The 57,671-nt window shown below is 38.5% G+C and carries 54 protein-coding genes, 1 tRNA gene, 1 other RNA gene, 3 pseudogenes and 1 riboswitch (1 of these 60 only partly in view); of the genes and pseudogenes, 50 read left to right on the top strand and 9 right to left on the bottom strand.

The window, feature by feature from the left end; all coding sequences use genetic code 11:
* Window positions 1–61 carry the 3' portion of an acetyl-CoA carboxylase biotin carboxylase subunit gene (locus LACDD01_RS04835; RefSeq protein ID WP_019293790.1) on the top strand. The gene continues 1,304 nt to the left of window position 1, outside the view, so only the last 61 of its 1,365 coding nucleotides appear in the window; the start codon falls outside the window, past its left edge; the stop codon is at window positions 59–61.
* Window positions 62–639: 578 nt separating this feature from the next.
* Here the strand turns inward: LACDD01_RS04835 and LACDD01_RS04830 are convergent.
* Window positions 640–1,575, bottom strand: coding sequence for a glycosyltransferase family 2 protein (locus tag LACDD01_RS04830; RefSeq protein ID WP_061413473.1), 936 nt, complete (start codon window positions 1,573–1,575; stop codon window positions 640–642).
* Window positions 1,576–1,888: 313 nt separating this feature from the next.
* Here LACDD01_RS04830 and accD point away from each other — a divergent pair, with 313 nt between their 5' ends.
* Together accD and accA are read left to right on the top strand one after the other, a co-directional pair.
* Window positions 1,889–2,755 carry an acetyl-CoA carboxylase, carboxyltransferase subunit beta gene (accD, locus tag LACDD01_RS04825; protein ID WP_061413471.1) on the top strand — a complete coding sequence of 289 codons (867 nt, stop codon included), beginning with the start codon at window positions 1,889–1,891 and terminating at the stop codon, window positions 2,753–2,755.
* Window positions 2,748–3,503 (top strand): acetyl-CoA carboxylase carboxyl transferase subunit alpha, encoded by a 756-nt coding sequence (accA, locus tag LACDD01_RS04820; protein WP_061413469.1) that lies wholly within the window; start codon window positions 2,748–2,750, stop codon window positions 3,501–3,503. The genes accD and accA overlap by 8 nt, the downstream gene beginning before the upstream one ends.
* A gap of 61 nt (window positions 3,504–3,564) precedes the next feature.
* On the opposite strand, the gene LACDD01_RS04815 is transcribed toward accA, so the two are convergent.
* Window positions 3,565–3,807: a GlsB/YeaQ/YmgE family stress response membrane protein gene (locus LACDD01_RS04815; RefSeq protein ID WP_017368954.1), complete on the bottom strand. Its 243-nt coding sequence runs from the start codon at window positions 3,805–3,807 to the stop codon at window positions 3,565–3,567.
* Window positions 3,808–3,950: 143 nt separating this feature from the next.
* Here LACDD01_RS04815 and LACDD01_RS04810 point away from each other — a divergent pair, with 143 nt between their 5' ends.
* A complete protein-coding gene (locus LACDD01_RS04810; RefSeq protein ID WP_019335674.1) occupies window positions 3,951–4,301 on the top strand; it encodes an arsenate reductase family protein in 351 nt (116 codons plus the stop codon).
* A gap of 30 nt (window positions 4,302–4,331) precedes the next feature.
* Here LACDD01_RS04810 and LACDD01_RS04805 read toward each other — a convergent pair whose 3' ends face one another.
* Window positions 4,332–5,192 (bottom strand): exodeoxyribonuclease III, encoded by an 861-nt coding sequence (locus LACDD01_RS04805; protein ID WP_061413467.1) that lies wholly within the window; start codon window positions 5,190–5,192, stop codon window positions 4,332–4,334.
* Window positions 5,193–5,421: 229 nt separating this feature from the next.
* Between LACDD01_RS04805 and metG the strand changes: the two genes are divergently transcribed.
* Window positions 5,422–7,410 (top strand): methionine--tRNA ligase, encoded by a 1,989-nt coding sequence (gene metG / locus LACDD01_RS04800; protein WP_061413465.1) that lies wholly within the window; start codon window positions 5,422–5,424, stop codon window positions 7,408–7,410.
* Between the two features lie 32 nt (window positions 7,411–7,442).
* Here the strand turns inward: metG and LACDD01_RS04795 are convergent, their stop codons facing one another.
* Window positions 7,443–8,288, bottom strand: coding sequence for an SDR family NAD(P)-dependent oxidoreductase (locus LACDD01_RS04795; RefSeq protein ID WP_061413463.1), 846 nt, complete (start codon window positions 8,286–8,288; stop codon window positions 7,443–7,445).
* A gap of 129 nt (window positions 8,289–8,417) precedes the next feature.
* Between LACDD01_RS04795 and LACDD01_RS04790 the strand changes: the two genes are divergently transcribed.
* The 3 genes from LACDD01_RS04790 to LACDD01_RS04780 all read left to right on the top strand — a co-directional run bounded on the left by LACDD01_RS04790 (window position 8,418) and on the right by LACDD01_RS04780 (window position 10,044).
* A complete protein-coding gene (locus tag LACDD01_RS04790; RefSeq protein WP_004258747.1) occupies window positions 8,418–8,657 on the top strand; it encodes a DUF2829 domain-containing protein in 240 nt (79 codons plus the stop codon).
* Window positions 8,650–9,369: a 3-oxoacyl-ACP reductase gene (locus LACDD01_RS04785; RefSeq protein ID WP_061413461.1), complete on the top strand. Its 720-nt coding sequence runs from the start codon at window positions 8,650–8,652 to the stop codon at window positions 9,367–9,369. Before LACDD01_RS04790 ends, LACDD01_RS04785 begins: the two co-directional genes overlap by 8 nt.
* 63 nt (window positions 9,370–9,432) lie before the next feature.
* A riboswitch (PreQ1 riboswitch) is annotated at window positions 9,433–9,536 on the top strand.
* On the top strand, window positions 9,535–10,044 hold the full coding sequence (locus LACDD01_RS04780) for a QueT transporter family protein (RefSeq protein WP_019293781.1): 510 nt from the start codon (window positions 9,535–9,537) through the stop codon (window positions 10,042–10,044). Its footprint overlaps the riboswitch before it by 2 nt.
* A 54-nt stretch (window positions 10,045–10,098) precedes the next feature.
* Here LACDD01_RS04780 and LACDD01_RS04775 read toward each other — a convergent pair whose 3' ends face one another.
* Entirely contained in the window at window positions 10,099–10,884 is a 786-nt protein-coding gene (locus tag LACDD01_RS04775) for a Cof-type HAD-IIB family hydrolase (RefSeq protein WP_019293780.1), read from the bottom strand.
* Between the two features lie 151 nt (window positions 10,885–11,035).
* Between LACDD01_RS04775 and LACDD01_RS04770 the strand changes: the two genes are divergently transcribed.
* From LACDD01_RS04770 to LACDD01_RS04735, 8 genes and pseudogenes are all read left to right on the top strand, one after another.
* Complete coding sequence (locus LACDD01_RS04770; RefSeq protein WP_061413459.1) at window positions 11,036–11,818, top strand: ankyrin repeat domain-containing protein; 783 nt, start codon at window positions 11,036–11,038, stop codon at window positions 11,816–11,818.
* A gap of 117 nt (window positions 11,819–11,935) precedes the next feature.
* The gene (locus tag LACDD01_RS04765) at window positions 11,936–12,361 is read left to right on the top strand and encodes a universal stress protein (protein WP_019293778.1); all 426 of its coding nucleotides are present in this window, start codon (window positions 11,936–11,938) and stop codon (window positions 12,359–12,361) included.
* 122 nt (window positions 12,362–12,483) lie between these two features.
* Window positions 12,484–14,853, top strand: a complete 2,370-nt coding sequence (locus LACDD01_RS04760; protein ID WP_061413457.1) for a DNA translocase FtsK — start codon at window positions 12,484–12,486, stop codon at window positions 14,851–14,853.
* Window positions 14,850–15,851: a DNA polymerase III subunit delta gene (holA, locus tag LACDD01_RS04755; RefSeq protein ID WP_061413455.1), complete on the top strand. Its 1,002-nt coding sequence runs from the start codon at window positions 14,850–14,852 to the stop codon at window positions 15,849–15,851. The genes LACDD01_RS04760 and holA overlap by 4 nt, the downstream gene beginning before the upstream one ends.
* 112 nt (window positions 15,852–15,963) lie before the next feature.
* Complete coding sequence (locus LACDD01_RS04750) at window positions 15,964–16,353, top strand: cell division regulator GpsB (RefSeq protein WP_061413453.1); 390 nt, start codon at window positions 15,964–15,966, stop codon at window positions 16,351–16,353.
* Between the two features lie 36 nt (window positions 16,354–16,389).
* Window positions 16,390–16,753: RNase P RNA component class B (gene rnpB, locus LACDD01_RS04745), an RNA gene on the top strand.
* 57 nt (window positions 16,754–16,810) lie between these two features.
* Window positions 16,811–17,968: a THUMP domain-containing class I SAM-dependent RNA methyltransferase gene (locus tag LACDD01_RS04740; protein ID WP_061413451.1), complete on the top strand. Its 1,158-nt coding sequence runs from the start codon at window positions 16,811–16,813 to the stop codon at window positions 17,966–17,968.
* Between the two features lie 21 nt (window positions 17,969–17,989).
* Window positions 17,990–19,833 (top strand): annotated as a pseudogene (locus tag LACDD01_RS04735) (cell division site-positioning protein MapZ family protein).
* A gap of 54 nt (window positions 19,834–19,887) precedes the next feature.
* Here the strand turns inward: LACDD01_RS04735 and LACDD01_RS04730 are convergent.
* The gene (locus tag LACDD01_RS04730) at window positions 19,888–20,631 is read right to left on the bottom strand and encodes a MurR/RpiR family transcriptional regulator (protein WP_061413449.1); all 744 of its coding nucleotides are present in this window, start codon (window positions 20,629–20,631) and stop codon (window positions 19,888–19,890) included.
* Window positions 20,632–20,770: 139 nt separating this feature from the next.
* Between LACDD01_RS04730 and gnd the strand changes: the two are divergent.
* The 6 genes and pseudogenes from gnd (at window position 20,771) to LACDD01_RS04705 (ending at window position 27,031) form a co-directional block, all read left to right on the top strand.
* A pseudogene (gene gnd, locus LACDD01_RS04725) lies at window positions 20,771–21,686 on the top strand (phosphogluconate dehydrogenase (NAD(+)-dependent, decarboxylating)).
* A 6-nt stretch (window positions 21,687–21,692) separates the two neighbouring features.
* Complete coding sequence (locus LACDD01_RS12310; protein WP_231863383.1) at window positions 21,693–22,004, top strand: PTS transporter subunit EIIB; 312 nt, start codon at window positions 21,693–21,695, stop codon at window positions 22,002–22,004.
* Window positions 22,005–22,036: 32 nt separating this feature from the next.
* On the top strand, window positions 22,037–23,578 hold the full coding sequence (locus LACDD01_RS04720) for a PTS beta-glucoside transporter subunit IIBCA (protein WP_231863382.1): 1,542 nt from the start codon (window positions 22,037–22,039) through the stop codon (window positions 23,576–23,578).
* Window positions 23,568–25,004 carry a 6-phospho-beta-glucosidase gene (gene ascB / locus LACDD01_RS04715; protein ID WP_061413447.1) on the top strand — a complete coding sequence of 479 codons (1,437 nt, stop codon included), beginning with the start codon at window positions 23,568–23,570 and terminating at the stop codon, window positions 25,002–25,004. The genes LACDD01_RS04720 and ascB overlap by 11 nt, the downstream gene beginning before the upstream one ends.
* 44 nt (window positions 25,005–25,048) lie before the next feature.
* Complete coding sequence (locus LACDD01_RS04710) at window positions 25,049–26,566, top strand: FGGY family carbohydrate kinase (protein ID WP_061413445.1); 1,518 nt, start codon at window positions 25,049–25,051, stop codon at window positions 26,564–26,566.
* Between the two features lie 72 nt (window positions 26,567–26,638).
* A complete protein-coding gene (locus LACDD01_RS04705; RefSeq protein ID WP_061413443.1) occupies window positions 26,639–27,031 on the top strand; it encodes an arsenate reductase ArsC in 393 nt (130 codons plus the stop codon).
* Window positions 27,032–27,073: 42 nt separating this feature from the next.
* On the opposite strand, the gene LACDD01_RS04700 is transcribed toward LACDD01_RS04705, so the two are convergent.
* On the bottom strand, window positions 27,074–28,159 hold the full coding sequence (locus LACDD01_RS04700) for a M24 family metallopeptidase (protein ID WP_061413441.1): 1,086 nt from the start codon (window positions 28,157–28,159) through the stop codon (window positions 27,074–27,076).
* A gap of 202 nt (window positions 28,160–28,361) precedes the next feature.
* On the opposite strand from LACDD01_RS04700, the gene ccpA reads away from it, so the two are divergent.
* From ccpA to LACDD01_RS04615, 17 genes and pseudogenes are all read left to right on the top strand, one after another.
* Window positions 28,362–29,357: a catabolite control protein A gene (gene ccpA / locus LACDD01_RS04695; RefSeq protein WP_019293765.1), complete on the top strand. Its 996-nt coding sequence runs from the start codon at window positions 28,362–28,364 to the stop codon at window positions 29,355–29,357.
* A gap of 206 nt (window positions 29,358–29,563) precedes the next feature.
* On the top strand, window positions 29,564–29,764 hold the full coding sequence (locus LACDD01_RS04690) for a cold-shock protein (protein WP_003135419.1): 201 nt from the start codon (window positions 29,564–29,566) through the stop codon (window positions 29,762–29,764).
* Between the two features lie 171 nt (window positions 29,765–29,935).
* Window positions 29,936–30,009: transfer RNA gene (locus LACDD01_RS04685), tRNA-Met, on the top strand.
* A 117-nt stretch (window positions 30,010–30,126) separates the two neighbouring features.
* Window positions 30,127–30,816 carry a type I 3-dehydroquinate dehydratase gene (gene aroD / locus LACDD01_RS04680; RefSeq protein WP_019293764.1) on the top strand — a complete coding sequence of 230 codons (690 nt, stop codon included), beginning with the start codon at window positions 30,127–30,129 and terminating at the stop codon, window positions 30,814–30,816.
* A 111-nt stretch (window positions 30,817–30,927) separates the two neighbouring features.
* Complete coding sequence (purB, locus tag LACDD01_RS04675) at window positions 30,928–32,223, top strand: adenylosuccinate lyase (RefSeq protein ID WP_061413439.1); 1,296 nt, start codon at window positions 30,928–30,930, stop codon at window positions 32,221–32,223.
* 141 nt (window positions 32,224–32,364) lie between these two features.
* Window positions 32,365–32,688, top strand: a complete 324-nt coding sequence (locus LACDD01_RS04670) for an ArsR/SmtB family transcription factor (RefSeq protein WP_019291983.1) — start codon at window positions 32,365–32,367, stop codon at window positions 32,686–32,688.
* Window positions 32,689–32,700: 12 nt separating this feature from the next.
* Entirely contained in the window at window positions 32,701–34,734 is a 2,034-nt protein-coding gene (locus LACDD01_RS04665) for a heavy metal translocating P-type ATPase (protein ID WP_061413437.1), read from the top strand.
* Between the two features lie 70 nt (window positions 34,735–34,804).
* Complete coding sequence (locus tag LACDD01_RS04660; RefSeq protein ID WP_061413435.1) at window positions 34,805–35,593, top strand: DUF817 domain-containing protein; 789 nt, start codon at window positions 34,805–34,807, stop codon at window positions 35,591–35,593.
* Window positions 35,594–35,753: 160 nt separating this feature from the next.
* The gene (locus LACDD01_RS04655) at window positions 35,754–37,571 is read left to right on the top strand and encodes a BglG family transcription antiterminator (RefSeq protein ID WP_197458032.1); all 1,818 of its coding nucleotides are present in this window, start codon (window positions 35,754–35,756) and stop codon (window positions 37,569–37,571) included.
* Window positions 37,568–37,906: a PRD domain-containing protein gene (locus LACDD01_RS04650; protein WP_061413431.1), complete on the top strand. Its 339-nt coding sequence runs from the start codon at window positions 37,568–37,570 to the stop codon at window positions 37,904–37,906. The genes LACDD01_RS04655 and LACDD01_RS04650 overlap by 4 nt, the downstream gene beginning before the upstream one ends.
* 22 nt (window positions 37,907–37,928) lie before the next feature.
* Window positions 37,929–38,285 (top strand): SFCGS family glycine-rich protein, encoded by a 357-nt coding sequence (locus tag LACDD01_RS04645; protein ID WP_061413428.1) that lies wholly within the window; start codon window positions 37,929–37,931, stop codon window positions 38,283–38,285.
* Window positions 38,286–38,287: 2 nt separating this feature from the next.
* Entirely contained in the window at window positions 38,288–38,629 is a 342-nt protein-coding gene (locus tag LACDD01_RS04640) for a DUF4312 family protein (protein ID WP_061413426.1), read from the top strand.
* Between the two features lie 18 nt (window positions 38,630–38,647).
* Window positions 38,648–39,424, top strand: coding sequence for a DUF4311 domain-containing protein (locus LACDD01_RS04635; protein WP_061413424.1), 777 nt, complete (start codon window positions 38,648–38,650; stop codon window positions 39,422–39,424).
* Window positions 39,425–39,439: 15 nt separating this feature from the next.
* A pseudogene (locus LACDD01_RS04630) lies at window positions 39,440–40,103 on the top strand (DUF4310 family protein).
* 11 nt (window positions 40,104–40,114) lie between these two features.
* A complete protein-coding gene (locus LACDD01_RS04625; RefSeq protein ID WP_061413422.1) occupies window positions 40,115–41,224 on the top strand; it encodes an amidohydrolase/deacetylase family metallohydrolase in 1,110 nt (369 codons plus the stop codon).
* 1 nt (window position 41,225) lies between these two features.
* Window positions 41,226–42,323 carry a DgaE family pyridoxal phosphate-dependent ammonia lyase gene (locus LACDD01_RS04620; protein WP_082779265.1) on the top strand — a complete coding sequence of 366 codons (1,098 nt, stop codon included), beginning with the start codon at window positions 41,226–41,228 and terminating at the stop codon, window positions 42,321–42,323.
* A gap of 11 nt (window positions 42,324–42,334) precedes the next feature.
* Window positions 42,335–43,075 (top strand): 2-dehydro-3-deoxy-phosphogluconate aldolase, encoded by a 741-nt coding sequence (locus tag LACDD01_RS04615; RefSeq protein WP_061413420.1) that lies wholly within the window; start codon window positions 42,335–42,337, stop codon window positions 43,073–43,075.
* A 109-nt stretch (window positions 43,076–43,184) separates the two neighbouring features.
* Here LACDD01_RS04615 and LACDD01_RS04610 read toward each other — a convergent pair whose 3' ends face one another.
* Window positions 43,185–44,174, bottom strand: coding sequence for an NAD(P)-dependent oxidoreductase (locus tag LACDD01_RS04610; protein ID WP_061413418.1), 990 nt, complete (start codon window positions 44,172–44,174; stop codon window positions 43,185–43,187).
* A 37-nt stretch (window positions 44,175–44,211) separates the two neighbouring features.
* Window positions 44,212–45,264, bottom strand: a complete 1,053-nt coding sequence (locus tag LACDD01_RS04605; protein ID WP_061413415.1) for an AEC family transporter — start codon at window positions 45,262–45,264, stop codon at window positions 44,212–44,214.
* 326 nt (window positions 45,265–45,590) lie between these two features.
* Between LACDD01_RS04605 and uvrC the strand changes: the two genes are divergently transcribed.
* The 11 genes from uvrC (at window position 45,591) to pnuC (ending at window position 57,661) form a co-directional block, all read left to right on the top strand.
* The gene (uvrC, locus tag LACDD01_RS04600; RefSeq protein ID WP_061413413.1) at window positions 45,591–47,369 is read left to right on the top strand and encodes an excinuclease ABC subunit UvrC; all 1,779 of its coding nucleotides are present in this window, start codon (window positions 45,591–45,593) and stop codon (window positions 47,367–47,369) included.
* Between the two features lie 112 nt (window positions 47,370–47,481).
* Window positions 47,482–47,829, top strand: coding sequence for a YxeA family protein (locus LACDD01_RS04595; RefSeq protein WP_019291987.1), 348 nt, complete (start codon window positions 47,482–47,484; stop codon window positions 47,827–47,829).
* A gap of 102 nt (window positions 47,830–47,931) precedes the next feature.
* Window positions 47,932–49,005, top strand: coding sequence for an A/G-specific adenine glycosylase (mutY, locus tag LACDD01_RS04590; RefSeq protein ID WP_019293760.1), 1,074 nt, complete (start codon window positions 47,932–47,934; stop codon window positions 49,003–49,005).
* 110 nt (window positions 49,006–49,115) lie between these two features.
* Window positions 49,116–50,522: a dipeptidase PepV gene (gene pepV, locus LACDD01_RS04585; protein ID WP_017368994.1), complete on the top strand. Its 1,407-nt coding sequence runs from the start codon at window positions 49,116–49,118 to the stop codon at window positions 50,520–50,522.
* Between the two features lie 243 nt (window positions 50,523–50,765).
* Window positions 50,766–51,827, top strand: a complete 1,062-nt coding sequence (locus LACDD01_RS04580) for a MupG family TIM beta-alpha barrel fold protein (RefSeq protein WP_061413411.1) — start codon at window positions 50,766–50,768, stop codon at window positions 51,825–51,827.
* Entirely contained in the window at window positions 51,824–52,714 is an 891-nt protein-coding gene (gene murQ, locus LACDD01_RS04575; RefSeq protein ID WP_019291990.1) for an N-acetylmuramic acid 6-phosphate etherase, read from the top strand. The genes LACDD01_RS04580 and murQ overlap by 4 nt, the downstream gene beginning before the upstream one ends.
* Window positions 52,715–52,737: 23 nt before the next feature.
* Window positions 52,738–54,663 carry a glucose PTS transporter subunit IIA gene (locus LACDD01_RS04570; protein WP_061413409.1) on the top strand — a complete coding sequence of 642 codons (1,926 nt, stop codon included), beginning with the start codon at window positions 52,738–52,740 and terminating at the stop codon, window positions 54,661–54,663.
* Between the two features lie 103 nt (window positions 54,664–54,766).
* Window positions 54,767–55,129 carry a holo-ACP synthase gene (acpS, locus tag LACDD01_RS04565; protein ID WP_061413407.1) on the top strand — a complete coding sequence of 121 codons (363 nt, stop codon included), beginning with the start codon at window positions 54,767–54,769 and terminating at the stop codon, window positions 55,127–55,129.
* 22 nt (window positions 55,130–55,151) lie between these two features.
* Entirely contained in the window at window positions 55,152–56,264 is a 1,113-nt protein-coding gene (gene alr / locus LACDD01_RS04560) for an alanine racemase (protein ID WP_019293757.1), read from the top strand.
* A gap of 143 nt (window positions 56,265–56,407) precedes the next feature.
* Window positions 56,408–56,839, top strand: a complete 432-nt coding sequence (locus LACDD01_RS04555; protein WP_019293756.1) for a Spx/MgsR family RNA polymerase-binding regulatory protein — start codon at window positions 56,408–56,410, stop codon at window positions 56,837–56,839.
* 114 nt (window positions 56,840–56,953) lie between these two features.
* Window positions 56,954–57,661, top strand: coding sequence for a nicotinamide riboside transporter PnuC (gene pnuC / locus LACDD01_RS04550; protein ID WP_017369001.1), 708 nt, complete (start codon window positions 56,954–56,956; stop codon window positions 57,659–57,661).
* Window positions 57,662–57,671 lie beyond the last annotated feature (10 nt).

Here is a 57,671-nt window from a genome sequence, read left to right as displayed (position 1 = left end):
CGGGGATTATGATACTAGCTTTTTAGCCAATACATTTTTGCCGGAGTATTTGGAAAAATAAAAGCATGAAGTAACTTGATGAGTAAATCATCAAGTTTTTTTATCCTTGTAAGGTTATGTTGACTGCTAGGGAATACATGTCTCGCAGTTTTAAGGCTCTTGCTATTACCTTGGTGCGATGTTATAATAAGAGTAAATAAAAAGGACTTGCGCTAACAAGTCCCAAGTAGCCGTATTAAGAACGGTAGCCGATTTTTTGTTATAAATAACGTCAACGGGCTAAAGTTGGACGTTATTTTTTATTGTCTTTATCATAAACTTTGAGCACTAATAATGCAAATGCAATCATGAGTGTCAAGGTTTCATAAGTTGACAAGAAAAATTGTCGCCTTTCTGCATTGTGAGGTTATCGCCTACAATTTTTCATAAGCATCACCTCCCAGTTGGGCTACCGTCCATAAACTTCTACTTTCATTATTATATCACACGAAAACCAACTAAAATAGGCCATAAATGGCTTACAATACTCACAAAGACTTAGTAAAATTTGAGAGCAAACTCCTATCCTTCATCAGCAACTCTAATTCCATTTTTCATCGTGAAAATACAAAAAACAGAAAGTTCCCACTTTCTGTTTTTTTATTTATCAATATTATCCTCTTTCACAAAGTAATTTGGACGTTGTTTGGTTTCGAGAAAGACCTTAGAAAGGTATTTTCCAATGATACCGAGAGATAAAAGTTGTAATCCACCAAGCATAAGAATAAGAATAATCAGAGTAGGAAAACCTTGTACAATTTCGCCCCAGATGATGGTTTTCAAAGCATAAAAAAGGCTCATACAAAGCGAGATAAGGAAGCTAATAAAACCGATAAAGGTAGCTAGGCTAAGTGGGGCATCTGAAAAGTTAATGATACCGTCAATTGAGTAGTGCAACAAGCCCCAAAAGCTCCAAGAGGTTTTGCCAGCTACCCGCTCGACATTATTGTATTCCAAATAGAAAACATCGTAACCCACCCAAGAAAAGAGACCTTTAGAAAAACGATTGTGTTCAGGTAGCTCGAGGATGCTATCAACGACTTGCCGTGTCATCAAGCGATAGTCTCGCGCTCCATCCACCATTTGAGTGCTTGAGATTGTGTTCATAATCTTATAAAAAGCTCGAGCAAAAATTGAACGAATAAAGGGCTCATCTTTCCGTGAAATTCTTCGTGTTCCCACAATATCGTAACCTTCTTTAAGCTTATCATACATCTCGTTGAGCATACTTGGGGGATCTTGAAGGTCAGCGTCCATCACAGTTACAAAATCACCTGAAGCAGCACGAAGACCTGCCAAAAGCGCTGCCTCTTTACCGAAATTTCTCGAAAAGCTAATATATTTAACATTGGGATGCTTTTGACTCAGCGTTTTTATCACATCAAGTGTACGATCAGAAGAACCATCATTTATAAAATAAAAGGTTTTATCAAGTGGTAAGTCTAAAGTTTGGGCATTAACTTCATCAAAAAAGAGTTCAATCGTTTCTTCCTCGTTATAAGCAGGAACGATAATCGATAAAGTTTTATTTTTCATGAAAAACTCCCTTCTTCTTGATGAGAAATACGTACATAGACCTTGTATTTTAATAGAATTAAACTCTTCATATTATAACATAGTTTGAAAGAGGTAAAGGAAGTTATGACGAAGTTTTGGCGAAATGAATACGTGTGTGTTCTTATATAATTCCGCCATTTTTGGACACTTATCTAGTTCTTGACGAATTTAATTTTTGCGTGTATAATTATATAATTAGACAATTAAAATAAAAAGAACGTAAGCAGATAGAAATCTGCTTAAAGACGTTCGTTATCAAGATGTAAAAATTTTTGATACAAAGGAGAAATAATTGGCTCTCTTTCAAAAGAAAAAATATATTAAAATTAACCCTAATCGTTCAACAGTTCAGGGAGAAATGACAAAGCCTGAAGTGCCTGACGAGCTTTTTGCTAAATGCCCGGCCTGCAAACACAGTATTTACAGCCAAGACCTTGGTGCAAGTAAAATCTGTCCGCACTGTAGCTACAACTTCCGTATTACTGCGCCAGAACGTTTGAAGCTTTTAGTTGATTCAGACTCATTTACAGAAATGTTCACTGGAATTGAAAGTGAAAATCCGCTAGATTTCCCCAACTATAGGGAAAAACTTGCAGCGATTAAGGAGAAGACCGGGCTGGATGAAGCTGTAATGACTGGCACAGCGATGATTAAAGGCCAAAAAGTGGCTTTAGCAATCATGGATTCAACTTTTATTATGGCTTCTATGGGGACTGTTGTCGGTGAAAAAATCACACGACTTTTTGAAATGGCAACTGCTGAAAAACTTCCAGTGGTTATTTTTACGGCTTCTGGTGGTGCACGGATGCAAGAAGGAATTATGTCTTTGATGCAGATGGCGAAAATCTCAGCAGCTGTCAAGAAACATTCTAATGCGGGTTTGCTCTACATTACAGTGTTAACGGATCCGACAACAGGCGGGGTAACAGCTTCTTTTGCCATGCTTGGCGATATTATCTTGGCTGAGCCACAATCTTTGGTTGGTTTTGCGGGACGTCGTGTGATTGAACAGACAGTGCGTCAAACGCTACCTGATGACTTCCAAAAAGCAGAATTTCTGTTGAAACATGGCTTTGTCGATGCGATTGTTAAACGTCAAGAAATGCGTGAGAAATTAGCCTTACTCTTGAAATTTCACGGAGGTGTAAAAAATGTCTGATATAGCAGAAATTATTAACAAAGCACGTGCTAACGATCGCGTTTCAGTACGGGAAATTATTTCAGAAATTTTTACGGACTTTTTTGAACTTCATGGCGATCGTCAGTTTACAGATGACGAAGCCATTGTTGGAGGGATTGCAACTTTTCAAGACAGAGCTGTCACCGTCATTGGTATTCAAAAAGGAAAAAATCTTGAAGAAAATTTAGCAACAAACTTTGGTCAACCTAGTCCTAATGGTTACCGAAAAGCCTTGCGATTAATGAAGCAAGCAGAGAAGTTTAAGCGTCCAATCATTACTTTTGTCAACACTGCCGGGGCTTATCCAGGGATTGAAGCAGAAGAACGTGGGCAGGGTGAAGCGATTGCGCGCAACCTTTATGAGATGTCCGATTTGAAAGTTCCTGTTTTAACTTTTATCACTGGTGAGGGTGGTTCTGGTGGAGCCTTAGCTTTAGCAGTCGCAAACAAGGTTTATATGTTGGAAAATGCCATGTATTCGGTTCTTTCTCCAGAAGGTTTTGCAACAATCTTGTGGAAAGATGGCTCACGTCGTGATGAAGCAGCCGATTTGATGAAAATAAAAGCTGAAGATCAGCTTGAAATGGGTATCGTTGAGGGTATTGTTCAAGAAGAAAACCTTATGGAAAACTTGAAAACGATTATTGAAAAAGATCTCAACAGCTTGGTACAACTTTCAGAAGAAGAACTTCAAGAAAGCCGCTACCAACGTTTTAGAAAATATTAATTTTATACAAGCAAGAGATAATTGCTTGTTTTTTTTGTAAAAAAAACGCTCTATGAACGTTTTAATTATCCTTTTTTCCGAATAAAGCGGAAGCTACAAGTACGACAATAATTGCACCAACGATTGAAGGGATGAGTGACATTCCAGCCAATTGTGGTCCCCAGTTTCCTAAAAGCTTTTGTCCAACAAATGAGCCTAAAAGACCCGCCACAATATTTGCAATACAGCCCATACTTGAGCCTTTTGATGTGATTGCTCCAGCGGCCATACCAATGAGAGCACCAACTATAAGTGACCAAATCATAAAATAATCTCCTTAATTTATATTCTTATCTTATTTTAACATAATCTTTATTTTCTTTAAAATTGCATCCCCCTGTAAAAGTAATAAAAACGAGCAGCTTTGCCCTAGTTTTTGTTAAAATAGAGAACAAGGGAGGATGGCAAATGTACGACTTTTATGAATATCCTAAATGTTCAACTTGCCGTAAGGCAAAGGCGACTTTGGATAATCTAGATATTGATTATAATGCTATCGATATTAAGCTAACCCCACCAACAGCTGAGCAATTTGAAAAATGGTTTGCAGAGGTTCCTGTTAAAAAGTTTTTCAACACCAGTGGCTTGGTTTATCGTGAGATGGGCTTAAAAGACAAGTTAGCAGACTTGAGCGAGCACGAAGCAGCGGAACTCTTAGCTTCCAATGGGATGTTGGTTAAGCGCCCACTGATTGTTAAAGATGATAAAATTATTTTGATAGGTTTTAAAGAAGAAGCGTATCAAGAGCTTGCACATTAAGAAAGAAAAGCACGACAAAAGTCGTGCTTTTTAGATATTGATTTCTAAAACGATGGGAACATGATCTTGACGAGCACCTGAATCTAAAGGTTCTGCGCGTGTAATCTGCTCGGCAATGCGGTCAGAAACCAGCCAATAATCGATTCTCCAGCCAGAATTATTGATTTTAGCTGTACGAGAGCGTTGAGCAAACCATGTGTAGATACTACGTTCTGGCGCATAGTAACTTTCGACATTGCCATGAATTTTACGGAAGCTGTCTGTAAATCCAGCAGCTAATAAAAGTCCAAACTTTTCACGTTCTTGATCAGTAAATCCGGCAGAATTACGGTTTCCTTTAGGATTGGCAAGGTCGATTTCTGTGTAAGCAGCATTAAAATCACCACATGCTAAGACAGGTTTTTGGAGGTCAAGCATTTGTAAGTAGGCGCGATATTGATCATCCCATTGTCCACGTAAGTCCAAACGGTTAAGACCATCACCCGCATTTGGTGTGTAAACTGTTGTGATGAAAAACTCGGGGAATTCTAAGGTGATGATACGACCTTCGCTATCCATGGGCTCTGGCGCTCCAATCTCAGGCATGGTGATGATTGGTTCAGGCAAACTTTTCTTATAAAGAAACATCGTTCCCGAGTAACCTTTACGTGCAGGTGGTGTACTGATACGGTGAACAATTTCATATTCTGGGAAATGGCTGGTTAAAACATCAAATACTTTGTTTGTTTTTTTGAGGTCACCATTGAGCTTTGTTTCTTGAATAGCGATAACATCGGCTTCAGATGTGGCAAGTTGGTCAACCACAGCCATTGATAGAGCTGCACGATCACTCGTACCGGTCAATGCTGCGTTCAACGAATCAATATTCCATGAGATAAATTTGTAAGTCATAATAAAATCCTTTTGTCTTTATTAGGTTAATTATAACATACCTTATCGGTTGGCAAATAACACGGGAAACTGAGAGTAAATTTATTTTAGCGAAAAATCAGTAAAACTTATTTAGAATAAGATTTACTTGAAAAGGATATGCTATAATAGAAACAAGGCTTTTTTCAATCTACAATTGGAAAAATACTAATCAAGTGGCTTTCATTAGGGCACGAATTAGGAGAAAAAAATGACTGAAAACAAAAACTTTTATATCACAACGCCGATTTATTATCCCTCAGGGAAATTACATCTCGGTTCAAGCTACACAACGATTGCTTGTGATGTTCTCGCACGTTACAAACGTTTGATGGGCTTTGATACGTTTTATTTAACAGGCCTTGATGAACACGGCATGAAAATTCAACGTAAGGCTGAAGAGTTGGGAATGACACCTAAAGAATATTTGGACCCAATGGCGGAAGATGTTAAAGAACTGTGGAAAATGCTGGATATTTCTTATGACAAATTTATCCGTACTACAGATAAATATCATGAAGAAGCCGTTCAAAAGGCATTTGAACAACTTCTAGCACAAGACGATATCTACTTGGATAAATATGCGGGTTGGTATTCTGTTTCTGATGAAGAGTTCTTTACGGAGACACAGTTGGAAGAAGTTTACCATGATGCAGACGGTAAAGTCATTGGTGGTAAAGCACCATCAGGGCACGAAGTAGAATGGGTCGAAGAAGAGTCATATTTCTTCCGTATGAGCAAGTATGCGGATTGGCTCTTAAGTTATTACGAATCACATCCAGATTTTATCCAACCTGAGATTCGCAAAAATGAGATGATCAACAATTTCATCAAACCGGGCTTGGAAGACTTGGCTGTGAGTCGTACGACCTTCACTTGGGGGATTCCTGTAAAGTCTAATCCGAAACACGTGGTTTATGTTTGGCTTGATGCTTTGCTTAACTATGTAACTGCTTTAGGTTATGGTTCAGATGATACCAGCAAACTAGATAAATTCTGGCCCGGTGTGAATATGGTCGGAAAAGAAATCGTACGTTTCCACACTATTTACTGGCCAATCATGCTTCATGCTTTAGGTATGCAACCACCTAAACAAGTCTTTGGTCATGGATGGTTGGTGATGAAGGACGGTAAAATGTCAAAATCTAAAGGAAATGTCGTTTATCCTGATATGTTGGTGAATCGCTATGGTTTAGATCCCGTGCGTTATTATCTCATGCGCGCATTACCTTTTGGTTCTGATGGTGTCTTCTCACCAGAAGACTTTATTGACCGTATCAACTATGATTTGGCAAATGATCTTGGAAACTTACTCAATCGTACAGTTGCTATGGTCAACAAATATAATGGTGGTGTTTTGGTTAAGAATGACGCAACAACAGAATTTGATGCTGCCTTGGAAACAGTTCTTGCTGAAACTTTGGAAAAATTCCACACAGCTATGGATAAGTTTGAATTCAATGTTGCTTTAAATGAAGTTTGGGTTCTTATCTCACGTACAAACAAATATATCGATGAAACAGCGCCTTGGGTCCTTGCGAAATCTGAAGATGACAAAGATAAACTTAATAATGTGCTTTATCATTTAGCAGAAAATCTTCGTGTTGTTGCGGCACTCTTGCAACCTTTCATGCGTGCAACAAGCAAGAAGATTTTTGGTCAATTAGGTTTAACTGAAGAAGAGTTTTCTTTAGAAGATTTAGCTTTTGGTTACGAATTTACGCATAAAGTTGTAGAAAAAGGTGAACCTGTCTTCCCTCGTTTGGATAAGGAAGAAGAAGTAGAATACATCAAGTTACAAATGGCTGGTGGAAAACTTCCTGAAAAAGAATGGGTGCCAGAGGATGTTAAACTCAATCTTACTTTACCAGAAATTAAGTTTGATGATTTTGAAAAGATTGAGTTGAAAGTCGCTGAAGTTCTGGAAGTCAGCCGTGTTGAAGGTTCAGATCGTTTGCTTCGCTTTAAGTTAGATGCAGGTGATGAAGAACCACGTCAAATCTTGTCAGGAATTGCCGAATTTTATCCTAACGAACAAGACTTTGTCGGTAAAAAATTACAAATCGTGGCGAATTTAAAACCACGTAAAATGATGAAGAAATATGTCAGTCAAGGGATGATTCTCTCTGCTGAATTTGATGGTAAGTTGCGTGTGCTTGAAGCGCCTGCTGACGTACCTGCCGGATCATTAATCGGGTAATAAAAATAGAGAGCAAGAAGTGCTCTCTATTTTTATTTTTTACGCTTGCCCATTTGTTTCAATCCGAGATTAAAAAATTTAATATAAAGTTTAGGATGCGCACGCGCTGTATGTACCATCATACGGTCCAAAAAGGAGTTATAATAACGAGCTTGAGCTTTCTTATCTGTTGCTGCTTTATAAAAAACTTGTGCCAAATCCGCAGAAGTCGCGGAACTCCCAAAGTTACCACTGAGTGCTGCGCGTACAGTTTGAACTAAGGGCTGGTAAGGGCTATCTGGATGAAGATTTTTTTCGGCATTTTCCATAGCGATGGTACTCCAGTTGGAAGCAGTACCGCCTGGTTGTACAACGATTGATCGAATGCCAAAAGCTTTAACTTCCGTATCAAGAACATCAGACCATTGTTGCATTGCAGCTTTCGTCGCATGATAAAAAGCACCTAGCGGCATGTAGACATCACCACCGATACTTGAAATGTTAACGATTCGTCCAAAGTGTTGTTGACGCATGATGGGAAGGACCAACTGTGTCAATTCTACAGCTCCAAAGAAATTTGTCTCAAACTGTTTGTGAACATTTTCCATGGGAATTTCTTCAGCGGGACCATACTCACCGTAGCCGGCATTATTAATTAACACATCGATTCGTCCTGCATGATTAATGATATGTTGGATAAAGTTTTGGTTACTTTTGCTGTCTGTAACATCAAGTTTTAGTGGGATAATTCCCTCATCAGTGGGGATTTTTTCAACACGACGTGCGCCAGCATAAACCTGCCAACCGCGTTGAGCAAAAGTTTTGGCGGCTTCATAACCCATGCCGTTTGATGCACCGGTGATGATAATAATTTTTTGATTATTTTCTGTATTTTTCATAGCTTCATTCTAGTTGAAGCACAGCATCTTGTCAAGCTGAAACAAAAAATGACAAAATAAAGCACAAAATGTTAAAATTAAAACACTACTAATATAAGAAGAGTGATGCAGTTTAGAAAGGAATTAAAGATGACATTTGAAGAAATTCTTCCAGAACTTAAAGCTGGGAAAAAAATAGTACGCACAGGCTGGGGAGGCGCAGAAAACTATGTTGCCTTATATGACAGTATTACACTTGATAATGGTGAAAAACTGCAAGTTACACCTTACTTTCTGATTAATGTCACAGGAGAAGGTGAAGGTTTTAGCATGTGGGCGCCTACACCTTGTGACGTATTGGCGACAGACTGGATTTTAGTGAATGACTAATCAAAAATTTAAAGGGAAAAAGGTTCTAGTAACAGGAGCAGCCAGCGGAATTGGTCAAGCCCAAGCGCAGGCTTTTATACAAGCAGGTGCAGAAGTTATTGGCGTGGACTTACAAGAATTCACTGCAGATTTTAGGACTATCGTCTGTGATGTTTCCTCTCCTGAAAAGGTAGCACAATTAGCCGCACAGGTAGGTGAAATTGATATCTTGCTCAATACAGCAGGTCAGCTCGATGACTATCGGACGATGGAAGACACGGACTTTTCACTTTGGAAAAAAATCCTAGCAACTAATCTTGACAGTATGTTTCTCGTGACTTCTGCCTTTTTGCCTCAAATGAAAAAGCAAAAGTCTGGTGCAATCATCAATATGGCTTCAGTTGCCGGTCTAGTTGCCGGTGGTGGAGGTATTGCCTATACTGCAAGCAAGCATGCTATTGTTGGTTTTACAAAGCAACTTGCCTTAGATGAAGCGCAGCATGGTATCCAAGTTGCCGGTATTGCTCCTGGCGCCATCGATACACCGATGAACGCTAAGGATTTTACTGAAAATAATGGAGAAATGGCAAAATGGGTAGCAAAAGAAACTCCAGCAAAACGCTGGGCAAAACCTCAAGAAGTTGCAGATTTGACCCTATTTCTAGCCAGTCCAGAAAGTTCCTATTTGACGGGGGCAGTGGTTCCTATCGATGGCGGCTGGACAATCAAATAAAAACTCAGTCTTTAAGGCTGAGCTTTTTTATACCTCAGAGAAGTCTTTTCATTCTTCCAGAAAATTGATATAATATAAAAGTTGCAAATTATCAGCAATCCTCAGGACTTTTAACCTTTGCCTGAGCATATTACAGGCGGTATTCAGCCGCTAAAGGAGAAAAAATTGAAAAAATCTACTGTTTACGACATGGTGACGATTGCCATTGTTGCTGCTCTTTACGTTGTCCTTACGATGACACCACCACTCAATGCCATTTCATATGGTCCTATGCAATTTAGGATTTCAGAAATGCTCAACTTTACAGCCTTCTTTAATAAAAAATATATTATTGCTGTGACTATTGGATGTATGATTTCAAACTTCCTCAGCTTTACTTGGGTTGATGTTATTGTGGGTGGTCTGTCAACGCTTATCTTCTTGACTTTAGGAGTGCTACTTTTTGAACGCTATATGAAACAGTACTTTTTCAATGGTCAGCTTAATAAAGCCTTTTTCTACTTTGCAATATTTTTCTCAATCAGTATGGTAACTATCGCTTTGGAAATGCATTTTCTTTTCGGAATGCCTTTCTTCTGGACCTGGTTTACATTAGCTGTGGGTGAATTTGCAAGTTTGCTTATTGGTGCAATTATTATGGATAAACTGGGCAAGCGGATTGATTTGACCAGATAAAATAAGAGAATAAAAAAAGCAGTGTGTCTAGAGGACGCTCTGCTTTTTGGGTGTCTAAATAAAGTTCCAATGTTTAAAGGCATTCACGATACCTTTTTCTGTATTTTTACTGCTGATAAAATCAGCGATTTCTTTGAGTTCAGGTACCGCGTTACCCATAGCTGTACCATGGTCTGCAGCAGCTAAAAGATGGAGGTCATTTCGTCCATCACCGAAAGCATAGGTTTCCCCCTTAAAGTTGAGGACGTCCTTCACATGTGTAATCCCAGTACCTTTATTGGTCGAGATGTTTGTAATATCGATAGAAGTAGGAGCATTCATAAAGAAATTAAGTTCGGGCATCTGTGCTTTGTAATAATCCACTTGTGACAGTTTATCAGTCAATAACAAGAGCATATTGACTTCTTCTGATTTGTAACCTTCGGGGTCAATCTCGGGAAGTGGCATATGTGTATAAGCATAAGCTTGACGGACAAAATCCGTATGACGATCTACCCAATAGCCCTCTTTGCCATAAAAGGCAAGTGCTTCGTCTTGCTCGATAGCTAACGTGTGTAATTTTTCGATGTTTTCAATTGAAATAGGATCTTTATATATCGTTTGGCCATCTAAAACGATATATTGTCCATTCATAGCAACAGCACCGGTGATGCCAGTGGCTGCCATAATATTGTCAAGCTCAAAATGTCCACGTCCTGTGGCAATAAAGGGAAGGACACCATTACGGCGAATTTCGTGAATAGCATCGATGACATCAGGGTCTAGCTGACTCTGTCCGTTAAGTAAAGTTCCGTCAAGGTCAAAAAAGGCTAAAGCCTTGTAAGCGTTTATATTTTCCATAAGTTCATTGTATCACAATAGTTTATTTTATTGTTAATAATCTTCTTTTAGTATTATCTACCCTGGATTATTTCAAAACTACTCTAAAAGTTATAAGTCAGAATTTTTTAAATAATATACGATAAATGTTAAGATGAACTTATAGCATAGAATGAAACGAAAGGATGTGGTTGTTTTGAGGAAATATCTGATTCTCTCTGGACTAGCCTTTGTTCTTTTAGTAGGCTGTTCCAAACAAGACAATCAAAGTTCTCATGAAGGCGAAGTTAAACAAAGCACTACGATTTCGACTTCAAAAAAGGCAGCATCCACCAACGAAAAGGCAACTTCGAAAAAAGAGGAGGTCAAACCGATGAAAGTTTTAGAGGCTGTAACAGAAAAGAAGAGCTTATCTGAAATTGAAAAAAGTATCAAAGCTAATCAGTCAGATATTAATGAGAGAAATGCACAAGGAGAATCACCTTTACTTATCGCGACTCATGAAAATAATGTTGCCCTAGCTCAGCTATTGATAGATAATGGGGCAGATGTTAATTTACAAGATCACATTCAAGATTCGCCTTACCTTTACGCAGCGGCTCAAGGTAAAACCGAAATCCTGAGATATATTTTGCAGCACAGTAAACCTAACCAAAAAGTCTATAACCGTTTTGGAGGAAATGCTTTGATTCCAGCAGCTGAAAAAGGACATTTGGAAAATGTGAAAATGCTACTGGAAGACGGTCAAGTGGATATTGATCATCAAAATAATTATGGATATACAGCATTGATTGAGGCGGTGGCATTGAGAGATGGGTCAGCACACTATCAAGAAATCGTGAAGACCCTCTTGCAATATAAAGCAAACACTGAATTACGTGATAACAATAATTTAACAGCCTTAGATTATGCCAAACAGCTCGGATATTCAGGTATGATTGACTTATTAAGTTAAATAACATGGATATAAACCAATTCAATGAGAAAAAAGTGATAAAAAACAAAAATTTTAAACTTTTTATTGGACTTTGATATGAAAATATCTTATAATAAAGAAAAGGAGGCGTTTACAATGAGAGAAAATTACAAAAATATTTTAGTCGCAGTAGATGGATCTGACCAAGCAAATCAAGCTATCCAAGAAGCTATTGAGATTTCTAAAAGAAACCAAGCATCTTTATTTGTAGTACATGCTAAAGATGTTGCGCAACTTTATGGCACAGCTTACATCATGCCAGCTGTTTTGGAAGAAGCGGAAAAACAATCAACAGAAATTCTTGATGAAGCAGGAAAACTTATTGGTGACAAAGTTGAGTACAAAGCTTTTCAAGTGAGTGGTTCTCCTAAAAAAGAAATCGTTGATTTTGCTGAGGAAAATGATATTGACTTGATTGTTATGGGTTCAACAGGTAAAGGCGCTATTGACCGTGTACTTGTGGGATCAACTGCAAGTTATGTTGTTAACCATGCACCATGTAATGTTATGGTTGTAAAATAATGAAGCAAGATAAAAGTCGAAAGCACAAGCTTTCGGCTTTTTAATGTCTTAAAAGCCAGTATTGAAAGATAAGCCTGTAAAATGTTACAATAAAGAGTAATATTAAGTTTTAGAACAGAGAAATAACATGCCCGCAAAAAGAACAACAAAAAGTAAATCAAAACCAAAAGCGAAGCGTTCAACAGCAAAGAAACCATCGACTAAAAAGTCAAATACTAAATTTTGGACGGCTAATAAAAAAATGGCGGCTTTTTTTTGGGAGCTTTATTATCATTTTATTTGCTTTAGCACGTTTGGGCTTATTTGGTGTCTTTTTATATAATGTCACCCGACTGGCTGTAGGATCATTAGCAATCACTTTCTTATTAATCGTTTTATTCGTCATGTTTATGACGGTTTTCAAAAAGGATTTCTTTCGTGAAAACAAACGCTTTTTACCAGGGTTAGCTCTCTTTTTCTTTGGACTTCTTCTTGTTTTTCATGCAAGATATGATGTCCTGTCTCCCAATAAAAATGCTTTAGTTTTAGCAATGTCTGATCTGAAAAAAGGACAGGTGACGCATTTTCTTGGCGGTGGATTTTTAGGAGACTTGTTTTTTGGTCCAGCTAAAGCCCTTTTTTCCGTAATAGGAGTTTATATTATTGTGGGAATTCTGTGGCTTGTCGCATTGTATCTTATGGCACCCGCTTTGATTGCACGGCTACGTATTTTTCTTAAAAGAAATATAAGCGAAACACGTACGCGTATGGCAGATCGTGCTGAAGCAAAACGTGCAGCAGCACTCTTAGAAGAAAAAGCCAAAGCTCAAGAAGAAGCTGAAAGAAACTTACGGGCGATGGAAGCAGAAGAAGTTCCTCTCCCAAGTGAACCCCTGTTTGAAGAAAATACAACTTCCGACTTTTCCGAAATTCCTATAGCTATTCCGGATACGCCAGTATCACCTACAAAAGAAATGGCGGCTATACAACCGCAAGAGGAAGTAGAGGATGACCAAGAGCCAATCAGTTTTGAACGTTCTGTTGACAACGAGTTTTATCAACTTCCGACAATTGATTTATTGGAAGAAATTCCAACAAAAAATCAAGCGGGAGAACGAGAAAATGTCCGCAAAAATATTCAAATCTTAGAGCGAACATTAGAATCCTTCAAGATTTCGGCATCAGTTGAATCTGCTGTTGTAGGCCCATCCGTTACCAAGTACGAAATTAAATTAGCTACCGGGGTGAAAGTTTCGCGTGTTGTCAACTTATCAGATGATCTAGCTTTAGCGCTGGCAGCAAAGGATGTACGGATTGAGGCACCAATACCTGGGAAATCCCTTATCGGTATCGAAATTCCTAACAGTGAAGTTGCAACCGTTGGTTTCCGAGAACTTTGGGAAAATGCTCAACCCAAAACGAACAGTTTGCTTGAGTTGCCTTTAGGAAAAGCTTTAGACGGTACGATTCGCACCTTTGATATGACACGTATGCCTCACTTACTTGTAGCAGGTTCTACAGGTTCAGGTAAGTCGGTTGCTGTGAACGGTATTATCACGTCTATCCTGATGAAAGCCTTGCCTAGTGAGGTTAAATTCTTGATGGTCGATCCTAAAATGGTTGAACTTTCTGTTTATAACGATATTCCTCATCTTCTTATTCCTGTGGTAACGAACCCTCGTAAAGCATCACGTGCCTTACAAAAGGTGGTAGATGAAATGGAAAATCGCTATGAACTCTTTAGTCAAGCAGGGGTACGTAATATTGCAGGTTATAATGAAAAAATAGAAAAATATAATGCACAGTCGAATGAAAAATATCAAACCTTACCATTAATCGTCGTTATTGTCGATGAGCTCTCTGACTTGATGATGGTAGCCAGTAAGGAAGTTGAAGATGCGATTATCCGTCTTGGACAAAAAGCGCGTGCAGCTGGTATCCATATGATTTTAGCAACGCAACGTCCATCCGTTGATGTCATCTCTGGCTTGATTAAGGCAAATGTTCCTTCACGTGTCGCTTTTGCTGTATCCAGCGGGACAGATTCTCGCACAATCATTGATACAAATGGTGCAGAGAAACTTTTAGGACGGGGGGATATGCTCTTTAAACCCATTGATGAAAATCATCCTGTACGTTTACAAGGTGCCTTCTTATCAGATTCTGATGTTGAGTCAGTCGTGAACTTTATTAAAAATCAATCCCAAGCTGACTATGATGAAAGCTTTGATCCTGGTGAAGCTGAAGAAGACAGCAGCCGTGGCACAGCAGCACCATCAAATTCAGCTGATCCCTTGTTTGAAGAAGCGCGCAATATGGTTATTTCTGCTCAAAAAGCCTCGACGGCCCAGTTGCAACGTGCGCTTAAAGTCGGTTTCAACCGCGCTTCCGATCTGATGAATGAACTGGAGGCAGCAGGTATTGTCGGCCCAGCCAAAGGTACAACACCACGAAAAGTTCTCGTTACAAAAGATGGAGAATTTTTAGAAGGACAGGAGTTTGACGAAGCATGAGCGCTTTTGAAGAATTAGAAAAAATAAAAAAAGCAGGTCTGCCTCAAATATTGGTACTTTACGGAGAGGAAGAAGATCTTGTTCAAGAACTAAAAAGTCGACTTTTAGAGTATGTCCATTTTGACAGTACGGACTTAGGGCAAGCATATTTTGACCTGAATAATGCCAATGCAAATCTTGCCTTAGAAGAGCTAGAGAGTTTGCCTTTCTTTGTTGAGCAAAAGCTGGTTATTTTAGAAAATCTCACAAATCTTACAACAGTAAAAAAAGCGGTTTTTGATGAAAAACAGACAGTGCGTTTTGAAAATTTTTTGAATGATCCAGTCGAAACCACACAGCTGATTCTTATTTTACATGGTAAGTTAGATAGTCGACTGAAACTCACGAAAAAACTAAAGACGCAGGCCACTCTGCTCGAAGCACAAGAACTAAAACCTCAAGAGTTAAGTCGAGTTTTTGCAGAAACAGGCCTTTCTGGAAATATTCTCCAAAGGATATTTGAAAAATCAAATTTTTCTTTTCCGGTAATCAAACAAAACATCTCCTTGTTAAAAACATATGTGGGAGAACGAGCAATCACTCTTGCGGATGTCGAAAAAGTTGTTCCTAAATCTCTCCAAGATAATATTTTTTTGTTAACTGACTTGATTTTGAAGGGTGATGTGAATCAAGCACGTGATTTAGTACATGATTTGACTTTGCAAGGTGAGGAGTTAATCAAAATATTGGTTATTTTGACAAATTCCTTCCGGCTTTATTATCAGGTAAAACTGATGCAAAATAAAGGTTGGAATGAACAGAAACAAACTTCTTATCTTAAAATTCACCCCTATCGTGTCAAGTTAGCAAACCAGCAAGTACGTAACATGCAGGAAAGCTTTCTGGGGCAAGCTACATTGTCTCTCATTGAAATTGATTATAAAATAAAAAGCTCAGGAGTAGATGCAAATTATTTGTTTGATTTAGCCTTGATTAAGTTAGCTTTGAAAGACTTATAACAAGCCATTTATCCGGATATTTGCCAGTGGATAATTGACTTGAAAAATTAAAAAATTTCTGCTATGATTAAAGATGATAAAACTTTGATATGAAATGATAAAAGAGGACGATATGGCAACATTTAAATTTACACCTAAAGATATCTATGAAGCTGACTTTGGAACAAAAATGCGTGGTTATGATAAAGAAGAAGTTGACGAGCTCCTCGATGACGTCATTCAAGATTACGAAGCTTTTCAAGCAGAATTATTGCGCTTGCAAGAAGAAAACGAGTTTTTGAAGAAAAAAATCGTAGAACTTGAATCTCAAGCAAGTCGTCCTAACCAAGCAAATTTGGAAGAAACACAACGTTTGGATAACATGAGCCGCGTGGTTTCAAGCCGAATCAATAAACCAAAAACAGAAATTGGTCAACCAAGTAATTTTGAGCTTCTTAAACGTATTAACCGTTTGGAACAAGCTGTTTTTGGTCCAGGAAGTACTTCAAGTGAAGAAGCATAAAGCTGACTTCATAATTTAATGAAAAAGAAAAAAACAGTTTTTGGATAACTGCGTGATACCTTTGGTATCATGAGGAAAGTCCATGCTCGCACGGGCTGCGATGCCCGTAGTGTTTGTGCTTGGTGAAACAATAAACCAAGGTAGGAGTGTCATGCCTAACGGCTGAAGAAAGTGCTAAGTCTTTTGATATGCATGAGTATTCTGTAAAAGTGCCAAAGAGACGAGGCTTGCTGGAAACGGTAAGATTGGAACGTGGTAAACCCCTCAAGCGAGCAACCCAAACTTATGGTCGGGGCACTTGACTAGCCGAATTGAAGGCGTGGTCGAGGGGGAAGGCTCTCTTCCCCAGACAGATGGTTATCGACGGTCGCAGGACCTGAACAAAACATGGCTTATAGAAAACTGTATGACACGCTGGGCTAGTCCCAGCTTTTTTTAGAAAGAAACAAAGGAACAAATGAAAAATAATTTTAAGCTGATAGCGACTGCTGCAGCAGGTCTTGAGAGTTTAGTGGCTCGTGAATTACGCAATATGGAAGTCGAAAATGTTACGATTGACGATCGTTCTCGTGTTTTTTTTACAGGAGATACAAGAACGATTGCTCAAGCAAATACTTGGCTTCGTACAGCAGATCGTGTAAAGATTATTGTGGGTGAATTTAAGGCACGTACTTTTGATGAACTCTTTGAAAATGTATATGCGCTTGATTGGGAAGATTATATTCCTTTTGGTTCAGCCTTTCCTGTAAGTAAAGCGAAGTCTGTGAAATCAACTTTACATAATGAGCCAAGTGTTCAAGGGATTACTAAAAAAGCTATTGTGAAGAAATTGCAAAAAGCCTATCATCGTCCAGAGGGCGTACCTATACCAGAAAATGGTGCAGGCTTTTCCATCGAGATTGCGATTCATAAAGATAATGCGACGGTAATGATTGATACCACCGGCGATTCACTCTTTAAACGAGGTTATCGTGTTGAAAAAGGTGATGCACCATTAAAGGAAAACATGGCAGCAGCGATTATTATGTTGACAAACTGGCTGGCAAATCCAAAACGTATGTTTGTTGACCCTACATGTGGTTCAGGAACATTTACGATTGAAGCTGCGATGTTGGCACTTAATATGGCACCCGGTCTTAATCGCAAGTTTGCCTGTGAAGCATGGTCATGGATGAAGCCAGATGTTTTTGAAGAAGTACGCCAAGCAGCAAAACAAGCTATACGTAAAGATTTAGAGCTTGATATTCAAGGTTTCGATATCGATGGTCGAATGATTGAAATTGCAAAAGGAAATGCACTTGCAGCTGGACTTGACCATGTGATAAAATATAAACAGATGCGTCTGCAAGATTTTCATACAGATGCCCTTGATGGGGTTATTGTATCGAACCCGCCATACGGAGAACGTTTGGGAGATGAAGATTCAGTTGCAGGGCTCTATAAAGAGATGGGTGCAACTTTTGCGCCCCTCGAAACTTGGAGCAAATATATTCTGACAAGTGATATTGCTTTTGAAACACATTACGGAGCTAAAGCAACGAAAAAGCGTAAGCTCTATAACGGAACATTGCGTACAGACTTGTATCAATATTTTGGAAAAAGAATAAAAAAATAAGCAAATGCTATGGAGATCTAAATGACAGAAGAAAAAGATAAAGATATCAAAAATTCTGGCGAAAAAGTCTTAAAACTGGGCGATGTCTCAGATTTCACTGTAGGCGAAATTGTAAAAAAAGCGCAAAGGGTAGATAAAGAAAATAGTGAAAGCGAAAGCGTACTTGACAAATACATTCGTCAACATCGTGGAGAGATTGAAGCTGTTAAAAATCAAGCCTTAGAAAAATATATCCAAACTGAGCGTAAGAAAATGGATCAAGAAGAAACTGTTGATCCTAATGAAGAAGTGATTGTGGCTAAAGAAGAAGCTGAAGAAAAGTTAGCTGAGGCGTCAGAGACACAAGATTCAGAAACTGGCACTCAAGAAGCAGAAACAGTTACTCTATCTAAGGAACCAAACTTCAAAGAAAAAATAAGTCAGAGTTTGATGAAGTGGAAATTGCTGATGATGTACCTCCTGTTGTTCCTGCACCGGTAGAACTTGTCGATAAGGAAAGTGCAGCTGAACAAGCGGAAGAAACAGAAAGTACAGCACAAGATTTCCCAGAGCTTTCCAATCAAGTTCCTGACTCAAAAGAAGAAGTTGCGGAAACAAGCCCTACAGAAGAGTCAGTTTCGACTGCTGACGAGGAGCTGGAAAACTCAATAGAAGCAAATGAAAATGTACAAGATGAGGAAAAAGAAAGTGCACCTATCGAAGAGGCACAGCTTTCACAAGAAGAAGTTGTTGTGCCTCTAGAAAAAGCACCGGTTGCCGGTGAAACTGTGCCAACACCCTTACCTGTTACACCCGTAGTTAAGTCGGAAGCTTCTGCGCAAGAAGAGCAATCAGAGAAAAAGAAAAATAAGAAACCTTTGATTATTGGACTTTGTGCATTGGTCCTTTTGGCTGCAGGAGGTGCTGGTTATGCACTCTATAATCATAATAATAATGAAAAAGCAGTCAATCAAGCAGCTGTGGAAAACAAAGCTAACTTAAATGCTTTTAATAAAGCTTACGATGAATTTTTTACTGACTCAGATCATCAAGTACTGAAGAATTCTAATTTTGATCAATTGTCAGCTTTGAAAAATAAGCTCAAAACTTTAAAAGGAAGCGATTTTGATACCGCAGAAACAAAGGTAAATGCGCTTGAAGCACAAATAAAAGCAGTTGAAAAAGTTAACGCTCTCTTTAATAAATCAGCTATTGTAGATGGTGAACTTAATAAGGAAGCTCAAGTAAAAGAGGCAGTAAGTATACCAGCGGTTCCAAAGACTGAAAATGAGAAACTGAATAAAGTACTGGCTCAAGCAATTAACTTAGCAAAAACACAGCAATCAGAGGCTAAAGCTAAAGAAGAGCAAGCAGCGACGGCTACGCAAAATAATGCAGCTACTCAACCTGGAAATCAAACCTCAGATCAAACTGCAGGAACATCAGCTTCTACTGATACATCAAATGGAACAACAGGAGCCACAACACAACAACAAACAGATAAAAATGCAGCACAAGGTGGAGCTTCATCTGCCACAGCCGTAGCGGCTGATGGTGCCCAAAATCCGACAGGTGCTACGCCAGATAATTCCAATGCGCGTGTTCAACCCCAAGCTAATCTTAATCCTCAAGATCCAGCTTTCACTTGGAATCCTGGAATCAGAGATAAAGTATTGAATATTGCGCGTCAGCGTGGTTATATCTCAGGTAATGATTTTATTCTTTTACCAGTCGCTATTCATACAATGACTTCCGGTTTCATGGCTGGTCAAGTTGCAGGTTATTTCAACTTGTATCGTCCAGACGGCAGTTACCTATTAACAATAAATAATAAAACGGGATATTTCTTCGGAAATGGTAAAGGTTTACCTACCGACTTTGGATAAAATAAAAACTTCTTTGTGGATAACAAAGAAGTTTTTTTATATCTAAAATTATATCTATTGCTTTTCAAGATTTTGCACAATTCTGGATAGAATTAAATCAATAACTGCGACCTGAAAAGTTCGAGGGGTAACATCATAGTTGTGGTAGCTAGCAGTCGAAGTATTAGTAGAGATATTTATTTTGCTTAAACGCCCTAGATGACTACTTTTAGCATTTGTTAGCGAAAGAACTGTGGCACCAGTATGATTGGCTTTTTGCGCAGAACTCGTCAGCCGTTTCGTCTGTCCTGATATGGAGACGTAAATAACCAGACTATGGCGATTAAGAATATTAGGCAATAAATCTAGGAGGGTATCATCCGAAACATGAACGGCAGCATAGTCAAATTGATTTAACTTATGGCTGAAGTAAGCAGCAAGAGATTTAGAAGCTTCAACCCCGGCGATATAAATGGTTTTCGATTTAGATATTTCTTGCGCAAATAACCGCACTTTGTCTGTGGTAATATCTGTGGATAAAAAATTGCAAAAGTTTGTAAGCTCCTCTAAAAAGGAAATCTCGTATTTATTACTTGTCAAACTGAGCAGTTTCTGTGTTTCAAATTTAAACTCCGAAAATCCTGAAAATCCTAATTTTTGGCAAAGTCGTATGATTGAAGTTCCTGAAGAATGGAGCTCTAGTGCAAGTTGTGTTAGATTATTATCTAAAAGCTCTGGCTGGCTATCCAGCTTTAACAATATGGATTGTTCTGTGTTGGAGAGCTGTGTACTCTGATAATTGTCAATAAATATTCCCATAAAATTATTATAACATGATTGTGGAGAATTCTCCGTTTTTTGGAGAAAGCGTTTACTTTTTCCGTGTTATAATATTTAAGAAGTAAGGAAGATAAATATAATGTTTTTCTTATAATATCCATATCAAATAGGAGAGAATATGAATTTTGGACTTATCGGGCTTGGTAAAATGGGACTTAACCTTGTAAAAAATGCAGTTGATAAGGGTATGAAAGTGACTGTCTTAGACAACGACGAAACACAAATCAGAAAAGCAGAACTATATTCTGAGCAAGTGATAAGCTGCTCTACTTTAGAAGAATTCATTGAAGTCATACCACAGCCACGTGTCATTTGGCTGATGTTGCCTGCAGGAAACATAACAAATAGTGTTGTTGAAGAGTTGACCCAAAAGTTATCCGCTGGAGACATCCTTATTGATGGAGGAAATTCATATTATAAAGATAATCTCCAACAAAATGAAAAGCTAAAAGCTAAGAAAATTGATTTCTTTGATGTTGGTACTTCAGGGGGAATGGCTGGTGCACGTTCGGGGGGAAACTTTATGATTGGTGGTGATAGCAAAAAATCTTGGGAAAAATTGGAACCCCCTCTTTCAAAAATTGGCCCAAAAAGATGGCTATCTTTATACAGGTCCGCTTGGAAGTGGCCATTATCTTAAAATGATTCATAATGGCATTGAGTATGGCATGATGCAAGCTATTGCAGAAGGCTTTGAGATTTTAGAAGCTTCTGCCTTTGAATACGACTATGAAGCAGTAGCCAAATTATGGAATCATGGGTCAGTTATTCGTTCGTGGCTTATGGAGCTTGCGGAAGAACAATTTGCAAAGGATGCAAAATTAGATCAAATTATAGGGCGAGTCCAAGCCTCGGGAGAAGGAAAGTGGACAGTCGAAGAGAGTCTAGACTTAGAAGTTCCTGCACCTGTAATTGCCATGTCTTTAATGATGCGTAATCGTTCCTTACAGGAAGATAGCATGAGTGGAAAAGTAGTCGCAGCCCTCAGGAATGGTTTTGGTGGACATGCTGTGGAAAATAAAACTAAGGAGTAAGAGAAAATGGCGCAAGATTTTAATATAATGGCGGAGACTATTCTGCAAGCAATAGGTGGAGTCGAAAATGTTGAAAATTTAACACATTGTATGACACGACTACGTTTTATCTTAAAAGACGAAAGCAAAGCAGATGATGATAAAGTAAAAAACATCAATGGGGTAATGGGGCTTGTCAAGCAAGGTGGGCAATACCAAATTATTGTTGGGAACAATGTAGCCGCAGCTTACGCAGCTATCTTAAAAAAAGGTGTTGCTGGCGGTGCTGTGACGAACGAGTCAGGTAAACCGAAAGAAAAATTAACCTTGAAAAAATAGGAACAAACATCCTTGATGCCATTATTGGAACTATGTCTCCTTTGATACCAGCTATTATTGGCGGTTCAATGATTAAGTTGCTCGCGATGCTTTTGGAAATGACGGGGCTTCTAAGTATTGATGGTTCAACCTATAACATCTTGAATACCATTGGGGATGCTTCATTTTTCTTTTTACCACTATTAGTCGCTGTTTCTGCTTCTAAAAAATTTGGCTCAAACACTTACTTAGCGATGGCTATCGCTGGTCTAATGGTACATCCGGTCTTTATGGAATGGATGGCAAAGGCTGCTGAGGGTACTACTGTAACTTTTGCGATGATCCCGATGACATCTGTAAAGTATACTTATACTATTATTCCCGCTATCGTGATGACATGGCTCCTTAAATATATTGAAAATTATGTTGATAAAATCACGCCTGTGGTAACGAAAAACTTTTTGAAGCCAATGCTTATTCTACTTGTAGCAGCACCAATCGCTATACTTTTAGTAGGTCCAGCAGGAGTTTGGTTAGGGACAGCTATTTCTAATGGTGTGTTCTTTATTCATGATAAACTAGGGTGGTTAGCAGTAGCAATTGTTGGCGCACTGTGGCCGTTGCTTGTCATGACAGGAATTCACCGCGTCTTCACTCCGACAATTGTACAGACTATTGCGGATACAGGTGTTGAGGGAATGGTTATGCCATCAGAAATTGGTGCCAACCTCTCATTAGGCGGTGTTTCTCTAGCAGTTGCTTTGAAAACAAAAAATAGAGAATTACGGCAAACAGCTTTAGCCGCAGCATCTTCAGCTATCATTGCAGGGATTACTGAGCCCGCACTTTATGGTGTAGCTGTACGTTTGAAACGACCGATGATTGCCTCAGTGATTACAGGTTTTGTTGCCGGAGCTGTAGCTGGAATGGCAGGACTTGCCAGCCACTCAATGGCCGCTCCTGGTTTGTTTACGAGTGTTCAATTTATTGACCGTGATAATCCAATGACCATTGCTTGGGTAGCTATCGTGATGATTCTCTCCATTGTATTGTCATTTGTCTTAACCTTGGTTATCGGGTTTGAGGATTTGCCTGTGGAAGAAGAAAACTTAGAAGAAATCCATCGTGATCAAGTTGCTCAGACTATAAGTATTAAATCTCCAGTTTCTGGAAAAGTTAAAAAACTTTCAGAAGTTGCAGATGAGGTCTTTTCAAAAGAAGTATTGGGTAAAGGCTTTGCGGTTGTATCAAGTAATGGACAAATTGTTTCACCAATCACAGGGACGGTTACAGCTGTTTTTCCAACAAAACATGCCATTGGAATTACCAGTGATAAAGGATTAGAAGTTTTGGTCCATATTGGTATCGATACAGTAACTTTAGAAGGCAAAGGTTTTACTTCAAACATCAAAATGGGCGATAAAATTTACCAAGGAACTCCAATAGTAGAAGTTGATTTAGCACTGATTGAAGCAGCAGGACTTGCCACAGATACGATAGTTGTTGTGACAAATTCTGCAGAATATGCGAATTTTACGCTTTTAGAAAAGGATGAAGTCAGTGAGGGAGAGGTAATTTTAGACGTTGAAAAATAAAAAAGAAGCAGGAAAATTTCCTAAAGATTTTCTTTGGGGTGGAGCCATTGCGGCCAACCAAGCTGAAGGAGCATGGTTAGAAGGGGGGAGAGGAGCCAGTAATATTGATATGCTGCCTTTAGGTGAAAAACGCTTGCCCGTTAAATTAGGTGAAATTTCTCATCCAATCTTAGAGGAATCAGAATTTTACCCCAGTCATCAAGGCATTGATTTTTATCACCGCTATAAACAAGATATAGCACTGCTCGCAGAAATGGGATTAAAAATATTCCGCACATCAATCTCTTGGTCTCGTCTTTTTCCCAATGGTGATGAAAGTGAGCCTAACAAAGAGGGGATAGCCTACTATCGTCAAATGTTTGCAGAGTGTAAAAAGTATGACATGGAACTTTTGGTAACCTTAGGACATTTTGACGTTCCGATGGGATTAGTTGAAAAATATGGCTCTTGGCGCGACCGTAAAATGATTAGCTTTTTCGAAAGATACGCTCGGACATGTTTTGATGAATTTGGAGACGATGTAAAGTACTGGATTACTTTTAATGAAATAAATATCATTCTACATAGTCCCTTTTCAGGAGCAGGATTGGCCTTCCAAACAGGTGAAAATAAAGCGCAAGTAATCTATCAGGCTGCCCATCATATGCTCCTTGCAAGTAGTTTGGCTGTGAAAGCTGCACATAAATTGGATAAGGATTTACAAATCGGCTGTATGATTGCTGGAGGTGCTTTTTATCCCTATTCCTGTAAACCTGAGGATGTCTGGCAAGCCTTGCAAGATGAACAGATGAATACATTTTTTACGGATATTCAAGCTCGAGGGTATTATCCTTCTTACACACAAAGGATTTTCCGCGAAAAAAATATCGAGTTAAAGATGGAAGTTGGTGACGAAGACATCTTGAAGCACACTGTGGACTTCGTTTCTTTTAGTTACTACGCTTCGCGTTGTTCAGTTGCAAGTTTTGATGATTTAGAAGTTAATGCAGGAAATGTGGTCAAGTCGGTGAAAAATCCATATCTAAAAACAAGCCAGTGGGGGTGGGCTGTTGATCCACTTGGGTTAAGGATTACCATGAATCAAATTTATGATCGCTATCAAAAACCTATTTTTATAGTTGAAAATGGATTGGGAGCGTCGGATAAGATTGTTGATGGAAAAATCAATGATGATTACCGTATTGCGTATTTAAAAGAGCATATCAAAGCGATGGCAGACGGTATTTCCGATGGAATACCCTTGATGGGTTATATCGTTTGGGGAGTCATTGACTTGGTTGCAGCTTCCACAGGCGAGATGAGTAAAAGATATGGTATGATTTATGTGGATAGAAAAAATGATGGATCAGGCTCGCTTGCACGGATGAAGAAAAAATCGTTTGATTGGTATAAGTCTGTTATTGCATCAAATGGAAATGATTTATAAAATAAAAAGGCAATGGAGACTTGCCTTTTTTTGAAAGGAAACACATGGATTATTTAATAGGTATAGATTTAGGTACCACTGCGACAAAAGCAGTTCTCTTTGATCAATCAGGGATTCAGATCGCCACAAGTTCTCAGTCTTACCCACTTTATCGTGATGCCCAAGGAATGGCGGAAGAAGATTTAGAGGAGATATTTACTGCGATGATAAGTGTTGTTGAAAAAATAACACGCCAAATAAAAACAGGAGATTCTATTTTAGCATGTTCTTTCAGCACCCAAATGCATGCCTTGATTGCCTTTGATCAGGAATGGCAGCCTTTAACGCGTGTCTTAACTTGGGCAGATACTAGAGCTGAAAAATACAGTAACGATTTAAAAAGTGAAGATACTTCAAATGTTATATATCATAAAACAGGAACACCTTTACATCCGATGTCGCCTCTTGCCAAATTATTATGGCTCAAGAATGAAAGAAAAGAGATTTTCAAAAATGCAGCGCATTTTATGGATCTCAAAGGCGCAATCTTTCAACGCATTTTCCAAAGTAATACGATGGATCTATCAGTTGCTACAGGTACAGGTTTTTTTAACAATCAGAAAATGACCTGGGACGATGATATTTTAGACCTGTTAGGTATTTCAAAAACAAAACTTCCTAAAATCGTATCACCTTATGCAATCGTATCACCTTATGCAATAGAGAAAGGTTTACCAGAAAAATGGATACGAAAGATGGGGCTTTCACCAGATACCGTTTTTGTATATGGCGCTGGCGATGGTCCTATGTCAAACTTAGGTGTTGGGGCAATTAAAAAAGGTGAATTGGCAATTACAGTAGGTACTTCAGGCGCCCTTCGCATGGTAAGTGATGTACCTCAGCTAGATGAAGCAGCGAGAACTTTTAGTTACGCACTTGATGAAGACCATTGGGTAAATGGTGGAGCGGTAAATTCTGGAGGCGATGTTTTTCGGTGGTTAAAAGATAACATACTTGAGAAGTCTTATGACTTTGCAGCGATTACTGATTTAGCAAGAGGTGTGTCTCCAGGTTCGGATGGATTAATCTTTCATCCTTATCTAGGTGGAGAACGAGCACCATTGTGGAATGCAGCAGCTAGGGCTTCTTTTTTTGGACTTAGCTATCGTCATACAACAAGTCACATGGCGCGTGCAGTTCTTGAGGGCATTTCCTTTAACTTGCGTATGTTAGAGGAGACACTCACAGAAAATTCAGCATGTCCTACAAGTATCAAAGTTACGGGAGGTTTTTCTCAGTCGGAGCTTTGGTTGCAAATTCTTGCGGACATTTTTGAGTTACCAATAACGGTTCAAAAAGACCATGAGGCGGGATGCTTTGCAGCACAAATCATGGCTCAAAAAGCTTTGGGGAGGATTGATAGTATTGAAGGTGTTGCTAGTGGAACGATAGAAACAGTTTACAAGCCTCAGCCAGAAAATTTTAAATACTACCGCGCTTTATACCCTCTCTTCAAAAATTTAACAGAAGAGTTTGCGAAAAGCTATGCCGAAATAGCTAAATACCAGCAAGAATTTTCATAAGCTCCGTACAGTTTGAACTAAGACCATTGAAAAATAATATATAATATGTAAAAATAGTTGAGGAGAGTTACTATGCTCAAAATCGCATTTATCTGTGTGCATAATTCTTGCCGTTCACAAATTGCAGAAGCTTTGGGGAAAAAATTAGCTGGGGATAAGTTTGAGTTTTACTCTGCGGGTACTGAGATAAAGCCACAAATTAATCAAGATGCTGTCCGTTTGATGAAAGAAATCTATGACATAGATATGGAAAAAACACAAAGTTCAAAGCTCTTACAGGATATTCCACCTGTGGATATTGTGATTACGATGGGATGTAACGTTGACTGTCCTTATCTTCCTTGTCAATATAGGGAAGACTGGGGCTTAGAAGATCCAACAGGTCAAAGTGATGCAGTCTTTAAGGATATCATCCAGCAAATTGAAACGAAAGTACTTGCTTTAAGAAAACGAGACTTTGGTTAATAAAAAAAGCACTGATTCAGTGCTTTTTCATTTTCGATGACTTTAGAAAATCATCAATTCTTTATTTGTTTTAGTTAAAGGCTCACATCCTGTTTCAGTAACATAGAGACAGTCCTCGATACGTACGCCAACTTTACCTGGGATATAAATTCCTGGTTCATCAGAGAAGCACATGCCTTCTTCGATGATGATGTCCTCAGAACCACCAATAGATGGGAATTCATGGACATCCATACCGATACCGTGTCCAAGGCGGTGGACAAAGTATTCGCCATAACCAGCTTTAGTAATCACATCGCGGGCTACTTTATCAATCTCAAGTGCAGATACACCAGGTTTTACGAAGTCCATAGCAGCCATTTGTGCTTCAAGTACGATTTTGTGGATATCTGCATCAAAATTAGAAGGTTTACCGATTGAGATAGTACGTGTAGCATCAGAAGCGTAGCCATTTTTCATAACACCGAGGTCAAAGAGCAAGAGTTTATTATCTTGAATTTTGACATCTTCTGGCATACCGTGAGGATTAGCTGCACGAGCGCCTGAGAGTACGATTGTTTCAAAACTCATTTGAGGTACGCCCATACGCTTCATTTCGTATTCGATTTTTGCAACAACATCTGTTTCTGTACGATCTGAATTTGCATATTCAAAACCAATTTCGAAACATTTATCTGCGTAATCCCCAGAAATTTTCATTTTTTCGATTTCATCGGCAGATTTGATCAAACGCATACGTTCTACCAATGGTGTCAAGTTGACAAATTCAACACCAGAAAATTGAGATTTGAGCCCTTCAGTTTTTGACAAAGGGATGTCAGAAAATTCGACTGCAATTTTTTGGATATTTTTTGATCCCAAATGTTCTTTTACAACAGCCCACGGATTTTGTGAATCTTCATAGCCAAAAATATCAAAGCCAGTAGTGTTTTCTTTGGCTTTTTCTACCTCCAAAGCTGGAGTGAAGAGAGATGGCGCTTTATCCGGGAAAACCATCAAACCAGCAATACGTTCATGCGGGTCAATGGCAAGACCTGTTAAATAATTCAAGGTCGTAGGATTGGTGATGAAAGTCATGTCGACTTCATTTTCGTTCAGAAAATTAGAGATACGTTCGAGTTTGCTCATAGTATCCACCTTTCTATAATTATTATCTCTATTGTACGCTAAATTCTGAAAAAAATCATGTGCGACAATATCTACAATATACTACCAAAAATTATTGAAACGGTTTTCAAAAAGTGATATAATTAAATTTGGAAAAACTTTTCATAAATATTAAAAGATATAAAAAACAGACAAAGATTATTATAATTGAGGTTTAAAAAGAATGGAAGAATCAACAACAACAATTTATGACGTTGCTCGAGTTGCGGGCGTGTCAATGGCTACCGTAAGTCGTGTAGTCAATGGTAACGCCAACGTCAAAGAGAAAACACGTCAAAAAGTCCTTGATGCAATTGAAGAATTGGACTACCGTCCAAATGCGGTTGCACGTGGATTGGCAAGCAAACGTACAACGACAGTTGGGGTTGTTCTCCCAACAATCACGTCGCCATATTTTGCTGAAATCGCTCGAGGCATTGATGATATTGCTTCAATGTACAAGTATAATGTCATTCTCGCAAATAGTGATGGTGATGAAGAAAAAGAACTTAAAGTTATTGAAAGTCTCTTTTCTAAGCAAGTTGATGGTATTGTTTATATGGGCAGCTTCATGACAGAAAAAGTTCGTAAACAGCTTAAATCAACCCGTACACCGATTGTTCTTGCTGGAATGATTGATGTTGACAAACAAATGTCATCTGTAAATATCGATTATCATCTTGCAGCACACCAAACAACTGCTGAACTGGCAAAAAACAATAAACGTATTGCTTTTGTGTCAGGTTCTTTAGAAGAAGTTGAAAATACAGAACGTATGGTTGGTTATCAAGAAGCTTTGAATGAAGCTGGCATTGATTTTGACGAGTCACTTGTGTTTGAAGGTAATTACACTTTTGAAAATGGACAAGCTTTAGCAGAACAAATGCTTGCCAAGAAAATTAATGCTGCCATCGTGTCTTATGATACTGTAGCAGTTGGCTTACTCAATGCTTTGCTCTCAAAAGGTATCAAAGTACCTGAAGATTTCGAAATTATCGCAGGTTCAAACAGCCCGATTACAGCATACACTTACCCAGGTTTGACTTCTGTCAATCAACCGCTTTATGACTTGGGTGCAGTTTCAATGCGTTTGTTGACAAAACTTATGCACAAGGAAGAAGTTGAGGAAAACCAATTGATCCTCGCTCATCAAATCATTAATCGTGGTTCGACAAAATAAAAAGAAAAAGATACAGTGACGTATCTTTTTTTTTATAAGCTCCAAGATTGAGGGATAGCACGACTTTACGCATGGTGAGGAGAAGCCATTTGACTTTCTGGACAAAGCATGATACTATTAAGAGGTAAATTTAGTCTAAGTTATATATTTTTAATGTTTTCTTTCACATAATGATTTACAAATATGACGAAAGGAAAATATATACTATGACAAAAGGAACTGTAAAATGGTTTAACGACTCTAAAGGTTTTGGTTTCATCACTGCTGAAGATGGTACTGATGTGTTTGCACACTTCACTCAAATTCAAAGCGATGGCTTCCGTAAACTTGAAGAAGGCGAAAAAGTTACATTTGATATTGAACAAGGTCAACGTGGCCCTCAAGCATCAAACATTACTAAAGCATAATGATAAGGCACTCTTGGGAGTGCTTTTTTTATTTTAAAGTGCAAGATTAGGACTTTAGCTAAAAGTGTGTTACAATAGGCGTACCATTTGGATACATCCATAATGGAAGATCTCGTCCACTCAGTTATAGCGTGACTTTGGGATAGTTCAAATTTCTTCCATTTTTATTAGCGCGGGATGGAGCAGCTAGGTAGCTCGTCGGGCTCATAACCCGAAGGTCGTAGGTTCAAATCCTGCTCCCGCAATTGAGATATAGATTCCTGTTTTTCAGGAATTTTTTATTTAGTTCAATTGAAAAAATATCTTCAGTGACGTTCAGGATTATGTTTGGTACGCATGCAAATGTGTGCTAAACTTAAAATATGAGGAAAACGAAAATTGTAGTACCCGTTCTTCCGACAACAGTGGCGGAAGTACAGGAATTAAACGTAGAAAAGTACAGAAAGGCTGACATTATTGAATGGCGGGCGGATTTTTTGGGAGATATAGAAAGCATTCTTCAGGCTGCGCCTTTTATCTTTGAGAAATTTAAAGATTTTTCCCTTCTTTTTACTGTACGCACAGCCAATGAAGGCGGCAATATCTCCATTTCTAAAAAAGATTATGTCACTCTTTTAAAAAAAGTAGCCAAATTTGACCCAGATTATATTGATATTGAATATTTTTCCTATCGAAAAGCCTTACCACAGCTACTTGAATTTAAAGAAAAAATTGTCTTGTCTTATCATAACTTTTTCGAGTCACCTACAGATTTAACTGCTCGAATGATGAAAATGCAAAGAGAAGAAACAGGCTTTGTAAAAGTGGCGATTATGGCACAACGCGAGTGTGATGTTTTGGATTTGCTACAGATTACACGTGATTTTACGATGGAATATGGACCAAAATTTATCGGTATTGCAATGGGAGAACTGGGTAAAATTTCCCGCGTTGCCGGAGGTTTGACCGGATCTGTATGGACTTTTGTGGCACTCGATAAGGAAGAAGGAAGTGCTCCCGGGCAATTGACATTACCTCAGATGCTGGATGTTCTTGATGCCTTAGAAGCTTAACATTCGTCTTTTCCACATATTCCGTCAATAAATTGAGAATATTAGAGAAATTCCCGAAAAAATTTCTCCAAAATGGTATAATTTATAGTAAGTTAGAAATTTGGAGGAACTATGGTTATCAATCGTTACAGTCGCCCAGAAATGGCGGCAATCTGGTCGGATGAAAACAAGTATAAGGCGTGGCTTGAAGTCGAAATTCTTGCGGATGAAGCTTGGGCTGAACTCGGAGAAATTCCAGCAGAAGATGTAAAAAAAATTCGTGAAAAAGCAAGTTTTGATGTTGATCGTATCTTGGAGATTGAAAAAGAAACGCGCCACGATGTGGTTGCCTTTACGCGTGCTGTTTCTGAAACACTTGGCGAGGAAAGTAAGTGGGTACACTATGGACTTACTTCAACCGATGTTGTAGATACAGCTTATGGCTATCTCTACAAGCAGGCTAATGATATTATCCGCCGTGATTTGGCTAACTTTTTGGAAATTATTGCTGATAAAGCGCGTGAGCACAAGTACACTGTATGTATGGGACGTACGCACGGTGTCCATGCAGAACCAACAACTTTTGGCCTTAAATTAGCAACTTGGTATGCTGAAATGAAGCGTAATATCGAGCGTTTCGAACATGCAGCTAAAGGGGTTGAAGCGGGTAAAATTTCTGGTGCTGTAGGTACATTTGCCAATATCCCACCTTTTGTTGAAGAATATGTATGTGGCAAACTTGGAATTCGTCCACAAGAGATTTCGACACAAGTATTACCCCGTGATTTACATGCAGAATACTTTAGTACACTGGCACTGATTGCGACTTCGATTGAGCGTATGGCGACAGAGATTCGTGGTCTTCAAAAATCAGAACAACGCGAAGTAGAAGAGTTCTTCGCTAAAGGTCAAAAAGGTAGCTCAGCAATGCCACACAAACGTAATCCAATTGGTTCTGAAAATATGACTGGCTTGGCGCGTGTTATTCGTGGACATGTCGTGACAGCCATGGAAGATGTTGTTTTGTGGCATGAACGTGACATTTCACACAGCTCGGCAGAGCGTATCATTACCCCAGATACAACTGAATTAATCAACTATATGTTAAACCGTTTTGGTAATATTGTTAAAAATCTGACTGTATTCCCAGAAAATATGAAGCGTAATATGGATGCAACTTTTGGATTGATATATAGTCAACATGTTATGCTTATGCTTATTGAAAAAGGAATGACACGTGAAGAAGCTTACGATTTGGTTCAACCATTGACAGCAAAAGCTTGGGATGAACAAATCATGTTCCGCCCACTGGTAGAAAGCAATGAAAAAATCCGTGAAAAACTGACAGATGAAGATATTGATGCAGCTTTTGATTATAATTATCATTTGTCACGTGTAGATGTCATCTTTGAACGTCTTGGTTTGTAAAAATAATAAGATCCTAACACTTTCGTTTAGGATTTTTTTGTACAAAAAATTTAGATTTGAATAGATTTAAACAATTCAGTATTGACTAATGTGAGTAAGTTTGATAACATATTAGTACAAACTAATATAAAGAGATGAATAATGAATTTAACCGAAAAACGTCAAAAAGTGATTCATGCCTTATCTAATACGACAAGGCTTAATGTCCTTGAAGCATTACGTGAAAAGGAAATGACAGTCACAGAACTACTTAATAAAACTAAATCAGGACAATCTAATCTCTCGCAACATTTATCATGTTTGCGTGATTGTGGGTTAATCACAAGTCGCAAAGAAGGAAAATATATTTATTATTCCTTGACAACCCCTGAGCTTAACCATTTACTAGAAGTCATTGATGCTACAGTTGAGTCAATGCACTGGTCACCAACAGAAGATATCCATTGTGATACATATATAAAATAAAAGGAGTTTCATATGTTTAAATCTACTCAAAACAAGGCAACACATGATGCACGCTGTGTAAAAGGTACATGTAATTGCCTCAATCACAAAGCCAAAGCAGCTCTTACTACTGCTGAAGAGAGTGAGGGCTCAAGTAGCTCAGAAGTCACAGGGAGTTCTGACGATTCAGACCCTGCCTGTTGCAACACGACAATACATCTAAATGTGAGTTTAGATGAAAGTGAAGAAGAAGGCAGATATGAGCTGTTGATCATTATTATCACCGCTTTATTATTGGCCGCCTTAAGCTTTTTAGACTTTACACCACAGTTTAAAACCCCACTTTTCATTTTAACGTACTTGTTGATTGGGCACAGTGTTTTGCTCAAAGCAATCAAACAATTGCTTAAAGGAGATATTTTTAACGAATTCTTCCTCATGAGTATTGCAACTGTCGGTGCATTTGCTTTAGGAGAATATGCTGAAGCAGTCGCTGTTATGCTTTTTTATCAAGTCGGAGAATATTTCCAAGATCGTGCGATTGGGAACAGTAAAAAGTCAATCACAGCTTTGATGGACCTTCGACCAGAAGTTGCGACTGTTAAGCGACAAGGAAAACTTATTGATATGTCTCCAGAAGAAGTCAATATCGGTGAAGTTATACAAGTGAAGCCTGGAGAAAAAGTACCACTTGATGGTCTTGTATTATCGGGAAAATCAAGCGTTAATACAGCAGCTTTGACTGGCGAATCACTGCCACGTGAGGTGAGCAAGGGAGAAGAAGTTCTTTCAGGTTTTTTGAATATTAATAGTCTGCTGGAGATCAAGGTTGAAAAAACGTTTGGGGAATCATCAGTATCTAAAATTTTAAATCTCGTTGAGAATGCTCAAGAAAATAAAGCACCGACTGAACAATTCATTTCAAAATTTGCACGTTACTATACTCCAGTTGTGGTATTTGCAGCAGCGATAATCGCTCTAGTACCCCCACTTTTCTTCCAGCAAGATTGGTCAGACTGGTTAACACGCGCCTTTACGTTTTTAATTATTTCGTGTCCTTGTGCGATGGTAGTTTCCATTCCCCTTGGATTCTTTGCTGGGATTGGCGCCGCATCCAAAAACGGTATTTTAGTTAAAGGGGGTAATCACCTTGAAGCTATGACCAAGATAAAACACGTGCTCTTTGATAAAACAGGTACGTTGACACAAGGGAACTTTAAAGTTACTCAAGTTTTCCCTGCAGAAGATGTTGCACGAGAAGATTTGCTCTATCTGGGAGCTATCGGTGAACTTAACTCCACCCATCCCTTGGGACTTGCGCTTAAAGAAAATCAAAACTTAGATACAGTAAATGTAACAGAGTCGGCAGAAATTTCAGGTCATGGTACACGTACAATCTATGAGGGTGATGAGATTCTTGTCGGAAATGCAAAACTGATGAAAATGTACAACGTTAACTTTACCGAAAGCGACGCCTTAGGTTCTTTGATTTATGTTGCTAAAAATGGTATATATCAAGGTGTTATCCTTGTAGCGGATGTCCTTAAAGAAGATGCTGAAGAAGCAATTGCGGCTTTGAACCAGCTTCACATTTCCCAAACGATGCTGACAGGCGATAGTGAAAAAGTTGCCGCTCAGGTTGCTGGGAAACTGAACATCACGGATTATCATGCCAATCTTTTACCGGAGGATAAAGTTACTTTATTAGAGAAAGTACTTGATAAAGGTGATGGCCTTACCGCTTTTGTTGGTGATGGAATTAACGATGCACCAGTTATTGCGCGTGCTGATATCGGTTTTGCGATGGGGGGATTAGGCTCTGATGCTGCGATTGAAACAGCTGACGTGGTCTTAATGACAGATAAACCATCAAGTATTGCGAAGTCTGTTAAAATCGCCAAGAAAACTAAACGACTCGTGGTCCAAAATATCATTTTAGCTCTTGGTGTAAAAGCCGTTTTCCTCATCCTTGCGGTCTTTGGTATTGCCACGATGTGGGAAGCAGTTATCGCAGATGTTGGAGTAACACTCATAGCTATCTTGAATGTTTTAAGACTCTTAAAATAAGATGAAACTCCCAAGATGGGAGTTTTTTTGCGCTTGCTTTTATCAGATGAAAATATGCTAAAATAAGGACATGAATGGTTTAAAAAACGGTGCGATCTTGCTTTTCAACTTTGCAAAAATCCAAGCCGCTTGTTGTCTCTTTCCACTTGCCGTTTTTGCTACCTTAGCGATAACACGTGGATTGACTTTTCCCAATATCCCACGTTATGATTTAATTTTTGTGATTTTACTTGTGTTTCAAGTTTTGATGGTTAAATTAAAATTTGAAACACTTGAAGAGTTAAAAATTATTTGCTTGTTTCATATCTTAGGGTTAATTTTAGAGATTTTTAAAGTCAATATCAGCCATAGTTGGACCTACCCTGAGCCGGCTTACTTAAAAATTTGGAATGTCCCTTTTTACTCGGGGTTTATGTATGCCAGTGTCGGGAGTTATGTTGTTCAATCGTGGAAAAAGTTACAGCTAAATGTGGAATATTGGCCGCCATCAGGGCTTAGTTTTGGCTTATCCACAGTTTTGTATCTGAACTTTTTTGCCAATTATTTCTTCCATGATTTACGGTATTTTATTATTCTGGCTATTGTCTTAATCTTTTGGCGCACTCAGTTCACTTTTTGTATTAATGGAAGAAAAAGATATAAAATGAAGGCACTCTTCTCTTTTGCTCTGATTGGCTTCTTTATCTACATAGCTGAAAATATTGCTTCATTTTTTAATGCTTACCGGTATCCTAATCAAGCAGAAACCTGGCATCTCGTAGGATTTGGGAAAATGTCTTCATGGTTTTTACTGGTCATTGTCAGTATTGTTTTAGTCGTTAATCTCAAATTAAAGCAGTCATCGAGAGAAAATAAGTAAATAAAAAAGACAAGGTAAAACTTGTCTTTTTTTGTTTAAGTAGGAAGAATTATAAAATATTGCACTAATGAAAGGGCATACATTTTGTGTTTTCTTTCTGGTTTCTTTTAACTATAATGAATATAAAGCGAATATCGCAGAGAGAAAAGAAAGGAGAATTATGATAATAAAATTGTCTTTGAGGCAAATAAACATCTTGCTTTATTTACTCAAGGCTAAGAGTCCTTCCACGTCCAATGAATTGGCAGAGGTATTTGGAATCTCTGTACGGACAATCAAAAATGAAATAGCTGCGATTAAGGATTATCTTTTATCTCAAGGAGAAGAATTAATTTCGCAAAGAGGAAGAGGATATTTTCTAGAGATTAATGAAAAAAAGAAAAGGGAATTCATTGATTTTCTACAGTCCACAGAGCGTTTTTCTTCTTTCATGGATCATAAGAGAAGAGCGAATCAAATTTTATTGGATTTGTTTTTATCGGAAAAACCCATCACAAGTAATTATTGGGCTGAAAAATTTGGGGTAAGTCAGAGCACAATTTTTAGTGATATTTCAATTTTGGAGAAAAAAATTAAAGAATTTCTTGTACATATAAAAGGAAATAAAAATGGTTATACTCTCTCAGGGGATGAAATACGGGTGCGAAATTTATTGTCTAGTATTTTACAGACAGAATTTACAAATTATGATATTTCAAGTCTAATAGCACACGTTGAAATGGGCGATGAGTACGATGAAGAATCTTCAATAATTTCAAATGAAGCACTTCAAGTAGTTTATAAAGAAGTTGTTCGATATACAACGAAATACTTCACACGTTTAACGAAAGAAGTAGATAATTATGCTATTTTTTCCTTAATCATTCGAGTATGTTTATCTATTTCTAGGCTGAGAATAAATAAGACTTTTCAAATTTCTGAAAGTTTAAAATCTGTGGATAGTGATTTGAAATTGTATCTTGCTCACATTTATAAGCATTTTGGATTTGAACTGACAAGGGAAGAAGTTCGGTATATCTTGAGTGAACAAACAAATATGGACAAAGTAGATGTGAGAGCTCTTACAACACATATTATGGCAGAGGTAAGCCAAGAAATGGAGATGAACTTCGAAAGGGATTCACAACTATTTCAAAATCTTTATACCCATTTTTCTTTACGCTTCTCCAAAGAGAATATGTACCTCAATGAATATAATCCGTTTGTGCAGGATATTAAGAAAAAACAAGAAAAGATTTTCCTGGCAATAAAGACAGCTTTGGAACACTATGTGTCTCTTCATTTTGATTTTGATGATTCATTTGTTGCTTATGTGGCCTTACATTTTATTGCTTCTAAAGATAAAAATACTCATTCAGGGAAGAAAATTCAAGTATTGTATGTTTGTTCTACCGGAGTAGGAGTGGCTTCTTTTATACAGCAAAAAATTGCAAAAGAAGTTCAAGGCATCGATATTGTAGGCTTCGCTTCAGTTATTAATTGCCGTCGATTTGTTAATAAGTTAAAACCAGATTTAGTAATATCAGTTTTTCCTATTGAAAATATTTCTGTACCTATTATTGAAGTAGAGGCATTGGTAAGTAAATCAGATATTGCTGCTATACAAGAACAAGTTAATTTATTACTCAATGCAGGTATAGGAAGCGTAGGAGACAAGTTTTCCAAGAAGGATAAAGCAAAAAACGAGGAACTCAGTCGAAATGTTATATTCAACGGCTATATGATATATGAGGAACTTACTTTGCTTCTTAGAGATAAATTGCAACCAGAGTATAGAGAAGGATTTCTTTTACATGTCTTGTTGATGGTGAATAGAGTTATGTTTGACCAACAATACCAAGAATTTGGAGAGTTAGAAGATGAAGAATTTACAACTCAAGTAAAGAAAATTTTTCTTACACGAGAATTAGAAATAAATGATTCAGAAATTTTTGCGCTGACGCAATATTTCAAAAGAGAGTCAGAGAGGAATAAATGAGAACAGTAGAAAAATATCTTCTGGAACAGCATATTTCAGGAGAAGTTGAAACATTAAGAATGCTTTTAAAAGATGTTGAAAAAAATTTTTTTAGGGAAAAGCTTACACCAAATGAACTGCAATGGAAAGTAATGATCAATCACTTTGACGCCGTTATTGCGCGTCACTTGTCTGGTGAGAGGTTGCCAGAAATGGACAGCAGCCTCTTTGCCGATTTGAGTGAGCAGTCGATGCAGCTTGCTCAAGAAGTTGCGGATAGCATCAAAATTCTTGATAAGAGTGAAATTTTCCTTATCGCTATCCACGTGGAAAATGTTTTAGGAAATATTAATTAATATAAAAATGGAGGAACATAAAATGGTAAAAATCGTCATTGGAGATCGTATGGGTAAGGGGCAAAACATTGCCAAAGGTATCGAAGCTGCAGGGGGGGAAGCTCTCGTCATTCCTGGGATGGCGGCGGATATGCGCCTTGGTGATGTCATGAAAAAAGAAGATGCTGACATGGGATTGTCTTTCTGTGGTTCAGGTGGAGCAGGTGCTTTAACAGCAGCGACGAAATATGGTTACAGTGAACGTCATGGCATGCGTTCTGTACAAGAGGGAGTGACAGCTATTGAAGAAGGCATCCAAGTTTTAGGCTTTGGCTTCATGGATACAGAAGAGCTCGGGATGGCTTTGACTGAAGCTTATAAGAAAAAACATGGGGAATAAATATGTTGAAAGTACAAAAAAGAGTGGTTGTGGAAGGAAAAGGAAACTCGAAAAAAGCCGCCTTTGCCAGTGCTTTGAGTAAGATACAAACTGAAATTATTAAAAATAATAAAGATGTCTTACTAAGAATTGAGCCAAATGATATAAGAGTCATCAGGGCACAAAAAAGAGAATGGACAGAAAAATTTTTCTTCTTCTTCATGCCGCGGAAAAAAGTAGAGTTTCAGGTTACCTTGGAAGTGCTTGTTGACATGCAGATGATTGAAATGGGAAGCGTTCATTTTACAGAAGCACCACACGAAATTCAAGGAATAAAAATTCCAGTCATTAATAAAGTTATTTAAAAGGAGAAAGTTTATCTTATGGATATTATCGTCATCTTAAAATCACTTGTCATAGGTGGTTTACTCGGTTTTTCAGCCGGAATGGGTGCAGCAAGAATGTTTCACATTCCGACAACGCAAGGTTTGGGTGCTTTTCGAACCATGGGAGAAATGAATGCCTGCGAAGGGGATGCCGCATCTCATTTCTCATTTGGTTTGGGTTTCTTCTTCAATGCTTGGGCTTCTGCCGTTGGTGCTGGAGCTTTTACGCAGGATGTTACCCACCGTATCTTGCCCAACTGGGCAGCTGCTTCGCTCCTCGCACGTAATAAAAATGTTGAAGAAACGGTACATAGCCCAAAGAAAATGGCGATTGCCGGCGCAATTTTTGGTGCTATTGTCGTGACTTTCTTGAACTCGACAGCGACTGCTATTCCTGAAGGATTAAAAGTTTCTGCTGTCGCTGTCTTAGTTCCTGCGGCGACAATGCTGATCAACTTTGTTATGCCGATTGTTTTCTGGTTGGCAGCTCTAGATGCAGGAAAACGTACAGGGTTTTGGGCAACCTTATTTGGTGGTATTGCTCAACTTATCATGGGAAATGCAGTACCAGGTGTTGTCTTGGGTATCCTTATCGGTAAAGGCGTAGATGAAGGCGGGTGGAGTAAGTTGACGAAGATTATCTTTGTTGCAGTTATTCTCTTGTTCATCTTCTCTGCTTTCTTCCGTGGAATTGATTTGCAGGCTTTGGATCAGTTTAACCTGCCGCATCCAGTTTGGCTTGAAGATTTACATGATTTAGTAACAGTAAGATAAAGTGAGGGAAATATAATGCAAGAAAATGATTTGATGAAAGAAAAGGGTTTTTGGTTTGCGGATTGGGCTTTCCCAATCTTGGTGGCTATTATGGCAGCAGCCGTATTCGCCGGCACACACATGTATGTCACTTATGGTGTTGGTGCTTTTAATGAAGTTTCGATTGTTGCCATGTTAAAAGCAGGCTTAGATGGCGAATCCTATGGTGCAGCCGCAGCTTTTGGAGCAAGCTTTCTCTTTGCGCGTGTTTTAGAAGGCTCGTTGGTCGGGATTTTAGACTTAGGCGGCTCAATTTTAACAGGTGTCGGTATTGGTATTCCAGCCATGTTTTTGGCTGCAGGGATTACAGGTCCTGTTGATAGTTTCCCGCTCGCTTTACTCACAGGGGGGGCTTATCGGAGCCATTATCGGGGGTGTGATTATCTTGATTCGTAAATTTACTTTAGGTTCAGGTGAAGCAACTTTCGGAGCAGATATCATGATGGGAGCTGGAAATGCAGCAGGGCGGTTCTTGGGTCCACTTATCGTTTTGTATGCGACATCTGCATCAATTCCTGTCGGTATCGGCTCGATTATTGGAGCAATTATCTTTTACAAATGGGATAAACCAATTGCTGGTGGCGCAATCCTTGGTGCAATGATTATGGGAGCTTTCTTCCCTGTCGTTGCTCAAGGTTAAGGAGATTTAGTATGTTTGATTTACTTGTTAAAAATGCCCGAGATATCAAAGGAAATCCTTTAGAAATAGCAGTCAAGTCAGGCAAGATTGTTGACCTAGCTAAGAGTCTACAAGGTCAAGCTAAAGAAGTTTTTGATGCAAAGGGCGCCTATGTTTCTGCCGGTTGGATTGATTCTCATGTCCATTGCTTTGAAAAGATGGACCTGTATTATGACTATCCAGATGAAATCGGGATAACTACAGGTGTAACTACAGTCATTGATGCAGGATCATCAGGGGAATCCAATATCAAAGATTTCTATAAGCTTGCAGAAAAAGCTAAAACAAATGTCTTCGCCCTGCTTAATATTTCTAAAAAGGGTATCGTCACTCAGGATGAACTTTCGGATTTGTCACTCATTGATGAGGTAAAAAATATCGCGTGTATTCAAGAACTACCTCACTTCATTGTAGGTATCAAAGCGCGTATGTCGAAGACCGTTATTGGGCAAAATGGTATCATCCCCTTACAAATGGCGAAAAAACTGCAAAGTAAAGTGAAGCTGCCCCTGATGGTTCATATTGGCTCTGCGCCACCAAAACTTGAGGATATTTTAAAAGAGCTAGAAGCAGGAGATATTGTCACGCATTGCTTTAATGGCAAGGAAAATGGGATTCTAGCTACAGACGGAGAAATTAAAGACTTTGCCCTAGAAGCTTATCGTCAAGGGATTGTTTTCGATATCGGTCACGGCACTGACAGCTTTAACTTCAAAGTTGCGCAAGTTGCCAGGGAGGAAGAAATAAGGGCACAAAGTATTTCAACAGATATCTATATCCGTAACCGTAAAAATGGCCCCGTTTATGATTTGGCGACAACTTTATCAAAGCTTTTAAAAGTAGGTTACTCACTAGAAGAATTAATTTCAGCTGTGACAACTGCTCCAGCTAAAAATTTTGGTCTAAAAAATAAAGGAAGTTTAGAAGTGGGAAAAGATGGCGATTTGACTTTCTTCAAACTTGAAGATAATCAGGAAAATCTCGTGGACTCTAACGGAAATATACAGCAAAGCGAGCAAATTTTAACCCCTGTTGCTTGTACTGTTGCAGGAGTACTTTATCAAGAAAGTGAGAAGAAATAAATTGGAAAATATACACAAGAAGTTTAATCTAAAGCAAGTCATCAATGCCAGTGGGAAAATGACCATCTTAGGCGTCTCAAAGGTCTCTGATCAAGTCGCTCAAGCCCAAAAATTAGCAGGGCAATCCTTCTTTGAAATGAGTGATTTGACGGAGAAAACCGGTTATTATATCGCAGACTTAGTGGGTACTGAGAATGCGACAGTTGTTTCCAGTGCTTCTGCAGGGATTGCTCAAGCTGTTGCCGCTCTTATTGGTCAAGGAGATATGTTTCATGCTGTTCATCCTTTTACGGATCGCATCCAAAAACGTGAAATTGTCTTGCCCAAGGGTCATAATGTGAATTACGGAACAGGTGTTCAAGTCATGGTTGAGCTTGGAGGCGGAAAAGTTGTTGAAGCAGGCTGGGCAAATCAGTGTTCTGCGCAACAAGTAGAAATGGAAATCACAGATAAAACAGCAGCTCTTCTGTATATCAAGAGTCATCACACGGTGCAAAAATCAATGCTTACGGTTGCCCAAATGGCAGAGCTTGCCCAAAAAAATAATCTACCATTGATTGTAGATGCAGCTGCGGAAGAAGATTTGACGACATATTATAAAGCGGGTGCAGACTTAGTTATCTATTCAGGAGCAAAAGCGCTTGAAGCACCATCATCAGCAATGGTCCTTGGGAAAGATAAGTATATCAAATGGCTACAATTACAGGGACAAGGTATCGGCCGTTCTATGAAAATTGGCAAGGACAATATTATCGGTTTTGTAACAGCATTAGAGCAATATTTGGCTACAGAAAGTGAAACAGAAATCAGCCAGAAAGCACGTTTAGCACCGTTTATTAGTGGACTTAATGAGATTTCTGGAATTAAAGCTCATATTGTACAAGATGGTGCTGGTCGTCTAATTTTTAGAGCTAGTATCAAGGTTGAATCAGACTCTATGAGTGCGCTAGAAGTTATTGACAAGCTTAAGGAAGGCGATACAGCTGTCTATACACGAGAATACCAAGCCAATAATGGTATTATCGAATTTGACATCCGCGCAGTTAATGAAGCAGAAATGCAGCTCATTGTTGATAAACTTAAAACAATCATGAAATAAAAGGGGATAAAATGAAAAAAACACCAAATTACTTAGAAGACCGTCTTTGTCTAAATGTTTTAGCGGGTTCTGTGGAAAATGCTCAAGAAATATACAATGCAGCAGAGGGACATGTTGTTGTTGGAGTACTTTCAAAAAATTATGCAACTGACGAAGCGGCGATTAAAGACATGAAACGCTATATTGCTGTCACGGATAATGCGCTCTCTGTTGGCCTAGGTGCAGGCGATCCGAACCAATCGCAGATGGTTTCTCGTCTTTCAGCTGTCTTACAGCCGCAACATGTCAACCAAGTTTTCACAGGAGTCGCAACCAGTCGTGCACTTTTGGGGCAAGATGATACAGTCGTTAATGGCTTGATTTCCCCAACAGGAAAAGTTGGCTATGTAAATATCGCCACAGGACCTTTAAGCTCTCAAGCATCAGAAGCAGTTGTGCCAGTCGAAACAGCTATCCGCCTTCTTCAAGATATGGGTGGATCTTCTGTAAAATTCTTCAATATGAAAGGCTTAGAACATATTAAAGAATACAAAGTTGTTGCTGCAGCTTGTGCCAAGTATGACTTTTACTTGGAGCCGACGGGCGGTATTGACTTAGAAAACTTTGAAGAGATTGTCCGGATTGCTGTGGATGCCGGCGTTAAGAAAATCATTCCTCATGTCTACAGCTCCATTATTGATAAGGAAACGGGAAATACCAGAGTAGAAGATGTTAAGGTATTGCTTGAAATAATGAAGAAAAGCGTGTCATAAATACAAGAAAAACAAAACGTCTATACATTTGTAATAGACGTTTTATTATGAACAAATTAAATTTGCTAAGTGGAGTTGGTTATTTACTTTTTCAAAATGATTTAACTTCTCACAATGTATTAATTGAAAATCCCTTGGTTTCATGTTCTCTGAGGTTTTCCATACTTGTCTCAATCATGTTGATCAGTGCTTCATCGGTAAAGCTTCCGATATGAGGTGTTACAAGTACTTGGGGATAGAGATTTATCAGTTCCTCAACTACAGGATCTGGTAATGCTTTCTCTTCAAAATTTTTGAAGAAGTAGGCACTTTCGCCAGTGAAAACATCTGTCGCATAGCCTTGTATTTTACCAGATTTTACGGCTTCCAAAATATCCGCATGATTTTGAATTTCACCGCGCGATGTATTGACAAGAATACTGCCAACTTTCATTTTACTCAAAAACGCCGCATTGACCATTTCATCATTAGAACCAGCAAAATAAGGAACGTGTAAAGAGACTATGTCAGATTGTTTTTGAAGTTCTTCCAGACTCACGTACTCCAAAATTGCTCGCGCATCATCATTAGGATAGAGATCAAAGCCAAGAACACGAGCGCCCAGCCCCTTAAAGACTTTTGCGGCAGTCAGTCCAATTTTTCCTGTACCAATAATACCCACGGTTGAGTTACGTATTTCCTTAGCGAAGTAGTTACTATGTGCTCGGAAATCTTTTTTAGTCATATTCGCAATCATAGGCGCAGTTCGTGATAATTGTAGCGCAAAGGAAACCGCAAGTTCAGCGATAGCGTTTGGAGAGTAGCTCGGAACTCTTGCCACGCTTAAGCCACTTGCCTTTGCATATTCAACATTGATATGATTGTAGGCAACTGTCCGGGTAAAGAGATAACGTACACCGTATGTTTTTATGAGGTCAATATAAGCTTTGTCTGCCTTGCAGTTAGCCCTAAGAACGACTGCATCACAGCCTTTTGCAAGCTCAATATTATCGTCTTTGAGTAATTCCTCCTCTAAAATAAGGTCATACTTGAACTTTTCATTGATTTTGTGGAAATATTTCACTTCGATGGGACGAACACCGTAAAATAATACTTTCATTTTTTATCTTTCTAGCGCTCTATCTGCGCTTTTTTTCTTAGAACAATCCTGCGTTATTAATGACTTCAAGTACAATGAGCATGAATGGTAAAAGCACGACAGCTACAATAGTTGCTAAAAGCGAGATATTTGATGACATTACGGATTCACGGTCTGATGAAATAGAGAAAGCAACCGCAACTGTAGCTGGGGGCGTAAGAGCCATTAAGAAAACAACAGCGACAGTTAAGAAATCAACAGGGAAGATGCCTGTAATGGTAGTCAAAAGTAATAAACCGACGACACTTAAAGGAATTATCACAAGTTTAATGAGTGAATAAAACCAAGATTCCTTACTGGCTGCCGCGTGTTTCACGTCAACTTGGCTCAGGGTTACTCCAATCGAAATCCAAGCTAATGGTGAAGCGAGACTTGCAAGTGTAGTCATCGGACGGAAAAGCCAAGGTGCAACGAGGTCAACACGGACAAAAGCTGTCTGTACAAGTTCTCCTTCCTCTCCTGGCACAGTTACTTGTGGCAATGAGTTTTGGAAAATCCAAATGATCATCCCAAGTAATGTAGCGATGACAATAGGATTGAAAATCATAGCCTTGATATTTTCACGTTTTAGACGAAGACCAGAAGTGACGATATAGCCATAACTGTAAAGAAAAACACGGTAACCAATATTGAAAATTGATGCACCGAGTACACCTTCCGGATAAAGTACAGCAATGATGGGAATACCAAAGAAAGTTGTTGAGCCAAAGATGGTCAAAACACGAAGCACATCGCTTTTATCCACGTTTCCACGATATTTGAGATAAAAAAGTTTTGTTAAGTAGATGAGGGCGATATGAAAAACAAAGCCCAGAATGAGTAAATTCATCCCTTGACGTAAACTTTCAGCATCAATATCTTGCATAAAAGAGTTGAAGGCGAGAAATGGCAAAGCAGCGGTCAGAACGAGTTTTGCCAGCATTTTACCTGCGGCTGGGCTGATGATTGCCTTGCGGCCTAGGAGATAGCCCAAAAGGATAATGAGAACGGAGGTCGATACAGCTCCGATAAAGGCTTGGTCGGTTAAAACCGATTGGATAACTTCTAACATTTTTAATACCTCTCTAAATTGTTCGAAAAATTAGTTTGTGTATTCACAAACTACATTTCAGTGATGTTATATCATGTTACAAAATCGTTTCTTAACGATATGATGTAACTTTATAGTAATGTAATTTTTCTTGTAAATAAAAAACTACTGAAAAAGTCAGTGTTTCCCGCTAGAGAGGTTAAATATTGAAATGATGAAAGAAGTGATTAGCATTTGATTTCTATGAAAAAAAGACATTCATAGAAAGTCTAGAGAGAAATAAACTCTTCCATAGGTGAGAGTCTCAATTTATGATTAGCACTTGCAGAATATGCTATAATAAGACCATGAATAACACGATTAAAGCAAAGCTGGAGCTCTTACCGGATAGTCCAGGATGCTACTTACATAAAGATAAAAATGGGATAGTTATCTATGTAGGGAAGGCTAAAAATCTGAAAAACCGCGTACGCTCCTATTTTCATGGCTCCCACAATACAAAAACTGAGCTTTTAGTCAGTGAGATAGAAGATTTAGAATGGATTGTTGTTGAATCAAACATTGAGTCTTTGGTTCTTGAAATTAACTTAATTCAACGTTACAAGCCCAAATATAATATCATGCTTAAGGATGATAAATATTATCCTTTTCTCATGATTACAAATGAAAAATATCCACGTTTGATGATTACACGTCGTGTCAAAAAAGATGGGGCAATGTATTTTGGACCTTATCCCGATGTTAAAGCAGCCAATGAAGTTAAGCGCCTCTTAGACCGCATCTTTCCTTTTAGAAAATGTGGTTTGCATGAAAAGAAAGTTTGTTTCTACTATCATATCCATCAGTGTCTTTGTCCAGTCGTTAATCATGTAGACCCTCAAGTTTATAAAGATATGGCTCAGGAAGTGAAGCATTTTTTAACGGGTGATGATAAAAAAATCATCAATGAACTTAAAGCAAGAATGTTTGCAGCTTCGGAAAAAATGGAATTCGAGCAAGCTGCAGAATACCGTGATGTGATTAATTCTATCGGTACTTTGAGAACAAAACAACGTGTCATGAACCACGATTTAAAAGATCGTGATGTTTTTGGTTACTATGTAGATAAAGGTTGGATGTGTGTGCAGGTTTTCTTTGTACGACAAGGTAAAATGATTCAACGTGATGTCAATATGTTCCCTTATTACAATGATGCAGAAGATGATTTCTTAACTTATATCGGACAGTTTTATCAAGAAGCTGAACACATGGTACCTAAAGAAATTTTAGTACCATCAGGAATTGATGTAGAGGCTGTTGAAGCGGTAACTCAAACTAAAGTTCTCAAACCAAGTCGTGGAGAGAAGAAGCAACTTGTAGCAATGGCGACTAAGAATGCACGCACACAATTACAATTAAAATTTGACCTCCTTGAAAAAGACCTGATTAAAACTCAAGGTGCTATCGAAAATCTCGGTAAAATTCTCAACATTCCTACACCAGTTAGAATCGAATCGTTCGATAACTCTAACATAATGGGGACCTCACCTGTTTCGGCAATGGTTGTCTTTATTAATGGCAAGCCCTCAAAGAAAGATTATCGGAAATATAAAATCAAAACTGTCGAAGGTGCCGATGATTACGCATCAATGCGTGAAGTGATTACGCGCCGTTATAGTCGAGCCATGCGTGAAGGGACTGCTTTACCTGACTTGATTGCAATGGATGGTGGTGCAGGTCAAGTCAATGCAGCCAAGGCTATTCTGCAGGAGATAGGGTTAGATATTCCTGTTGCAGGTATGGCTAAAAATGATAAACACCAAACCAGTGAGTTACTTTTTGGCGATCCTTTGGAAGTTGTGCCATTGAGTCGACAATCGCAAGAATTCTTTCTCCTTCAACGCATTCAAGATGAAGTTCACCGATTTGCGATTACTTTCCATCGGCAAGTACGTGGGAAAAATACCTTTTCTTCAAAACTGGATGGTATTACAGGTCTTGGACCAAAACGTAAGCAAAAATTAATGACGACCTTCAAGTCACTTAAAGCCATTTCTGAGGCTGATGTTGCTCAAGTCGCTGAAGCAGGTGTACCTTATGAGGTCGCTGAAAGGGTAAAGGAAGTTTTGGGAAAAGAAAATTATTAATTCTTTCAGAAAAAATTCTCTCAACGAGGGTTTTTTTATTACAAAAGTGTAAGAAATTTGCTTTAAATTAGGAGTAAAATAGTTTTGAAAATAAAAATTGAGGTATAAATAAATGAAAAAAATATTGGTGACTCTTATTGCTGGAGCATTGTTGATTATTGGTGGCGGCTATACTTGGTATAATTACGAATATGGCGGTCAAGAATATTATGTTCAGATACACACAGATGGGGATAAAATTTCGAGCAAAACTACTGATGGTGGAACTTGGCAGGGATTTAACTATAAACAAAAAGGTTATGCAGATTCTGGCAAAGAAAAGGATCTAGAATTTACTTCAATTCATAATCTCAAGCATGATGCTTATTTGAAAGTTACTTATAATAATAAGAATGGTGTGACTAAATGGGAAGAAGTTCAAAGAAAAGATGTGCCCCAAAAAGCATTGAATAATATTTAATTAGCAAGCCTGTTTAGGACAGGTTTTTTTGTTCCCCAGATAAAGTCCTCTTTAAGAGCTTACTATTTGACTTTGTTTTATATAAATTTAATAATAGAGCTTATGAATAAAACCGAAATAGAAAAGTTCCAGCAGGATTTATTAGGATGGTACAATATTCACAAAAAGCCTTTGCCGTGGCGTAAAAATACAGAGGCTTATTCTGTTTGGATTTCTGAAATCATGTCTCAACAAACACAGGTTGAAACAGTAATGCCCTATTATCTGCGCTTCATGGAGAAGTATCCTCAGATTGAGGATTTGGCAGCCGCAGATGATGATGAGCTGCTGAAACTTTGGGAAGGGTTGGGTTATTACTCGCGCGCTCGTAATTTAAAAATTGCAGCTCAGCAAGTCATGACAGAATTTGATGGGCAATTTCCTAAACAACTAAAAGACATTCAAAGTTTGCAGGGGATTGGACCTTACACAGCAGCGGCTATTGCTTCGATTTCTTTTGGCTTACCTGAACCGGCCATTGATGGAAATTTGATGCGCGTGACCAGTCGATTATTTGAGATTGAATCAGATATTTCTAAGGCTGCTTCGCGGAAAATATTTGATGAAAAGCTGAGAGAGCTAATCTCGGAAGAAAATCCAGGAGATTTTAACCAAGCACTCATGGACATAGGTTCCATGGTTTGTACGCCCAAAATTGCCAAGTGTGAGATTTGCCCCTTAGCTGCGTATTGCCAAGCCAGACCTAAAGGTACGCAACTGAAGTATCCTGTCAAAAGTAAAAAGATTAAGCAGCAGCATATTTACTACAATGCTTATGCATTAAAAAATTCGCAAGGCGAATACTATCTACAAAGACGTCCTAGCACAGGTTTACTTGCTAATATGTGGACTTTCCCTATGCAGGAGATATCTAAAGAAGAATTCAATAATGATAGGTTAGCGCCGCCAACAAATGTGCCAGATAGCATCTCACGCATGACAAAAGTTGGAGAAATCACACATGTTTTTTCTCACTTGAAGTGGTTTGTTCAAATTATTGAATGTATCCCTGAGGAAAATTTTATTGTTCAAGAAGAAAAACTGGATGAAAATCAACTTTGGGTAAAATTGACGGACCTTTCAAAAGTCGCTCTGCCTACACCACAAGTCAAAATGTTTAAGTTTTTTAAAGACTAGTTTTCACTTTATAAATGCAAACGTTTTACTTTTTTGGTATAATTATAGGAGTTTAGAAAACCGACTTTTTGTGAATATATTATCAAGAAGTCAAAATAATGGAGGCAATCATGACAACTATTGATTTTACTGCAGAAGTAGAAAAGCGCAAAGACGCAATGCTCGAAGATTTGTTTGAACTTCTTCGTATCGATTCAGCAATGGACATGGACAATGCGGACAAAGAAAACCCATTTGGCCCTGGACCTCGTAAAGCCCTTGACAAATTTTTGGAATTGGCTGAACGTGATGGCTACCAAACTAAAAACTATGATAACTATGTTGGTCACTTTGAATACGGAGAAGGTGATGAAGTTTTAGGCATCTTCGGTCACTTGGATGTTGTACCTGCCGGTTCTGGTTGGGATTCAAACCCATTTGAACCTGAAATCCGTAATGGAAACCTTTACGCACGTGGAGCTTCAGACGATAAAGGCCCAACTATGGCTTGTTACTATGGTTTGAAAATCTTGAAAGACCTTGGTGTGCCATTATCTAAAAAAATCCGCTTCATCGTTGGTACAAACGAAGAAACAGGTTGGAAAGATATGGATTACTACTTTGAACACTGTGAATTGCCATTGCCAGATTTTGGATTCTCTCCAGATGCTGAGTTCCCAATCATCAATGGTGAAAAAGGTAACGTTACAGAGTACCTTCACTTTGACGGAAAAAATGCTGGTGCTGTAGTACTCCACTCTTTCAAAGCTGGTTTGGCTGAAAATATGGTCCCTGAATCTGCAACTGCAGTAATCTCAGGTGCGACAGACCTCCAAGCAAAATTGGAAGCATTTGTTGCTGAAAATGCAGACAAAAACTTACGCTTTGACCTTGAAGAATCTGACGGTAAAGCAACAGTAACGGTCTATGGTAAATCTGCACACGGTGCAATGCCATTTAAAGGGATTAACGGTGCAACTTACCTTGCTAAATTCCTTAACCAATTTGACTTTGAAGCAGGTGCAGCTGCATACATCAAACTTGCTGCTGAAACATTGATTGATGACCATGAAGGTGAAAAATTAGGTACAGCCTACAATGATGACCTTATGGGTGCAACTTCAATGAACGCTGGTGTTTGGAACTTTGACGAAAACGGTGAAGGTACAATTGCATTGAACTTCCGTTTCCCACAAGGTACTGACCAACACAAAATCAAAGCAGTTCTTGAAGCTCTTGAAGGCGTAAAAGAAGTGACTATGAACGATCACGTGATGGAACCTCACTACGTACCAATGGAAGATGAACTCGTTTCTACATTGATCAGTGTTTATGAAAAACACACTGGCCTTAAAGGTTACGAAACAGTAATCGGTGGTGGTACATTTGGTCGCCTCCTTAAACGTGGTGTTGCTTATGGCGCAATGTTTGAAGGTGAAGAAGATACAATGCACCAAGCAAATGAATACAAACCATTGGATGCTCTCTTCAAATCAGCAGTTATCTATGCTGAAGCAATTTACGAATTGGCTAAATAATATGAGAAAATTAAAATCCCCCTTATCGGGGATTTTTTTTATTATTTTTTACATGAAATTTCATTCCATTATTTAAAAAACGATTCAAGATAAATTCAGTTAAACAACGGTTTTACAGGATTTATCTTTTTTATTTAAAAATAATGTGGAAAAATTTAAGTAAATTGTTGAAATGAAGTTTTGGATATGTTAAAATGAATGCGTTAACAAAAGAAATAAAGTTTCAGAGATAGAGAGGTGTTTATGTTTGGCTTTTCAATTTTTATGAATGAAGATCTTACTGCAAAAGATATTCATTATATAAAAAGTATGAAACAAGCAGGATTCAAGGGGATATTTACTTCAATGCATATTCCTGAAGATGATGCTCAAGCGTATAAAATGCGCTTAGAAAAATTAGGAGCTTGTGCTAAAGCAAACCAATTGGAGCTGATGGTAGATATTTCAGGTGAAGCTCTAGAACGTGCAGGTTACTCATTTGATCATTTAGAAGAACTTACTCACCATGGTGTCGCAGGTTTACGGATGGATTATCATATTGACAATAAACAGATTGCCAAAGCCAGCCATAAAATGAAGATTAGTTTAAATGCCAGCACGTTGGTAGAAGATGAGATAGAGGAACTAAGAAGATTAGGAGCTAACTTCTCTAATTTAGAAGCTTGGCACAACTATTATCCTCGCCCTGAAACTGGGCTGGATACGGAATATTTGCTCAAGCAGAATCAATGGTTGCAAAAATATGGTCTTAAACGAGTTGGTTTTGTTGCTGGCGATGCTCAGAAACGTTTACCTTTAAGGCTTGGACTTCCGACACTCGAAAAGCATCGGGATAGACATCCGCTGGCTGCGGCTCTTGATTTATTAAAGTATGAGACGGATGAAGTTTATATTGGCGATGGAGATTTAGCAGCAACAACGATTGATCAGTTTGAAAATTATATGCAGTGGGATAAAATAGTTTTGCATGTAGAAAACCATGATTCAGCTTATTTTACGTCAGTTTTAGGAGAACATGACAATAGAAATGATCAATCTCCTGACTTGATAAGAAGTGCAAATGCCCGCTTTAAGAAGGTTGAACAAATTCAAAAAGAACATACAGAAAAGCGCAACAAAGGGGCGGTGACACTGGATAATGAACTTTATGGACGTTACATGGGTGAAACACAAGTATGTAAAAAATCACTACCAGCTCACCCTAATATTAACGTTGTAGCGTATGTTATCGAAAAAGACAGAGATTTACTCGATGTAATTTACTCGAAGCAAAAGTTTGAATTAAAAGAAAAGGAAAGAAAATGAATTTAGAAAATTTGACAACAGAACGACGTAATGAAGAAACTTTTGGATTGGACGAAATGTCGGTCTCAACTGCTCTAGAAAAGATGAATAAGGAGGATAAAAAAGTTGCAGAAGCTGTAGAAAAAGCACTTCCGATGATTGAACCAGTTATTGAAAAAACGATTGAAAGTTTCAATCATGGGGGGCGACTTATTTATCTCGGTGCAGGGACGAGTGGACGTCTAGGTGTGCTTGATGCTGCAGAGTGTGTGCCTACTTTTGGTGTTGAAGCAAGCATGGTTGTGGGGCTTATTGCAGGTGGAGAAAAAGCAATGACTCTTGCTGTGGAAGGCGCAGAGGATGACCTTGAGCTTGGCAAACAAGACTTGATTGACCTTCAGCTAACCAAAAATGACATGGTGATTGGAATTGCCGCAAGTGGACGTACCCCTTATGTGATTGGTGCGCTTGATTATGCGAAGAGTATTGGTGCACATACAGGTTCTCTAGCATGTAATATGAATGCCGAAATTAGCCAGCATGCTGAATTTCCTATTGAAGTAGACTGTGGCGCTGAATTTTTGACAGGATCAACCCGCCTCAAATCAGGTACAGCACAAAAATTAATTTTGAATATGATTTCGACAATAGCGATGATTGGTATTGGAAAAGTATACAACAACTTAATGGTTGATGTGCGTCCAACAAATGAGAAATTAGTGGAGCGCAGCAAACGTATCATTATGGAGGCAACAGATTGTGATTATGAAACAGCAGAAAAAACCTTTATCCAAGCGGGAGAAGATGTTAAGCTGGCGATTGTCATGATTTTAACCAATAGTGCAAAAGATGAGGCGCAAGAAAAACTCGTACAGGCAAAAGGATTCATTAAAAATACATTGAGCTAATAAATAAAAATTAGGAGATGAAGATGGCAGAAGATAAAGTAACACGTATTGCACGGCAAATTTACGAAGAAATTGGTGGACCAGAAAACGTTCAAAGTTTAGTTCATTGTATGACGCGCGTTCGACTTTCAATGATTGACGAAACAAAGGTAAATCTTGAAAAACTTAAAGCTATTGATGGTGTTATGGGAGTTGTTGAAGGTGAAACTCTACAAGTTATCGTTGGGCCAGGGACAGTAAACAAGGTAGCCCAAAAAATGGTTGATACTGTGGGTGTTAAGCTTGGCGAACAGTTTCCACACTCAGCAGGACTCAGTCTTGAAGATCGGGCAGCTCAAACCAAAAAGGCAGCCAAGGAAAAATACAATAAACCTTCAAAGATAAAAGAAGTACTGAACTCGATTTCACGTATTTTTACACCGTTGATTCCTGCCTTTGTAGGTGCCGGACTTATTGGTGGTATTGCTTCTATCCTTGCAAACTTAATCACCGCTGGCACGATTGATGGTGCGACTTTTGCACAGATTGTTGCTGTCTTAGGTGTGATTCAAAAGGGTATCTTTGCTTATTTGGTAATCTATGTGGGGATTAATGCAGCGACCGAGTTTGGGGCAACACCTTCACTTGGGGGTGTTATTGGTGCTGTGACTATGTTGACTGGGATTACACCAGAAGCACCAATTAACAATATCTTTACAGGGCAGCCATTATCTGCACAACAAGGTGGGATTATTGGCGTAATCTTTGCTGTATGGCTTTTATCTCTTGTGGAAAAGAATTTACGGAAAGTTATTCCGGATTCGATTGACATTATCGTTACGCCTACACTTTCTCTCCTTGCTATCGGACTTTTGACGATTTTCTTCATCATGCCTGTTGCGGGAACAATTTCGACATCTTTAGTAGGTGGGATTAACGCTGTACTTAATGTTGGAGGTGGATTTGCTGGCTTCCTCTTAGGTGCCCTCTTCCTGCCAATGGTTATGTTTGGCTTGCATCAAATTCTTACACCGATTCATATTGAAATGATTGACAAAACGGGTTCAACTACCTTGCTTCCAATTCTTGCCATGGCCGGAGCTGGTCAAGTCGGTGCAGCTTTGGCACTCTGGGTACGTTTACGTAAAAATAAAGAATTTGCCGAAATTGTTAAAGGTGCTTTACCTGTAGGTTTCTTAGGCATTGGTGAACCTCTTATTTATGGTGTTACACTTCCGATGGGACGTCCATTTATTACAGCTTGTATTGGTGGAGGTATTGGCGGTGCTATTATCGGGTCACTCGGTCATGTCGGTGCCATTGCTATTGGTCCAAGTGGAATTGCTTTAATACCTTTGATTGCAGATAACCGTTGGTTGATTTACCTATTTGGTTTAATTGGTGGTTACGTTGGTGGTTTTGTTGCTACCTACTTCTTCGGCATTCCTCAATCTGAAAAAGATAAAGCAGACAACTATGGAGATGAAGAAACAGTAGTACCATCTATTGTTGCAAATCTTGATAAAACAGTTGCTTCACCGATGTCAGGGAAAATTATTCCTTTAGCGAAAGTAGAAGATGAAGTTTTTTCTAAAGGGATGCTTGGGCAAGGTTTTGGTATTAAGCCTCGTGATGGGAAAGTTTTTGCACCATTTGATGGTACAGTGACGACAGTTTTCCCTACTAAACATGCGATTGGGTTACTTAGTGACTCCGGTGTAGAAGTGCTTATTCATGTGGGCTTAGATACAGTGTCACTAGAGGGTAAACCCTTCATCACTAAAGTAACGGACGGAAGCAAGGTTACTAAAGGCGACTTGCTTTTAGAAGCAGACTTAAAGATGATTGAAGATGCTAACTTGTCACCAGTAACTTTAGTTGTTGTTACAAATTCTGATGAATTTAAACACATCTATATCGAAGCTCCTGAAGAAGTGGCTTCTGGTGAGCAAGTCATCATTGCAGAATAAAAAAATAGGTTGAGTGTAAGCTCAGCCTATTTTTAACTCTTTAAGCTTAGAATAAGAAGAATGATTTTAAATAAAGTATCTGAAAATTTGGTATAATAGAAAAATGATCTACGGTATAGGAACAGATAATGTCGAGATTTCGCGCATTGTCCAAGCATTGGAACGCAATGATAAATTTGCACAGCGCGTTTTGACAATAAATGAGTTTGCTCATTTTTCAAGTTTTACTTCAAAAAAACGTCAAGCGGAATTCTTAGCAGGACGTTGGGCAGCAAAAGAAGCCTTTTCAAAAGCTTTAGGAACAGGCTTTGATAGTCAGCTTTCCTTTCATCATATAGAAATTTCTAAAAATGAAAAAGGCAAACCCTATTTTCTAGAACATCCCTTTGCTGGCCAAGCGCATTTGAGTATTTCACATAGCAATCTAGAAGCAGTTGCTATGGTTGTTCTTGAAAGCAGAGATTGAGTATAAAAAGAAGGTAAATAATATGAAAGCAGCACCACATCGCCATACACCAGCGATTATTAAATTATCCGCAATTGAAAATAATGTCAAAAAAATGCGCGAACATATCGGTGATAAACCAGAACTTTGGGCTGTTGTAAAAGCGAATGCTTACGGTCACGGAGCAGTTGCTGTTGCGCAGCATATTGATGGTCTTGTAGATGGTTTTTGTGTGTCTAACTTTGATGAAGCCATCGAGTTACGTCAACAATTGATTATTAAACCTATACTTGTATTATCCGGTATTGTACCTGATCATGCAGAAATTGCAGCGAGTCAGCATATTACCTTAACAGCACCAAGTTTAAAGTGGCTCCAACAAGTCATTGATTCAAATAAAAATAAACACTTTTCCCGTTTGCGTATCCATATCGCTGTCGATACAGGTATGGGCCGAATCGGTGTGACAACAGCCGAGGAAGCTAATCAAATTATCGAGCTAGCAGACCAATATAATATTAGTGTGCGAGGTATTTTTACACACTATGCCACTGCTGATGAAGAAGATACGACACAGTTTAAAGAACAAAAGGCAAAATTTGATGCCTTAGTTAGTCAATTGAGTCGTCGTCCAAAATATGTCCATTCGACAAATTCAGCGGCTGGCTTGTGGCAAAATCAAGAAGTGCAAGATATTGAACGTATTGGTTTAGCAATGTATGGTTTAAACCCAAGTGGTGATGAACTTGCTCTCCCTTATGAGTTGGAACCTGCTTTGAGCTTGCATTCTGAGTTGACGCATGTTAAAAAGATCCACAAGGGAGACACTGTGGGTTATGGGGCAACTTTCCGTGCAGAAGAAGATACTTATGTAGGGACTGTGTCTATTGGCTATGCGGATGGTTGGACTCGTGATATGCAAGGCTTTAAGGTCATTGTAGATGGGCAATACTGTGAAATTATTGGTCGGATTTCGATGGACCAGATGACGATACGTTTGCCGAAAAACTATGAGATGGGTACACAGGTCACACTGATTGGAAAAAATGGTGATAAAGAGATTACTGTTCAAGATATTGCCAACTGGCGTCATACGATTGGCTACGAAGTTATCTGTCTTTTATCAGATAGAATTTACCGTGTCTATGAAGAATAAAAGCTGCTTTTGTGCGGCTTTTTTTTCATTACATTTTCATTTAAAAATAAGTCCTAAGTTGAGTAATTTGACAATGACTTTAAAAATGATATAATTATATTAAATACATATGAGATAAAATTAAGAAAAGTGAGGGAAGGGATATGATTAAAGTATATACTGTCATGGCTTGCAGTTCTTGCAAAAAAGCCAAAGAATGGCTAACGAATCATGAACTAGAATTCGAAGAAATCAACTTGATAACTGACAAAATAGATCCCGAAGACTTTCTTAAGATTTTCTCTTTAACGGAAAATGGAACAGAGGAGATTATTTCCACAAGAAGTCGTGCTTATAAACGCTTATCTTTGGATTTTGAACGCCTTTCCCTTCATGAGCTGGTTAAGATAATCGAGGAAAATCGTACATTATTGCGTCGCCCTTTGATCCTTGATGATAAAAGGTTGCAAGTGGGCTACAATGAAGATGACATTAGGAAGTTTTTACCACGTTCAGTACGTCGTGTCGAAATGCTTGAGGCGACCCATAATATTCGTCAGTTAGACATAGAACGAGCACTAGAAGAACAAGCATAAGAGAAAAATGGAACAGAAATTGTTTCATTTTTTTTTGTGTATTTAGTAAAAGAAATTCGTTTTTTCATTCCCGTCCGTGTTATAATTTAATAATCAAATTAAAAAGAGGGAACAATGAAAAACTATATTATTTGGTTGAAACATGAACTCAAATCTATCAATACAGCTGGCAGCGTAATGCTGGCTTTTATCATAGGCGTACAACTTGCTTTTTTTCTTACGGCGCCAATAACTTTATTGTCTGTGATTACACTTTTTGCGACTCTTGTAGGCTCGGCTTGTACGGTCTATATGATGATTGGGCGGCCGATTAATGGTTTACTCGGATTAATTAGCGCTTTCGGCTTTATTTATATTAATTGGACTGCAGGACATTATGCTTCTGTTTTAGATCAAATCGTCTTTATCGCCTTTATTGATATTCCTTTAATCCTGACTTGGAAAACTTGGGGACATCGTATTGAAAATGGCGTGAAGTTTATGACGGTCAAAGGTTGGTTTATTGCAATAGCTTTAATGCTAATCGCTTGGTGGCCAATGATGCAAGTTTATGCACATTTGGGGGATACGAACCCTTTATGGGATTCTATTACGCTGATTATTGGCGCAACAGCTTCATTACTCGTTTTCAAAGGGTATGGTGACAGTTACTCTTTATGGTTACTTTCTAATATTGTAACCATTGTATTATGGGCTACAGCATTTGCACAAGGCTACTCTGCTAGTGCATTGCCGATGCTTCTCACCATCATTTTCTATTTGGCGACAGCGCTCTATGGGAAATATTTTTCAGTATGGAAAAGAGCAAACAAAAAAGCCTAGTTTAAAGCGA

The organism is Lactococcus sp. DD01 (genome assembly GCF_001578715.1).
Lineage (GTDB): Bacteria > Bacillota > Bacilli > Lactobacillales > Streptococcaceae > Lactococcus > Lactococcus petauri.
This window is presented reverse-complemented; position numbering and strand designations above follow the sequence as displayed.

What these genes read in the sequence shown, in the direction of transcription:
- LACDD01_RS04830 (WP_061413473.1), bottom strand. Translation starts at nt 1,575, where the DNA reads ATGAAAAATAAAACTTTATCGATTATCGTTCCTGCTTATAACGAGGAA.
- accA (WP_061413469.1), top strand. Translation starts at nt 2,748, where the DNA reads ATGTCTGATATAGCAGAAATTATTAACAAAGCACGTGCTAACGATCGC.
- LACDD01_RS04815 (WP_017368954.1), bottom strand. Translation starts at nt 3,807, where the DNA reads ATGATTTGGTCACTTATAGTTGGTGCTCTCATTGGTATGGCCGCTGGA.
- LACDD01_RS04810 (WP_019335674.1), top strand. Translation starts at nt 3,951, where the DNA reads ATGTACGACTTTTATGAATATCCTAAATGTTCAACTTGCCGTAAGGCA.
- LACDD01_RS04805 (WP_061413467.1), bottom strand. Translation starts at nt 5,192, where the DNA reads ATGACTTACAAATTTATCTCATGGAATATTGATTCGTTGAACGCAGCA.
- metG (WP_061413465.1), top strand. Translation starts at nt 5,422, where the DNA reads ATGACTGAAAACAAAAACTTTTATATCACAACGCCGATTTATTATCCC.
- LACDD01_RS04795 (WP_061413463.1), bottom strand. Translation starts at nt 8,288, where the DNA reads ATGAAAAATACAGAAAATAATCAAAAAATTATTATCATCACCGGTGCA.
- LACDD01_RS04790 (WP_004258747.1), top strand. Translation starts at nt 8,418, where the DNA reads ATGACATTTGAAGAAATTCTTCCAGAACTTAAAGCTGGGAAAAAAATA.
- LACDD01_RS04785 (WP_061413461.1), top strand. Translation starts at nt 8,650, where the DNA reads ATGACTAATCAAAAATTTAAAGGGAAAAAGGTTCTAGTAACAGGAGCA.
- LACDD01_RS04775 (WP_019293780.1), bottom strand. Translation starts at nt 10,884, where the DNA reads ATGGAAAATATAAACGCTTACAAGGCTTTAGCCTTTTTTGACCTTGAC.
- LACDD01_RS04770 (WP_061413459.1), top strand. Translation starts at nt 11,036, where the DNA reads ATGAAACGAAAGGATGTGGTTGTTTTGAGGAAATATCTGATTCTCTCT.
- LACDD01_RS04765 (WP_019293778.1), top strand. Translation starts at nt 11,936, where the DNA reads ATGAGAGAAAATTACAAAAATATTTTAGTCGCAGTAGATGGATCTGAC.
- holA (WP_061413455.1), top strand. Translation starts at nt 14,850, where the DNA reads ATGAGCGCTTTTGAAGAATTAGAAAAAATAAAAAAAGCAGGTCTGCCT.
- LACDD01_RS04750 (WP_061413453.1), top strand. Translation starts at nt 15,964, where the DNA reads ATGGCAACATTTAAATTTACACCTAAAGATATCTATGAAGCTGACTTT.
- LACDD01_RS04740 (WP_061413451.1), top strand. Translation starts at nt 16,811, where the DNA reads ATGAAAAATAATTTTAAGCTGATAGCGACTGCTGCAGCAGGTCTTGAG.
- LACDD01_RS04730 (WP_061413449.1), bottom strand. Translation starts at nt 20,631, where the DNA reads ATGGGAATATTTATTGACAATTATCAGAGTACACAGCTCTCCAACACA.
- LACDD01_RS12310 (WP_231863383.1), top strand. Translation starts at nt 21,693, where the DNA reads ATGGCGCAAGATTTTAATATAATGGCGGAGACTATTCTGCAAGCAATA.
- LACDD01_RS04720 (WP_231863382.1), top strand. Translation starts at nt 22,037, where the DNA reads ATGTCTCCTTTGATACCAGCTATTATTGGCGGTTCAATGATTAAGTTG.
- LACDD01_RS04710 (WP_061413445.1), top strand. Translation starts at nt 25,049, where the DNA reads ATGGATTATTTAATAGGTATAGATTTAGGTACCACTGCGACAAAAGCA.
- LACDD01_RS04705 (WP_061413443.1), top strand. Translation starts at nt 26,639, where the DNA reads ATGCTCAAAATCGCATTTATCTGTGTGCATAATTCTTGCCGTTCACAA.
- LACDD01_RS04700 (WP_061413441.1), bottom strand. Translation starts at nt 28,159, where the DNA reads ATGAGCAAACTCGAACGTATCTCTAATTTTCTGAACGAAAATGAAGTC.
- ccpA (WP_019293765.1), top strand. Translation starts at nt 28,362, where the DNA reads ATGGAAGAATCAACAACAACAATTTATGACGTTGCTCGAGTTGCGGGC.
- LACDD01_RS04690 (WP_003135419.1), top strand. Translation starts at nt 29,564, where the DNA reads ATGACAAAAGGAACTGTAAAATGGTTTAACGACTCTAAAGGTTTTGGT.
- aroD (WP_019293764.1), top strand. Translation starts at nt 30,127, where the DNA reads ATGAGGAAAACGAAAATTGTAGTACCCGTTCTTCCGACAACAGTGGCG.
- purB (WP_061413439.1), top strand. Translation starts at nt 30,928, where the DNA reads ATGGTTATCAATCGTTACAGTCGCCCAGAAATGGCGGCAATCTGGTCG.
- LACDD01_RS04670 (WP_019291983.1), top strand. Translation starts at nt 32,365, where the DNA reads ATGAATTTAACCGAAAAACGTCAAAAAGTGATTCATGCCTTATCTAAT.
- LACDD01_RS04665 (WP_061413437.1), top strand. Translation starts at nt 32,701, where the DNA reads ATGTTTAAATCTACTCAAAACAAGGCAACACATGATGCACGCTGTGTA.
- LACDD01_RS04660 (WP_061413435.1), top strand. Translation starts at nt 34,805, where the DNA reads ATGAATGGTTTAAAAAACGGTGCGATCTTGCTTTTCAACTTTGCAAAA.
- LACDD01_RS04655 (WP_197458032.1), top strand. Translation starts at nt 35,754, where the DNA reads ATGATAATAAAATTGTCTTTGAGGCAAATAAACATCTTGCTTTATTTA.
- LACDD01_RS04650 (WP_061413431.1), top strand. Translation starts at nt 37,568, where the DNA reads ATGAGAACAGTAGAAAAATATCTTCTGGAACAGCATATTTCAGGAGAA.
- LACDD01_RS04645 (WP_061413428.1), top strand. Translation starts at nt 37,929, where the DNA reads ATGGTAAAAATCGTCATTGGAGATCGTATGGGTAAGGGGCAAAACATT.
- LACDD01_RS04640 (WP_061413426.1), top strand. Translation starts at nt 38,288, where the DNA reads ATGTTGAAAGTACAAAAAAGAGTGGTTGTGGAAGGAAAAGGAAACTCG.
- LACDD01_RS04635 (WP_061413424.1), top strand. Translation starts at nt 38,648, where the DNA reads ATGGATATTATCGTCATCTTAAAATCACTTGTCATAGGTGGTTTACTC.
- LACDD01_RS04625 (WP_061413422.1), top strand. Translation starts at nt 40,115, where the DNA reads ATGTTTGATTTACTTGTTAAAAATGCCCGAGATATCAAAGGAAATCCT.
- LACDD01_RS04615 (WP_061413420.1), top strand. Translation starts at nt 42,335, where the DNA reads ATGAAAAAAACACCAAATTACTTAGAAGACCGTCTTTGTCTAAATGTT.
- LACDD01_RS04610 (WP_061413418.1), bottom strand. Translation starts at nt 44,174, where the DNA reads ATGAAAGTATTATTTTACGGTGTTCGTCCCATCGAAGTGAAATATTTC.
- LACDD01_RS04605 (WP_061413415.1), bottom strand. Translation starts at nt 45,264, where the DNA reads ATGTTAGAAGTTATCCAATCGGTTTTAACCGACCAAGCCTTTATCGGA.
- uvrC (WP_061413413.1), top strand. Translation starts at nt 45,591, where the DNA reads ATGAATAACACGATTAAAGCAAAGCTGGAGCTCTTACCGGATAGTCCA.
- LACDD01_RS04595 (WP_019291987.1), top strand. Translation starts at nt 47,482, where the DNA reads ATGAAAAAAATATTGGTGACTCTTATTGCTGGAGCATTGTTGATTATT.
- mutY (WP_019293760.1), top strand. Translation starts at nt 47,932, where the DNA reads ATGAATAAAACCGAAATAGAAAAGTTCCAGCAGGATTTATTAGGATGG.
- pepV (WP_017368994.1), top strand. Translation starts at nt 49,116, where the DNA reads ATGACAACTATTGATTTTACTGCAGAAGTAGAAAAGCGCAAAGACGCA.
- LACDD01_RS04580 (WP_061413411.1), top strand. Translation starts at nt 50,766, where the DNA reads ATGTTTGGCTTTTCAATTTTTATGAATGAAGATCTTACTGCAAAAGAT.
- murQ (WP_019291990.1), top strand. Translation starts at nt 51,824, where the DNA reads ATGAATTTAGAAAATTTGACAACAGAACGACGTAATGAAGAAACTTTT.
- LACDD01_RS04570 (WP_061413409.1), top strand. Translation starts at nt 52,738, where the DNA reads ATGGCAGAAGATAAAGTAACACGTATTGCACGGCAAATTTACGAAGAA.
- acpS (WP_061413407.1), top strand. Translation starts at nt 54,767, where the DNA reads ATGATCTACGGTATAGGAACAGATAATGTCGAGATTTCGCGCATTGTC.
- alr (WP_019293757.1), top strand. Translation starts at nt 55,152, where the DNA reads ATGAAAGCAGCACCACATCGCCATACACCAGCGATTATTAAATTATCC.
- LACDD01_RS04555 (WP_019293756.1), top strand. Translation starts at nt 56,408, where the DNA reads ATGATTAAAGTATATACTGTCATGGCTTGCAGTTCTTGCAAAAAAGCC.
- pnuC (WP_017369001.1), top strand. Translation starts at nt 56,954, where the DNA reads ATGAAAAACTATATTATTTGGTTGAAACATGAACTCAAATCTATCAAT.